Source organism: Serratia proteamaculans, assembly GCF_946227095.1.
In the GTDB taxonomy this organism is placed as follows: Bacteria; Pseudomonadota; Gammaproteobacteria; order Enterobacterales; family Enterobacteriaceae; genus Serratia; species Serratia proteamaculans_E.
The window spans coordinates 57672-115342 of record NZ_CAMISV010000002.1 but is presented as its reverse complement, the minus strand read 5'-3'; the positions used below and the strand labels follow the sequence as shown (position 1 = coordinate 115342).

Annotated in this window: 51 protein-coding genes and 1 riboswitch (2 of these 52 cut by a window edge); of the genes, 21 read left to right on the top strand and 30 right to left on the bottom strand. The window is 56.1% G+C overall.

Features of this window, described 5'->3' with window-relative positions:
• The 8 genes from OC597_RS04250 to OC597_RS04215 form a co-directional block, all read right to left on the bottom strand.
• Positions 1-762: the 5' portion of an ATP-grasp fold amidoligase family protein gene (locus OC597_RS04250; protein WP_262207668.1), read on the bottom strand. The gene continues 117 nt to the left of window position 1, outside the view; 762 of the gene's 879 nt are visible here — the first part of the coding sequence; its start codon is at positions 760-762; its stop codon lies beyond the left edge, outside the window.
• A gap of 77 nt (positions 763-839) precedes the next feature.
• The gene (locus OC597_RS04245; RefSeq protein WP_261255777.1) at positions 840-2117 is read right to left on the bottom strand and encodes a lysine N(6)-hydroxylase/L-ornithine N(5)-oxygenase family protein; all 1278 of its coding nucleotides are present in this window, start codon (positions 2115-2117) and stop codon (positions 840-842) included.
• An 819-nt stretch (positions 2118-2936) separates the two neighbouring features.
• Positions 2937-4607: a glycoside hydrolase family 13 protein gene (locus OC597_RS04240; RefSeq protein ID WP_262207666.1), complete on the bottom strand. Its 1671-nt coding sequence runs from the start codon at positions 4605-4607 to the stop codon at positions 2937-2939.
• Positions 4608-4628: 21 nt separating this feature from the next.
• On the bottom strand, positions 4629-5744 hold the full coding sequence (locus tag OC597_RS04235; RefSeq protein ID WP_261284676.1) for an ABC transporter ATP-binding protein: 1116 nt from the start codon (positions 5742-5744) through the stop codon (positions 4629-4631).
• Positions 5745-5808: 64 nt separating this feature from the next.
• Positions 5809-7170 (bottom strand): family 4 glycosyl hydrolase, encoded by a 1362-nt coding sequence (locus OC597_RS04230; protein WP_261253987.1) that lies wholly within the window; start codon positions 7168-7170, stop codon positions 5809-5811.
• A 31-nt stretch (positions 7171-7201) separates the two neighbouring features.
• On the bottom strand, positions 7202-8047 hold the full coding sequence (locus OC597_RS04225; protein ID WP_262207664.1) for a carbohydrate ABC transporter permease: 846 nt from the start codon (positions 8045-8047) through the stop codon (positions 7202-7204).
• Complete coding sequence (locus OC597_RS04220) at positions 8044-9036, bottom strand: carbohydrate ABC transporter permease (protein WP_261253985.1); 993 nt, start codon at positions 9034-9036, stop codon at positions 8044-8046. Before OC597_RS04220 ends, OC597_RS04225 begins: the two co-directional genes overlap by 4 nt.
• A gap of 39 nt (positions 9037-9075) precedes the next feature.
• Positions 9076-10341: an ABC transporter substrate-binding protein gene (locus OC597_RS04215; protein WP_262207663.1), complete on the bottom strand. Its 1266-nt coding sequence runs from the start codon at positions 10339-10341 to the stop codon at positions 9076-9078.
• A 123-nt stretch (positions 10342-10464) separates the two neighbouring features.
• On the opposite strand from OC597_RS04215, the gene OC597_RS04210 reads away from it, so the two are divergent.
• Positions 10465-11397, top strand: coding sequence for a LysR family transcriptional regulator (locus OC597_RS04210; protein WP_099062988.1), 933 nt, complete (start codon positions 10465-10467; stop codon positions 11395-11397).
• Here the strand turns inward: OC597_RS04210 and OC597_RS04205 are convergent, their stop codons facing one another.
• Complete coding sequence (locus tag OC597_RS04205; RefSeq protein ID WP_261463478.1) at positions 11398-11667, bottom strand: PTS sugar transporter subunit IIB; 270 nt, start codon at positions 11665-11667, stop codon at positions 11398-11400.
• Between the two features lie 175 nt (positions 11668-11842).
• Between OC597_RS04205 and OC597_RS04200 the strand changes: the two genes are divergently transcribed.
• Complete coding sequence (locus OC597_RS04200) at positions 11843-12016, top strand: hypothetical protein (protein WP_165366349.1); 174 nt, start codon at positions 11843-11845, stop codon at positions 12014-12016.
• 49 nt (positions 12017-12065) lie between these two features.
• On the opposite strand, the gene OC597_RS04195 is transcribed toward OC597_RS04200, so the two are convergent.
• Complete coding sequence (locus tag OC597_RS04195) at positions 12066-14492, bottom strand: DUF3772 domain-containing protein (protein WP_261253974.1); 2427 nt, start codon at positions 14490-14492, stop codon at positions 12066-12068.
• Positions 14493-14983: 491 nt separating this feature from the next.
• On the opposite strand from OC597_RS04195, the gene OC597_RS04190 reads away from it, so the two are divergent.
• Positions 14984-16708 carry an ABC-F family ATP-binding cassette domain-containing protein gene (locus OC597_RS04190; RefSeq protein ID WP_262207661.1) on the top strand — a complete coding sequence of 575 codons (1725 nt, stop codon included), beginning with the start codon at positions 14984-14986 and terminating at the stop codon, positions 16706-16708.
• A gap of 26 nt (positions 16709-16734) precedes the next feature.
• Here the strand turns inward: OC597_RS04190 and OC597_RS04185 are convergent, their stop codons facing one another.
• The 8 genes from OC597_RS04185 to OC597_RS04150 all read right to left on the bottom strand — a co-directional run bounded on the left by OC597_RS04185 (position 16735) and on the right by OC597_RS04150 (position 26244).
• Positions 16735-17367 carry a TetR/AcrR family transcriptional regulator gene (locus OC597_RS04185; protein ID WP_262207660.1) on the bottom strand — a complete coding sequence of 211 codons (633 nt, stop codon included), beginning with the start codon at positions 17365-17367 and terminating at the stop codon, positions 16735-16737.
• 41 nt (positions 17368-17408) lie between these two features.
• Positions 17409-20513 (bottom strand): efflux RND transporter permease subunit, encoded by a 3105-nt coding sequence (locus OC597_RS04180; protein ID WP_262208076.1) that lies wholly within the window; start codon positions 20511-20513, stop codon positions 17409-17411.
• A 211-nt stretch (positions 20514-20724) separates the two neighbouring features.
• The gene (locus tag OC597_RS04175) at positions 20725-22107 is read right to left on the bottom strand and encodes a cation diffusion facilitator family transporter (RefSeq protein WP_261253955.1); all 1383 of its coding nucleotides are present in this window, start codon (positions 22105-22107) and stop codon (positions 20725-20727) included.
• A 27-nt stretch (positions 22108-22134) separates the two neighbouring features.
• The gene (locus OC597_RS04170; RefSeq protein ID WP_099062981.1) at positions 22135-22314 is read right to left on the bottom strand and encodes a hypothetical protein; all 180 of its coding nucleotides are present in this window, start codon (positions 22312-22314) and stop codon (positions 22135-22137) included.
• 111 nt (positions 22315-22425) lie between these two features.
• The gene (gene mgtS / locus OC597_RS04165; RefSeq protein ID WP_314733035.1) at positions 22426-22518 is read right to left on the bottom strand and encodes a protein MgtS; all 93 of its coding nucleotides are present in this window, start codon (positions 22516-22518) and stop codon (positions 22426-22428) included.
• A gap of 142 nt (positions 22519-22660) precedes the next feature.
• Positions 22661-23680 carry a magnesium transporter gene (locus OC597_RS04160; protein ID WP_261253945.1) on the bottom strand — a complete coding sequence of 340 codons (1020 nt, stop codon included), beginning with the start codon at positions 23678-23680 and terminating at the stop codon, positions 22661-22663.
• A gap of 75 nt (positions 23681-23755) precedes the next feature.
• Positions 23756-23930: riboswitch (M-box (ykoK) riboswitch) on the bottom strand.
• Between the two features lie 132 nt (positions 23931-24062).
• Positions 24063-25727, bottom strand: a complete 1665-nt coding sequence (locus tag OC597_RS04155) for an ABC transporter substrate-binding protein (RefSeq protein ID WP_262207658.1) — start codon at positions 25725-25727, stop codon at positions 24063-24065.
• 121 nt (positions 25728-25848) lie between these two features.
• On the bottom strand, positions 25849-26244 hold the full coding sequence (locus OC597_RS04150; RefSeq protein WP_261253930.1) for a VOC family protein: 396 nt from the start codon (positions 26242-26244) through the stop codon (positions 25849-25851).
• A gap of 121 nt (positions 26245-26365) precedes the next feature.
• Between OC597_RS04150 and OC597_RS04145 the strand changes: the two genes are divergently transcribed.
• Positions 26366-27250, top strand: a complete 885-nt coding sequence (locus tag OC597_RS04145) for a LysR substrate-binding domain-containing protein (RefSeq protein ID WP_262207656.1) — start codon at positions 26366-26368, stop codon at positions 27248-27250.
• 5 nt (positions 27251-27255) lie between these two features.
• On the opposite strand, the gene OC597_RS04140 is transcribed toward OC597_RS04145, so the two are convergent.
• The 3 genes from OC597_RS04140 to OC597_RS04130 are packed head-to-tail and all read right to left on the bottom strand — an operon-like array spanning position 27256 to position 30029.
• Positions 27256-28584, bottom strand: a complete 1329-nt coding sequence (locus OC597_RS04140; RefSeq protein ID WP_262207654.1) for an ATP-binding protein — start codon at positions 28582-28584, stop codon at positions 27256-27258.
• The gene (locus tag OC597_RS04135; RefSeq protein WP_262207652.1) at positions 28560-29228 is read right to left on the bottom strand and encodes a response regulator; all 669 of its coding nucleotides are present in this window, start codon (positions 29226-29228) and stop codon (positions 28560-28562) included. Before OC597_RS04135 ends, OC597_RS04140 begins: the two co-directional genes overlap by 25 nt.
• Positions 29229-29258: 30 nt before the next feature.
• A complete protein-coding gene (locus tag OC597_RS04130; protein ID WP_261253915.1) occupies positions 29259-30029 on the bottom strand; it encodes a COG4705 family protein in 771 nt (256 codons plus the stop codon).
• 353 nt (positions 30030-30382) lie between these two features.
• Here OC597_RS04130 and OC597_RS04125 point away from each other — a divergent pair, with 353 nt between their 5' ends.
• The 4 genes from OC597_RS04125 (at position 30383) to fusA (ending at position 36413) form a co-directional block, all read left to right on the top strand.
• Entirely contained in the window at positions 30383-31399 is a 1017-nt protein-coding gene (locus OC597_RS04125; protein ID WP_085116906.1) for an iron ABC transporter substrate-binding protein, read from the top strand.
• 33 nt (positions 31400-31432) lie between these two features.
• Positions 31433-33016 carry an ABC transporter permease gene (locus OC597_RS04120; RefSeq protein WP_261253912.1) on the top strand — a complete coding sequence of 528 codons (1584 nt, stop codon included), beginning with the start codon at positions 31433-31435 and terminating at the stop codon, positions 33014-33016.
• Positions 33013-34050 (top strand): ABC transporter ATP-binding protein, encoded by a 1038-nt coding sequence (locus OC597_RS04115; RefSeq protein WP_262207648.1) that lies wholly within the window; start codon positions 33013-33015, stop codon positions 34048-34050. Before OC597_RS04120 ends, OC597_RS04115 begins: the two co-directional genes overlap by 4 nt.
• A 257-nt stretch (positions 34051-34307) precedes the next feature.
• Positions 34308-36413, top strand: coding sequence for an elongation factor G (fusA, locus tag OC597_RS04110; RefSeq protein ID WP_262207646.1), 2106 nt, complete (start codon positions 34308-34310; stop codon positions 36411-36413).
• Between the two features lie 31 nt (positions 36414-36444).
• Here fusA and OC597_RS04105 read toward each other — a convergent pair whose 3' ends face one another.
• Complete coding sequence (locus tag OC597_RS04105; RefSeq protein WP_262207644.1) at positions 36445-37410, bottom strand: DMT family transporter; 966 nt, start codon at positions 37408-37410, stop codon at positions 36445-36447.
• Positions 37411-37493: 83 nt separating this feature from the next.
• Entirely contained in the window at positions 37494-38321 is an 828-nt protein-coding gene (locus OC597_RS04100; protein ID WP_261423982.1) for an AraC family transcriptional regulator, read from the bottom strand.
• Between the two features lie 214 nt (positions 38322-38535).
• Here OC597_RS04100 and OC597_RS04095 point away from each other — a divergent pair, with 214 nt between their 5' ends.
• Entirely contained in the window at positions 38536-39969 is a 1434-nt protein-coding gene (locus OC597_RS04095) for an NAD-dependent succinate-semialdehyde dehydrogenase (protein ID WP_262207643.1), read from the top strand.
• 47 nt (positions 39970-40016) lie between these two features.
• On the opposite strand, the gene OC597_RS04090 is transcribed toward OC597_RS04095, so the two are convergent.
• From OC597_RS04090 to OC597_RS04080, 3 genes are read right to left on the bottom strand one after another with little or no spacing between them, the layout of a single operon-like run.
• Positions 40017-40925 carry an alpha/beta hydrolase gene (locus tag OC597_RS04090; protein WP_261284694.1) on the bottom strand — a complete coding sequence of 303 codons (909 nt, stop codon included), beginning with the start codon at positions 40923-40925 and terminating at the stop codon, positions 40017-40019.
• Entirely contained in the window at positions 40925-41809 is an 885-nt protein-coding gene (locus OC597_RS04085) for an alpha/beta fold hydrolase (protein WP_261284695.1), read from the bottom strand. Before OC597_RS04085 ends, OC597_RS04090 begins: the two co-directional genes overlap by 1 nt.
• Positions 41810-41838: 29 nt before the next feature.
• Complete coding sequence (locus OC597_RS04080; RefSeq protein WP_262207641.1) at positions 41839-42894, bottom strand: sugar phosphate isomerase/epimerase family protein; 1056 nt, start codon at positions 42892-42894, stop codon at positions 41839-41841.
• A 141-nt stretch (positions 42895-43035) separates the two neighbouring features.
• Here OC597_RS04080 and OC597_RS04075 point away from each other — a divergent pair, with 141 nt between their 5' ends.
• Positions 43036-43629 carry a TetR/AcrR family transcriptional regulator gene (locus tag OC597_RS04075; RefSeq protein WP_261253889.1) on the top strand — a complete coding sequence of 198 codons (594 nt, stop codon included), beginning with the start codon at positions 43036-43038 and terminating at the stop codon, positions 43627-43629.
• Here the strand turns inward: OC597_RS04075 and OC597_RS04070 are convergent, their stop codons facing one another.
• The 3 genes from OC597_RS04070 to OC597_RS04060 form a co-directional block, all read right to left on the bottom strand.
• Positions 43630-43932 carry a cupin domain-containing protein gene (locus OC597_RS04070; protein WP_261253888.1) on the bottom strand — a complete coding sequence of 101 codons (303 nt, stop codon included), beginning with the start codon at positions 43930-43932 and terminating at the stop codon, positions 43630-43632.
• 101 nt (positions 43933-44033) lie between these two features.
• Complete coding sequence (locus tag OC597_RS04065; RefSeq protein WP_262207639.1) at positions 44034-45914, bottom strand: potassium transporter Kup; 1881 nt, start codon at positions 45912-45914, stop codon at positions 44034-44036.
• A gap of 85 nt (positions 45915-45999) precedes the next feature.
• A complete protein-coding gene (locus tag OC597_RS04060; RefSeq protein ID WP_261255771.1) occupies positions 46000-46986 on the bottom strand; it encodes a LysR substrate-binding domain-containing protein in 987 nt (328 codons plus the stop codon).
• Between the two features lie 93 nt (positions 46987-47079).
• On the opposite strand from OC597_RS04060, the gene OC597_RS04055 reads away from it, so the two are divergent.
• From OC597_RS04055 to OC597_RS04015, 9 genes are all read left to right on the top strand, one after another.
• Positions 47080-48030: a branched-chain amino acid ABC transporter permease gene (locus OC597_RS04055; RefSeq protein ID WP_262207636.1), complete on the top strand. Its 951-nt coding sequence runs from the start codon at positions 47080-47082 to the stop codon at positions 48028-48030.
• Between the two features lie 9 nt (positions 48031-48039).
• Entirely contained in the window at positions 48040-49152 is a 1113-nt protein-coding gene (locus OC597_RS04050; protein ID WP_261253884.1) for an ABC transporter permease subunit, read from the top strand.
• The gene (locus tag OC597_RS04045; protein WP_262207632.1) at positions 49149-49919 is read left to right on the top strand and encodes an ABC transporter ATP-binding protein; all 771 of its coding nucleotides are present in this window, start codon (positions 49149-49151) and stop codon (positions 49917-49919) included. Before OC597_RS04050 ends, OC597_RS04045 begins: the two co-directional genes overlap by 4 nt.
• Positions 49912-50625, top strand: a complete 714-nt coding sequence (locus OC597_RS04040; protein ID WP_262207630.1) for an ABC transporter ATP-binding protein — start codon at positions 49912-49914, stop codon at positions 50623-50625. Before OC597_RS04045 ends, OC597_RS04040 begins: the two co-directional genes overlap by 8 nt.
• Positions 50626-50659: 34 nt before the next feature.
• On the top strand, positions 50660-51820 hold the full coding sequence (locus OC597_RS04035) for a branched-chain amino acid ABC transporter substrate-binding protein (protein WP_262207627.1): 1161 nt from the start codon (positions 50660-50662) through the stop codon (positions 51818-51820).
• Between the two features lie 29 nt (positions 51821-51849).
• Positions 51850-52341 (top strand): L-2-amino-thiazoline-4-carboxylic acid hydrolase, encoded by a 492-nt coding sequence (locus tag OC597_RS04030; RefSeq protein WP_261284702.1) that lies wholly within the window; start codon positions 51850-51852, stop codon positions 52339-52341.
• Entirely contained in the window at positions 52338-53564 is a 1227-nt protein-coding gene (locus OC597_RS04025; RefSeq protein WP_262207625.1) for a Zn-dependent hydrolase, read from the top strand. The genes OC597_RS04030 and OC597_RS04025 overlap by 4 nt, the downstream gene beginning before the upstream one ends.
• Positions 53565-53654: 90 nt before the next feature.
• On the top strand, positions 53655-54002 hold the full coding sequence (locus tag OC597_RS04020) for an ArsR/SmtB family transcription factor (protein WP_099062958.1): 348 nt from the start codon (positions 53655-53657) through the stop codon (positions 54000-54002).
• A 3-nt stretch (positions 54003-54005) separates the two neighbouring features.
• The gene (locus OC597_RS04015; protein WP_261284704.1) at positions 54006-54539 is read left to right on the top strand and encodes an SRPBCC family protein; all 534 of its coding nucleotides are present in this window, start codon (positions 54006-54008) and stop codon (positions 54537-54539) included.
• On the opposite strand, the gene OC597_RS04010 is transcribed toward OC597_RS04015, so the two are convergent.
• Positions 54540-55568, bottom strand: coding sequence for a transporter (locus tag OC597_RS04010; RefSeq protein ID WP_262207620.1), 1029 nt, complete (start codon positions 55566-55568; stop codon positions 54540-54542).
• A 204-nt stretch (positions 55569-55772) separates the two neighbouring features.
• Between OC597_RS04010 and OC597_RS04005 the strand changes: the two genes are divergently transcribed.
• A complete protein-coding gene (locus tag OC597_RS04005; RefSeq protein ID WP_261253864.1) occupies positions 55773-57383 on the top strand; it encodes an inorganic phosphate transporter in 1611 nt (536 codons plus the stop codon).
• Positions 57384-57409: 26 nt separating this feature from the next.
• Positions 57410-57671 carry the 5' end (the start) of a polyphosphate kinase 2 gene (gene ppk2 / locus OC597_RS04000; RefSeq protein ID WP_262207616.1) on the top strand. It continues 653 nt past the right edge of the window, so the window shows 262 of its 915 coding nt (coding positions 1-262); the start codon lies at positions 57410-57412; its stop codon lies beyond the right edge, outside the window.

Sequence of the window (57671 nt, the reverse complement as noted above, 5' to 3'; positions counted from 1 at the left end):
ATAAAAATCAACGCGGACAAATTCAAAGGGCTCAGACAATTTCTTGGCGTACTCAAACAGCGCGTCATAACCTTCGGGTTTCACAAAAGCCTCGATCTCTTGCTGGCTGAGCGCCAGACAATCCTGGCTGTAGCAAAGAAACTTAAAGTCTTTATCAAAAAAGTAATATTTCGGCATCTCGGTTTCTCTACCGACACAAAGTAATGTGCAGTAAGGAACACCATGGAAGCAGTATATTTTATAATCATCAGGGCCATGACCACCCGGTGACGCTATAAACTTCTCGCCTATTATTTTTTTATTGATCTTCTTGTAGTTTAACTCTGCATAGACCTTCCAGTAGTCCTCTTTCATCCAGCTTTCAATGGTTTTAGAGGCTTGTACGGTATCCAGTGACTTTTTATCCTGACAAATCAGGTTGTAACCAGAGCCGTGGTTGCCCTTAATCACAAACTTGTCAGGTAACGACTCCCACGGGATCTCATGAGCCGAATCACAGGCGAAGTAAAGCTCATTGAGTATTTCCTCACAGCCTTGCGCTTTCAAATACTCCCTGACGGCATATTTATCTGCACATTGCGTCACCAGCGCATTGTTACTGTAATCGTTAAGTTTGAGATAATTGATCTTCTCATTCCAGGTCATCGGCGGGTTTAGATTTAATTTTTTCCCGAACGCCTTTTGGTAGATAAATTTGGTTTTAAAGGTCGGCGCAAATGTAGCCATTTGATTCATGATAAATTTGTTAATGTGTTTTCTCATACAACCTGTCTTATCATTTGATAAAAGTAGTAAAACGGCTCCCGACAGGAACCCAAGAAGGTTAAAGCGATTGGCTGTTATTGCTCACTGCGCCATTGAATCATCGCCGGGGCCGTACTCAGATCAAATTGGCTGTTACCTAAAACCCGGTTGAGAATGCGGGCCGATCGCCAGGCCATCAGGCTGAGCTGAGGGTCAGCAATGCCGTGATGGTGCATGCTGGCGTTGACGGCAAACAAAGCATTCTCATGAACCCCTTCCCGCTCAAGGGTAAAATCAGAGGCAATGCGATATTGTCCATCCGCGTCGGTTAACACTCGGTCAGCCAGAGATTCAAGAAAGGCCGGGCGGGCCTGTTCATAGCCGGTAGCAAAAATCACCACGTCGGCATCAAGGGTCTCGCGCCCCTGATCAAGATGATGCTGCATCTGTAGCTGATAAGCATTGTCTGTGGCATTAAGGGCCGTAACGGAGCGACTGGGCAGCATTCGCACCCACCGTTTATCCCGAAGAACATCGAAGCGGTGATACATGGCGCGATAAATCGCCAAAAGCGACTCGCTGGTGATCCCATCTGAGGTCATTTTTTGTTCGCGCAGCATCTGTTGTTTGGCCGTGTTGCCGAGCGTGTAGAAGTCCTCGACATAATCGGGGGTAAAATACTCGTTAGCAAATGCAGCTTCATCAAGGGCGTTGTAGTTGTTACGCCGGGAGATCCAACTCAGCTGTTCCGGCTGGCCCCATTCCCCCTGAAAAACATTAAGGAACAGATCGGCACCGCTTTGACCGCCGCCCACAATGGCCACACGTTTTCCGCTAAGGTTTGGCTGACGAAACATCATTTCGCTGGCGTGAAAACATTGATCGTTTTGTTCGGTCACACAGTCGGGCAGTTTGACTTGCTTGCCAATCCCCACGCAGACATGTTTGGCGCGAAACACCTCATGCTGGGTGGTGACAACAAACTGCCGCTGTTGGTCATCAAACTCCACACGCTGAACGTCCTGGTTAAAAAGCAGTGAATCCAGGCCCGTTGCTGCCCAGCCAAGATAATCGGCAAACTCTTCACGTGACACGGTGCGTTGTTCTGTCGTCAGGAAACGGTAGAATTTTTTTCTTTTCACCAGATAGTTGAGAAAACTATAAGGGTTGGTTGGTGAAACGGCCGTCACCAAGTCCTTCAAAAAGTTGGTCTGCATACTGCAATCTGCCAGGATCATGCCTGGGTGCCAGGAAAAATGCGGTTTGCGCTCGAGGAATTTACAATTAAAACCTTCGATTTCGCTACCCAGCGCAGCAATACTGAGGTTGGACGGACCGATGCCAATACCGATAAAATCCAAACACTGGTTCATTGTGTGTGTGCTCCTGAATGTATATACTTACAGATATGTATTCTGTGATCTGGAAAGTGACAACCAAAATTTAAAAGATCAAAATGGCCACAACATCCCGTCATTTTATTTTCACAAAATCACGAACATATCTCGCCTTTGATTACTCATTTTTATTTAAATGAAAAACTTCGCGGAGCCATAAACAAGGAGCGCTTTGATAACGAATCCTCAGGAAATGAAAATTCAATGGGCAACAGAGGAATGGGTAACATATCCCTATGTTAATCTGTCTATTCCGCCCGGCATCATCCTTGATTAGACACAGCCAAATCAGAGTAGCGCTAAAGCTGCAAGCTGGCATGTGAAAAAAAATAATATTAAAGGAATAGGACGATTTGTTAATATGAAATTAAAAGTGAAATCGTAAAAAATCATAAAATTTCACTTAGATTTAGGCAACATTGCGATCAGAACACCGTCGGTGAATTTTTCACACCAAAAGGTAACTAAAATAAAACTATTAAATATCAATACAATGAAAGCATGTGATGACTGAAGAGTAAAAAGCAAACAGAATCCAGTACGGTTTCTGACCATTTACGCCATCGCATACGCCAGTGGGTGAGGTTTTAAATCCAGGGGGGATTTTTCAGATGTTTTTCTTATCGCAGTGCCTATATGGGGAATGTTTACCCTCACTCCCCAGCATTAAAATGGGGCAAGTCGTATATTTAATGATTCGTAAGGGAAGTCATTAATGGGGAAAGTTGGAGAATTAGAATAACTTTCCCACCAAATTAATTTAGGGTGGATATTAATCCATTTCGATATAAATCCCTACTGATAGATCCGCGCTTCATAAGGGCGAAGATTTTGTCGCTCACCTTCTTGAGGATAATTACTCAGTAACAACGCTCTTTTTTCCAACGACAAATCCTGAGCGTCAATTTGCTGAGTTTCAGCGCTCAGGTTACACAGTACCAACACTTGTCGCTCATCCTGGCTACGGGAATAGGCGTAAATATGCGGATGTGCCGCCAGTTGTAATTGGTAACGCCCGTAAACCCACAGCGGATCCTGCTGGCGCAGCTGGATTAACGCCCGGTAAAAATTCAGTACCGAGTCAGGTTCTTCACGCTGACGCGCCACGTTAATTTGCTGATAATTGGTATTCACCGCAAACCACGGCTTGGCAAGGCTAAAACCGGCGTTGGAGCTGTCGTCCCACTGCATCGGCGTGCGTGAGTTATCGCGTCCGCTGCGGCTGAGGAACGCCAGGATCTGCGCTTCCTCCATGCCCTGCTCCTGCAGTTTGGCGAAGCGGTTTCTGGCTGCAATATCGTTAAAATCGGCCAGACGGTTGAAGCGGGTGTTGGTCATCCCCAGTTCCTGCCCCTGGTAGATAAACGGCGTTCCCTGCATCAGGAAATACATCGCCGCGATGGCGGTGGCGCTTTCACGCCAATACTGCTTATCGTCACCCCATTTCGATACCACTCGTGGAATATCGTGGTTTTCAACGTACAGCGCGTTCCAGCCTTTCCCCTCCAGCAAGGTCTGCCAGCGGGTAAAGATGTTTTTCAGGCCCGGCACGTCAACCCCGGCGTCCGGCGACTGCTGATGGCTGGTTTCCCACAGTTTGACGTGTTCAAACTGGAAGATCATATTCAGGCGGCCATGCTGCTCGCCCACCCAGTCTTCGCCCTGCTCTGCCGAGGCTCCGTTCATTTCGCCCACCGTCATGATGTCATAACGGTTAAACACCTGTCCGCACAGGCCATCGACGTAATCCAGCAGCCCCTCGTAGTTAAGGTGTCGTTCGAACGACGGCACGTAGCGCAACCCTTGCGGGTTGGGCATGTCGGTCAGGCCCGGTTGTTTTTTCATATGACAGATGGCGTCGATACGAAAACCATCAATGCCCTTATCCAGCCACCAGCGCATCATGTCGTACAGCGCCGCCCGCACCTGCGGGTTTTCCCAGTTCAGATCCGGCTGGCGTTCAGAGAACAGGTGCAAAAAATATTGCTCGCTGCCGGCGTCATATTTCCAGGCCGAACCGTTAAAAATGCTTTCCCAGTTGTTGGGCTCCGCGCCGTTTTTGCCCTCGCGCCAGATATACCAGTCGCGCTTGGCGCTGGATTGAGATGACCGGGATTCAATAAACCACGGGTGCTCGTCCGAGGTGTGATTGACCACCAGATCCAGTATCAGCCGCATGCCGCGGGCATGCACCTCGGCCAACAGACGGTCAAAGTCCGCCATGGTGCCAAATTCCGTCATAATGGCCTGATAATCACTGATATCGTAGCCATTGTCGTCGTTCGGCGAACGATACATCGGACAGATCCAAAGCACGTCAATGCCCAGCCACTGCAAATAATCCAGCCGGGCGGTGATACCGTTCAAATCACCAATACCGTCGCCGTTAGAATCCATAAAGCTGCGCGGATAGATCTGATAAACCACAGCCTGTTTCCACCAACGTACCGTTTCTCCACCGTTCATGTCCCTGCTCCCTTAAGTTGATTAATGCGCCTGAACCGATGCCAGAATGCGCTGGAATGCCCGTCCCTGGCGGTCAAACAGATAACAACACTCGACCGGCAGCCGTACTCCCACCCTATCCCCGGCCTTGATGGTCGAACGTTCGGGATTGCGCAGCACCCAGGGTTCGCCGGCGTTACCGTTATCCAGGTAGAGATAGGTTTCATTGCCCATGTGTTCCACAAACATCACTTCGCCCTGAAACTCACACTGTGCCTGTTCACCCCCGCGAATATGCTCCGGGCGAATGCCGACGTTCACGCTTTGGCCTTCCGCCGCCGTCGGCGTGGCGATCGGCAGCACCAGCGCCTTGCCGTTGTCCAGCTCTACCACGCTTTGACGCTCACCGGCCCGCCGCAAAATTGCCGGGATCAGGTTCATTTTGGGTGAGCCGATAAACTGAGCGACAAACTCATTGGCCGGCTGATCGTACAGCTCCAGCGGCGTGCCCACCTGTTCAACATGCCCCTGGTTCAACACCACAATACGGTCGGCCAGCGTCATGGCTTCAACCTGATCGTGGGTCACATATATAATGGTCGACCCCAGTCGCTTATGCAGCGACGCCACCTCCATGCGCATCTGCACCCGCAGCGATGCATCAAGGTTGGACAATGGCTCATCGAACAAAAATAGCTTCGGCTCGCGCACGATGGCGCGACCAATTGCCACCCGTTGCCGCTGCCCGCCGGAAAGGTCCTTCGGACGGCGTTCCAGTAACGGCTCAAGTTGCAAAATACGCGCGCTTTCACGCACCCGGCTGTCGATCTCCGCCGCCGAATGTCCCGCTAGTTCCAGCGCAAACGCCATGTTTTTATACACGCTCATGTGCGGATAAAGGGCGTAAGACTGGAACACCATGCCAATGCCGCGCTCGGCCGGCGTATCATCGTTGACGTAGTTGCCATCGATATACATGCCGCCGCTGCTGATCTCCTCCAGCCCGGCGATCATCCGCAACAGGGTAGATTTTCCGCAGCCGGAGGGGCCGACGATCACCACAAACTCTCCGCTGTTGATCTGCAGATCCAGCGATTTGATAACCTCTGCGTTAGCGCCATAGCGTTTTTGCAGTTTTTCCAGCGTTAGTTGCGCCATATTCCTCCCGTTCGCACCACTGTGGGCATTCAGTGGGACGCCGATCGGCGCCCCGTCATCAGGCTTATTTCAGGTAGTCGAGCCACGGGCCCTGGCGTGAAATCATCACGTCCACCAGTTCGGGGATCGCCCGGCATTTGTCGTTGACCGAATCCACCAGCAACGCCTGGATCACCAGATCGCGCGAGCCTTCAATCACCGCGTCAGCCGTCAGGTCATGGATGGCGATCTGATTGCTCAGCAAGCCACCGATACCGGCGGGCATATTGACCTTGATACCGTGCACGCCCTTGCTATCGATAATTGCCGGCACTTCAACCGCAATAAACGCCGGCAGCTGCTTGATAAAGCCCTGGTTCGGGATATTGACCGCCGACTCTTCATAGCCTGAATCGGTCAGGATCCCTTCCATGATCGGCACCACGCGCTCCTTCAGCTTCAGTTCGATTTTTGGCTGCACATGGCCCAGGTAATTGCGATAGAAGGTGTAAAAATCGAGGATGCCGCGGTGGTCGCTGACCTCGCTCGCCCAACGGATGTACTCACCAAAGTGGCTGTCGCCGGTGATCGGCAAGTGGTGGAATTTCTCCAGGATCTCTTTGAACAGCGTGCGGTCAGCCCAGGGATAAGCGCTGTCTTTACCGCCCAGCGCATCACGCTCGGTGCTGCCCTCGGTCTGTACCAGTTTGCCGTGGATGCGGGTGTAAGCCAGGATGTCGCTGTAGCCCGGCAGGCGGGAGAAATAATCCGGTGCCTTGGCGCGCACATCGGCATAGGCATCTTTGCCGCTGTCTTTGTAACTGGCTTCCAGCAACACGCTGAAGTGATTAAGCCCGGCGGCCCGCAGGGTGAGATTGTCGAACGACGTACCCAGCATTTCCGGCAGATAGCGTTCCAGTGAGGCGATTTCGTGGCACATGCCGACAAAATTGAGCTGCGGGAAGCGACGATGCACGGTGGTGCAGATGCGGCTCATCGGGTTGGAATAGTTAAATATCCAGGCGTTCGGGCAAATATCGGCAACGTCGGCACAGATGTCGAGGATCGGCGGAATAATCCGCAGCGAATGGAACAGGCCGCCGGGGCCGCCATTTTCGCCATACACCTGTTGAATGCCATACTGCTGCGGGATTTGCCAGTCGAGATCCCACAGCGCAAAGCGGTCACCCACCTCGATGGAGATAATCACAAACGCCGCCCCGCTCAGTGCCGTTTTGCGATCGGTGGTCGCGCTGACGGTAAACGGCAAATCTTCCGCCGCCAAAAAGTCCCGGGCCGTTTTCTCGGTCACCGCCAGGGCGGCAGGATTGATGTCATGCAGCACAATTTCACTGCCGTACAGCGTCTTGCTCTGGAAGATATCCCCCAGCGTGCCGTAGCCGAATTGCGCGCTGCCTGCACCCACTAAAACGATTTTTGTAGCCATTGGTTTGCTCCTGCTTAGGGTTAATCGAGAATCAGCCTTTTACTGCGCCGTTGGTTAATCCGCTGACGATACGGCGCTGGAAAATCAGCACCAGTGCGATGATCGGCAGTGTGACGATGACCGAGGCCGCCATGATGGTGCCCCAGGGAAGTTCGTACTGAGAGGCGCCCTGCAGCATGCCGATCGCCACCGGCACGGTGCGTTTGCCGCTGGAGATAACAAAGGTCAGGGCGAACATGAATTCATTCCAGGCACCGATAAAGGCCAGCAGCCCGGTGGTCACCAGCGACGGCCCCATAATGGGAGCAAAGATGCGGGTGATGATGGTCCAGGTGCCGGCGCCGTCGACGATCGCCGCTTCTTCCAGCTCCGCCGGGATCGCCTTCATAAAGGTGGTCAACACCCAGACGGTAAACGGCAGTGAGAACGTGGTATAGGACAGCACCAGCGCGCCCAGCGAGTCATACAGCCCCATAAAACGCACCAGTTCGAACATGCCGGATAACACCGCCACCTGCGGGAACATCGACACACAAAGGATGGTAAACAGCAGGTATTTGCGGCCACGAAAACGGATGCGCGCCAGGGCGAAGGCGGCGGTAATCGACACCAGCAGACAGATACCTACCGTCAGCGTCGCCACGGCAATTGAGTTCAACAGGCTGCGGGCAATGCCGTTATCCATCAGTGCGGTCAGGTAATTGCCCCAGTGCAGGTTGCCCGGTAAATAGGCGACCTGGAACAGATCCTGCCCGGAACGTAACGAGGTAATCAGCGCATAATAAAATGGAAACAGGCAGATCATGCTGGCCAATGCGGCACTGGCAAAGATTAGCGTCTTATGGCCGTATTTTTGTTGTTGGCGGCTCAGTTTCATGCTCGTTTCTCCTTGTCATTCAGGCGGCCCAGCGTGAGGAAACAGGCGGCAATGCCTGCCACCATCATAAACACCAGCACCGAAGCGGCCGAACCGGCACCCATTTCCTGATAGCTGACCATGCGATCGCGGGCATAGCCGGATACCGATACCGTGGCCTCGCTGTTGGAGGTCAGTACGTAGATCAGATCAAACACCCGCAGCGCATCCATCACCCGGAAAATCAGCGCGACAATCATCGCCGGCATAATCAGTGGCAGGGTAATACGGCGGAAACGCTGCCAGGCGTTGGCCCCATCGACCCGGGCGGCCTCATACAGATCGCCGGGGATCAGTTGCAACGCGGCCAGCAGCATCAAGGCCATAAACGGCGTGGTTTTCCAGACGTCGGCAATCACCACCGCCCACATCGACAGCCCCGGCTCCGCCACCCAGGCCAACGGCGTGGCGATAATGCCAGTCTTGAGCAACAGGTCATTCACCACACCGTACTGATCGTGGAACATCCAGCCCCACATCTTGGCGGAAACAATGGTCGGAATGGCCCAGGGCACCAGAATGGCGGTGCGTACCAACCCCTGGCCGCGAAACTTCTGATTCATCAACAGCGCCAGCAGCATGCCGAACACCAGCTCCAGCGACACCGACAGCAGGCTAAAACGCAATGTATTGCCTACCGCCAGCCACCACAGCGGATCTGCCAGCACGCCGTAATGGTGGCCGCCTTCGGTCAGATCCAGGTAATTGGCGAAACCGACGAAGCGGTAGTCGTCCGGTGCGTCCAGCATGGCATCGGTAAAGCTGTAAAACAGGGTGCGCAGCAGCGGCCAACCTGCCACCGCCGCCAGCAACAACATCGCCGGGGCCACCAGCAACCAGGCGATACGGCTGCGACGCTGCTGGTGATTAAGCTTGCTGCGTCTGGCCGGCCGTGCCTGCGCGGAAGCGGGCGTGACCGTCAGGGATAAAGCCTCAGTATTGCGTTTCATGCATCAGACTCCGGCGGTTAATGGATGATTGCCCTGCTTTCAACGCCATCCTCTGGCTTTGATCCGCTCCAGTCGCTGCTGTAAATCCGCTACCGCCGTGACACCGTCACTGTCACCGCGTAATACGTTAAAGGTGGCGTTGTAGATCGCTCTGGAGACCTGCGCATACTGCCGTTTGGTTTGGGTGGCCGGGCGTGGCATCGCCTGGGCGAAAATGCCCTTGAAGTCCGCCAGATAAGGCGCCTGCGCCAACACCTGTGGATCGTCGTATAACGCGGTGCGTGAAGGGGCCTGGCCCATCAGTGCCAGCGCCCTTTTTTGTGATTCGGCGTCGCTGACGATTTTCAGCAGCGCTATTGCCGCCTGCGGGTGCCTGGTGTAACCGTTGATCGCCCACTGCCAGCCGCCCAGTGCACTGACCGAGTGCCCGTCAGCCCCTTTCGGCAACGGCATCACACCCACTTTGCCGCGGATCGCGCTGCTGCTGTCTTGCGCCAAAACGTAGGCATATGGCCAGTTGCGCATAAACATCGCATCGCCGTTCTGGAATAGCGCCCGCGACTCTTCTTCCATGTAACCCAGCGTGCCCTTCGGGGTGATTTTGCCGATCCAGTCGGCGGCCATATCCAGCGCCTGTGCCGCCTGGGGATTATTGATGGTGATATTGCCCTGAGCGTCGATAAAACTGCCGCCGTTCTGCGAAGCCACCCACTCCAGGGCGTTGCAGGTCAACCCCTCATAGGATTTGCCCTGGAACACCAGTCCCCAAAAGTTTTTATGACCGGCGGCACGTTCACCCTGCTGAATGCGGGTGGCGATACGGGTCAGATCGGCCCAGGTTACCGGCGGTTGCTCAGCATATTTTTCCAGCAGATCCTTACGGTAGTAGAGCGCGCCGCTGTCCAGATAAGCCGGTACCGCTTTCACACGGCCGTTTACCACGTTGTTTTGCCAGGCAGCAGGGAAGAAATCCTGCTTGATGTCGGCCACGCTGTCGGTCAGATCCAACAGGTGTTTGTTCAGCACGCCAATCCATACGGTATCTGCCTGAAACAGATCGATGGCGCTGGCATCTTTGGCGGCAAACAGTTGCTGGAACAACGACAGCTTTTCATCAGAGGCCGGGGGAAGATCGATAAACTCCAGGGTATAGCCGGTCTGAGCCTCAAAACGCTGCTTAATCTCATTGCAGTACTGGCGCCCTTCTTTACTGGGCGCACACTGCATGCGCAGCGTCTCGGCCACAACCTGACCGGACGTCAGCGCCAGGGCGGCGGCAACCATACTCGGAATCAATCTTCTCATTGCATCCTCTCGGGTGGCGGCTGGAAATACCGGCATGAGAGCAAGCTATCGAAGGCGGGTCATTGGCGGAAATCGTTTTTCACCGCTACGATATAGAAACTTTCTATACCACCAGTGGAAAATATGATCGTGGACAAAATTCTGCGGCAATTTATCGAAGTAGCGATGTTCAAAAATGTGAGTCATGCGGCAAACAAGCTTTGCCTGAGCCAGCCGACGCTGACCCACAACATGAAGAAGCTGGAGGAGAATCTGGGGGTGCAACTGCTGGAGCGCACCTCCACCGGGGTGAAAACCACCGAGTACGGCGATTTGCTGCTGGAACAGGCGCAGATGATGCAGCGAATTTATGACAATACGCTGATCAAACTGGCGTTTATCAAGGCGCGTCAGGAGCAGAGCCTGCGCATGGGCACCGGCCATGCCTGGTGGTACATGTTTGTACGTGACAGCTTCAATGCCTACCGCCAACTCCACCCGATGGTGAATATCCATATCGATCTGGGTAACCACCTGCGCCTGATGGACCTGTTATTGGGCGGGGATATCGATTTGTTTATCGGCCACGAAATTCAGGGGTTGAACCCCAAGGCAGGCATCAGCTTTCTGCCGCTGTTCGGTACCCGCGACACCATGTTCGTGCGGCGCGGACACCCATTGCTGGGCCAACCGGTGGGGCCGGATGCGCTGCTGGACTACTCTTGCGTTGAGCTGACGCCGGATGAAAGCCGCTATCATCATATGGTGGAAGATATGCAGCCGAAAAAACTGGCGCGCAACCGCCTGCACCTAGCGGAACGGGTGATTTGTTCGACCAATTCAATGATGTCGGCGGTGGATATGATCAACGACTCCGATGCGGTGCTGCTGGCCTATCCTTCTTGTATGGCAGGGTATTTTGCCGAATACGGCATTGAGCCGCTGCAGTTGACGCAGCCAGGCCAACGCTGCACCGTCGGTATTTACCTGATGCGCGAAAAGGCGGATGCGCCCCACGTGGTGCAGATGCAAAGCTTAATGCAGCAGCACCTGGAACAGATCCGCCCGCTGCTGTAGTTACTTCTCACCACCCAGCGCGACCAGCGCCTGATACAAGGGTTTGGCATTCCCCGGTCCGACCACCAACTGGTACTCGGTGGTCGACTGGGGCGTTTCCACCTCCAGCAAGGCTTTAACGCCAGGCAGCCCCTCGATGCTCTGCCTATCCAGCCGTCCGCCGTCGTGCAGTTCCGCCCTGATACGGCTGGCGCAGTAGCGCAGTTTGACCAAATTCTCCGCGCCGCCGAACGCGGCCAGCAGTGATGCCGCCAATTGATGTGTTTCCATGATGCCCCCTGAATGAGATTGCCCTATGCAACAACAGCATAGAGCCGACGGCAGGTTGAAGTGAAATTGGTTTCATCCACTCTGATATAGACGCCATCTATAGCGCATCATTGGGCGGTGGGAGTGCCTTTCAGGGCATATACTTAATGGAATGATGAGTTCGGAGGTAAGTGAAATGAAAGCGATGATCCCCCTGTTTTTACTGCTGATGCTTTCCGGCTGTATGGGCCGGGGCGGCCCGCAGGATGTGCCGCCACCGCCGGTGCATAATGATCCACAGACCTGTAATAACTCTTCCGCCAGTGCCAACAGCGACTGTTCGCAGTCCGTGGTACCGGCGATGCACTGAGTTTACTCCTACGTCCGGCCCCGCAAGACCAGCCGTAGAAGCCAGCAGCTTACGAAGATTGTTCTTCGTCGTTGGTCAGGTTTTTCGCCTGCTGTTTCATAAACACCACTTCCTGTGGGCTGGACATATTGACCCGCTCAGCCCGCAGCAGCTTGAGAATATTGAACAGCAGCTCACTTTTAGTGGCGCCAACCATACGCGGGCTGGCTACATAGCCGGTCACGCTGAGAATAATGCCGTCCGGGCCGAGCTGGCTAAAGCGAACATAAGGCGCCGGGGTTTCCTGAATGGCTTCATACTCCTGGTAGGCACTCAGCAGAATATTGCGCACCTGCTCCGGGTCGATATCTGTCGGGAAGGTCAGCGCAATAGTCACCACGCCCTGCGCATTACCCATGGTGGCGTTACGCACGTTTTGCGAGATGAGCTGCGAGTTGGGTACGATCATCGTCGAACGGTCGCTGAGCTGGATCTCGGTGGCACGCACGTTAATGCGACGCACATCCCCTTCCACGCCACCGATCCCGATCATATCGCCCACTTTTACCGGCCGTTCGGTCAGCAGGATCAGTCCGGAAATAAAGTTCTTCACGATTTCCTGCAGACCAAAACCAATACCGACCGACAACGCACTGACGATCCACGCCAGATTGTTCCACTGGATACCCAGTGCCGCCAGGGTGATCAGGATCAGCAGCACATAACCCACATTACTGAACAGCGTAACCAGCGATGCGCGAATACCGATGTCTGAAATGGTTTTCGGCAGCAGTTCCTGGCTGAGCCAGCGCTGAGTAACCCGCAGAATATAGATGCCAATCACCAGGCAAATCACCGAGTTGATCAGGTTGCCCGGCACGATATTCAACCGCTGCAGCCCTTCACCGCTCAGGATGGCGATGATCTTGTCCAGCAACGAGTTGGGCGTGGTGGTGCCGAACGAGCCGTTAAACAGCGAGACAATCATCAATAACAGCAGCGAACACTTGGCAATGGCGGTGAAGATAATCGCCATCTGCTCCAAATGACGATCCTTAAAGTTAAACGACTTTTTCAGCGTTTTACCGCTGGCGGTCTGCGGCGAAAATATCGCCCCGCACAGGTCGGTAGCGAACATCAGCAGGAAATAGAATGCCATCAACACCAGGGCAATCCAGATCACCTGATAGGTCAGGAAGCGGGCGAAGGCGATATACCCCACCAGCAGTGAGAACAGGATAATCACTGAACACACCAGGGTGCTCATGTGCAACAAGCCACTGATGGTGGAACGTTTCTCTACGTGTTCGCCCTGCTGTTCCAACTGGCGGCGGATACGCTGGGAACGCAGCGGCATCGCCAACAGCACCATGCCGATTAATCCGGCAACCAGACCATTGCCGAAAATGGTGGTGGCCAGGCTGGTGCTCACCACGTTGTTGACCAGTTCTATCGAGCCGAATGCCAAGGTTAGCCCCGCCAACAGCGGCGAAAAATAGCGCAGGCCGGCGGCAACGGCATCATCCATCGTGCCCAGACGCCAAGACGGGCGGTTGAGGGACAGCGTCGCGCGGCCCAGCCCGGCAATCAGCGCACAGAAAATCCCCAGTCGATTAAAGCCCTCGGCGAAATCCTCCAGCATCCCCGGCAAAGGCTGCGCACGGGTAAAAGTAAGATACAGCAGATTCAGCGCAATACTGGTGGTGATCACCGTAACGCTGACGGTGACCATGGCCATAAAGCTGCGGCGTAAACGCCCGTCCGGCAGAAAGCGGATGCTCACCCAGGCCAGAAAGCGTTCGGAGAAATAACGCCCCCATGACCAGATAACTACCGCTAACACCAGCAAGCCCAGGGTGCCGTAGCGCCACTCTTCCTGCCAACTGGCATCCCAGGCCTGTTTCATCGCAGTATTGAACTCATTCAATCGCTGCACGTCACTGTCCGCAGGTTGTACCACCGGCGACCAGAACTTGCCGCCCAGCACGCTGCCGGTGTTCAACGCCAATTGGGTTTTGAACGCCACACGGCGCAAATCGCTGATTTGTTGGCCCAGGTCGATCGCGCCGGCTTTCATGGCCTGCGCGCGTTTTACCGCATCGTCCAACTGCTTTTTACTGTTATTCAAGGCATTACGCTGCTGTACCACGGCGGCGGTTTCAGCCATCGAACCGGCCGCCGGCTGCGGGCCCAGGACGTCCAACTGCCCCTGCAGTTTTTCCTGCGCCGGTTGCAGATCGGTCGCCAGTTTGTCCAGCCCCGCAGCCAGATCGTCGTTAGCCAACTTCAGCTTGCTGAGCTGGTTATCGTTGTCAGCTTTGGAGACCTGCTGCTTGATGCTGTCCAACTGTTTTTGGTAGTTCTTCAGCGCGGTGGCGGTGTCCGGCGTGCTTTCGGCAACCGGGGCATCATCCTGCGCAGCCGCGCTGGTGAGCGGCGCTAACTGCAGGCCAAACAGCAGGAACAGGAACAGAATAATCTGGCGGGGCTTTAACATAAATTCGGTGCTCAGCGTTTGCATGATAGACAGACGAAACAGGCGGGCCGGTATTTACCGACCCGCCTGGCTAATCATAAACTGTGATTATGATAACTGCTTAATCTGCGCTTAAATATCAGTATTACTCCCATTCAGCACGATTATTTTCACCACCGCCTCTCTTGGCATAATCCCGACAGCGGTTTCCGTTTACTGCACTGATAACTCGGGTAATTCACAGTGGCGTAACCGACCAAAGCGCCCTATACTCAGCTCACTCATTAACCAACGTTATAAAAGGAGGATTACTATGCCGATGTGTGAATTATTTTTTTACTCACACTTCTATAGTAATCACGGCTGCTCAAGCATTACCGGTATCGTGCTGCGATAACCCAGGCTTGAGCGAAGTTTACTAAAATCTGAAGTCCCTTCCCTCCGGCTTACCGGGTTGTCGTCAGCGATGTTTGACGATAGGCATCTGCATGCCTGTAACTCTTGAGTAAGCAATGAGCACACTACTTTCTGCACAATCTGTCGGTTACGACAACAATTTCGGCCCTCTGCTGGTTGAGGTTTCTTTTAGCCTGAAGAAAGGCGACCGCATTGGTTTAATCGGCCACAACGGCTGTGGCAAAAGCACTCTGCTTAAAATTCTCAGTGGCGATCTGCCTGCCGGCATCGGCAGCGTGACCCCGGCCCACCAATGTTTGATGGCGCGGGTAGAACAACACCTGCCCGAAACCCTGCACGGCTATACCCTGCTGGAGGCGGTACTGGCCCGGCTGCCAGAAAATCAACGCGTCAGTGAAAGCTGGCAAGGCGAAGTGCTGCTGGCCCGTCTGGGTTTTGCGCCAGCGTCATGGACGCTGACCGCCGGTACCCTGAGCGGTGGCCAACACACCCGCTTGCTGTTGGCGCGCGCGTTAATCCGCCAACCCGACCTGCTGCTGCTGGATGAGCCCAGCAACCATCTGGACTTGCCCACGCTGCTGTGGCTGGAGCAGTTCTTGCAAAACTGGTCCGGCAGCTTTGTGCTGGTCTCCCACGATCGTTACCTGTTGGATCAGGTGACTAACTGCACCTGGATCCTGCGTGACAAAACCCTGCAGTTCTTCCGTTTGCCCTGTACTGCGGCGCGCCAGGCGCTGGAGGAACAGGATGCCGCCGATGCCCATCGCCGTCAGGCGGAGCAGAAAGAGATCGACCGGGTGGCGAAAAGTGCCCAGCGGCTGGCCATCTGGGGCAAGGTTTACGATAACGAAGATCTGGCCCGCAAGGCCAAGCAAATGGAAAAGCGCGTTGACCGGCTGAAAGAAGAACAAACCACGCTCAGCGCGGGCAGCCAGTGGCGGCTCAGGCTGAAGGGGGAAGCCGTGGATGCCGATCGTCTATTGGCACTGCCACCACTGGCAGTGCGCCCGGCGGTCGATGCGCCGGTGCTGTTCCGGCTTGAACCATTGCGAGTCAAAAGCGGGGACCGCATCGCCATCGTCGGGCGTAACGGCTGCGGTAAATCATCGCTGCTGCATCATTTGTGGCGGGAATACCAGGACGCGTCCCTGCGGGAAACGGTTTTCCATCCGCGGGTACGCATTGGGTATTACGATCAAAGTCTGCAACAGTTGCATGATGACGACACGCTGAGCGAAGCATTAACCCACTTCGCAGCGCTGACCGAAGACCAGCGGAAAATGGCGTTGATTGGCGCCGGTTTCCCTTATCTGCGTCATCAACAACGCATCAGTACCCTGAGCGGCGGCGAGCGTTCACGCCTGCTGTTTGTTGGTCTGACGCTGGCTAACCATTCGCTGCTGTTACTCGACGAACCGACCAACCATCTGGATATGGAAGGCAAGGAAGAGTTGGCACAGACGCTGCGTCAGTTTGAAGGCGCCGTGATACTGGTCACTCACGACCGGATGCTGATCGAAAATAGCTGCAACCGTTTCTGGTTAATTGACCATCAGCGGCTGGAAGAGTGGCAAGACCTGGAGCCGGTCTATGCCCGACTGGCAGAAGTGCGCGACGCTGCGCCAGTAACCGCAGCGAGCCGGGCCGTCAGTCATCCGTTGGCGCATGATGACGAAGAGCGGCTGCTGGCCGCGTTGTTTGAACTGGAAAGCAAACTGCAGGAGGATCTGGCACGCAAACCCAAGCATCAAAAAACCCAGTTGCAACAGCAATGGCGCGAAGAAATTGTCACCCTCAGCGCCCGGTTAAATCTGGACTAACCTTCACAGGCCGCCCACGGGCGGCCTCACTCCACCGGCATCTCGCCCTGATAACCCCAGGCACGCAAAAAGATCGTTACCGTGGCGATAGCCAGCCGTTGCAAATGGGCCTTATCCGGCAGTTCGTCAGACAACAGCGCCGCAGGCAGTGAGTAACCCATCACGGCACCCAAAAATGCCTGTGCCTGCAGTTCAACGTCGCCGAGCCGCAGTTGCCCTCGCTGCTGCGCCTGCTGCAATAAACTGACTAACCCTTGCAGAACCCGCCCGGACTCTCGCTGTTGCAAAGTGGCATATAATTCCGGCCGTTGCTGTAACAGTTGGATCAGCAAGCGCTGAAAGTGAATATTTTTGCTCTGAAAAAAGTGATCCTGCACCACGGTAGCAAAACGCATCAGCACCGACGATAAGTCCTGAGTCTCTCCAGCCAGGAGGGTGTTTAGCGGCGGCTGCATCAGCTCCTTCAGATAACCGAAGGTCTCCAGCACCAGCGCATCTTTCCCCGGGAAATGGTTGTACAGCGTTTGTCGGGTGGTGCCGGCCTCGGTGGCGATCACATCCAGCGAAATATCCAACCCCTGGGTCAAAAACAGCTCGCTGGCAGTGGCCAATATTCGCGGTTTGGCCTTCATGGGACGCCCCGGTTGCCGGTTGTTCATGGTGTATTTACTCCTGCCATGCAGACATCATGTCGAAAGGATTATCTTTTGCTTTTTAAGCGTGCCAGCCCTTGTTTAACCAGCACAAAAAACAGCGGGACAAATAACAATGCCAACAGTGTGCCAGAAATCATGCCACCGATCACCGCAATCCCTATCTCACGGCGGCTTGATGCACCGGCCCCCACCGACAGCGCCAGCGGGATCACCCCGGCGACAAAGGCCAGCGAGGTCATGACGATAGGTCGCAAACGCAGGCGTGCGCCCTCCAGTGTGGCCGCCAACAGTGCCTGGCCTGATTTCATCTGCGCCTCGGCAAACTCGATAATCAGGATCGCATTCTTGGCCGATAGCCCAATCGTGGTCAGCATACCCACCTGAAAATAGATGTCGTTCTCAAACCCTGCCAGCCGTGTAGCGAGCACCGCGCCGACAATTCCCAGAGGAATGATCAGCATCACCGCGATCGGAATGGACCAGCTTTCATACAGTGCCGCCAGGCACAGAAAAATAAACAGTACGGAAGCCAGATAGATCCACAGCGTTTGGCCTGCGGCCACCTGTTCCTGATAGGAAAGCCCACTCCACTCCAGCCCAAATCCCGCCACCTCCGCGATAATGCCCTGCATCTGGGCCATGGCCGTACCCGAGCTCTCGCCTGACACCGACGACCCCTGCAATTGAGTGGCCGATAAGCCATTAAAGCGTTGCAGCATTTGCGGCCCGGAAAGCCAGCGCGTATTGGCAAAGCTGGCGAATGACGCCATGCTGCCGCTGCTGCCGCGAACAAACCACTGATTAATGTCATCCGGCGCGGAACGCGAGGCGGGATCCCCCTGCATATAAACGCGTTTCACCCGCCCACGATCGATAAAGTCATTGATATAAGCGCCCCCCCAGGCCGCCGACAGCGTGTTGTTAATATCTGCCTGTTGCAACCCTTGCGCGCTGGCCTTCTGCTGGTCAATATCCACCTGGAGCTGCGCTTTGTCTTCCAGGCCGTTCACCCGTACCGCGGTAAGCAGTGGGTTATCAGTCGCGGTGGCAATCACCTGTTGCTGCGCCTGTTGCAGCTCGTCGTGGCCAGCATTGCTCTGATCCTGCAGCCATAACTCAAAACCGCTGGATTGCCCCAAACCGCGTACCGCCGGAGGTGACAGCACGTTGACCTGCATGTCACGAGCGCTTTTAAAATGCTGGTTGGCGCGGGCAATGATCGCCTGCGCGGTATTCTCGCTGCCGTCACGCACATCCCAATTTTTTAACTCCGCAAACGCCATGCCGACATTCTGTGCGCTGCCGGCATTGTTACGCCCGACCACCATAAAAATAACGCTAAGGTTGTCTTTTTCTTCGGTCATAAAATAGTCGGCAATGGCGTCGGCGGCCTGTTGTGTTTTCGCCATCGGCGTACCGGAGGGCAGAGTAAATTGCACCATCACCGAACCCTGATCCTCTACCGGCAAAAAACCGGTCGGCATGCGCAAGTATTGCCACACCATCAGGCCGGTAATCAGCAATGCCACCAGGCTATATAGCCCTTTGCGCGCCAGAATGTGCGCCAAACCACGGCCGTAAGCCTGTTGACTATGGTCGACCACGCGGTTAAATCGGCTGAAAAACCAACCGCGTTTGCCATGGGATGACGGACGCAGCAAACCGGCGCACAGGGCCGGCGTTAACGTCAGTGCCACCAGCACTGACAGCACCATGGATGAAACAATGGTAATCGAGAATTGACGGTAGATAATCCCGGTGGAGCCACCGAGGAACGCCATTGGAATAAACACCGCAGACAGCACTAGCGCAATACCGATCAGCGCACTGTTGATCTCGCTCATCGAGCGCAGTGTCGCCTCCTGTGGTGGCAAGTCCTCCTCATCCATGACGCGTTCGACGTTTTCGACCACCACTATCGCATCATCCACCAATAGACCGATCGCCAGCACCATGGCAAACAAGGTCAGGGTATTTATGCTGTAGCCCAACAGCGCCAGAATGCCAAAGGTGCCCAACAACACTACCGGCACGGTAATCGCCGGGATCAAGGTGGCGCGCCAGTTCTGTAAAAACAGATACATCACCACCACCACCAGAATAATCGCCTCGATCAGCGTCTGCACCACGCCTTCAATTGATACCGTGACAAAGGGCGTGCTGTCGCGTGGATAGGCCACTTTTAAGCCAGCGGGAAACTGCGGGGTCATACGTTCAACCTCGGCACGCACGCTTTCGGCCACCGCCAATGCATTGGCACCTGAGGCCAACTGTATGGAAATGCCGGCAGCCGGATAACCGTTCAGCCGGGTTTGGTTCTGATAATTCTCTGCTCCTATCTCAACCCGGGCAACGTCGCGAAGATAAACCGCTGAGCCGTCGGTGTTGGTTCTTAAAATAATATTGCTGAACTGTTCCGGCGTTTGCAGCCGTGATTGGGCCGTCACGGTGGCATTCATCGCCTGACCGGGCTCGGTTGGCAGTGATCCCAACTCACCGCTGGTCACCTGCGCATTCTGCGCCTCTACCGCCGCCTGAACGTCTGATGGCATCAGGCCGTAGCTGGTTAAACGCAGCGGATCCAACCAAATGCGCATGGCGTATTGCGCGCCAAACACCGTCGTCTCGCCAACCCCGTCCACCCGGCTCAACGGATCCTGCAGTGAGCTGACAAGGTAGTCATTGATATCGACGTTATCCATTTGCCCGCTGGTATCGTACAGCGCCACCACCATCAGGCTGTCGCCCTGCGATTTGGTGACGGTAATGCCCTGCTGCTGCACTTCCTGCGGCAGGCGCGAGTTGGCCTGGTTAACCGCATTCTGTACCTGCACCTGAGCAATATCCGGATCGGTCTGCTGATCAAAGCTCAGGCTGATACGTGCCTGACCGGCGGAACTGCTGGTCGATGAAAAATACAACAGGCCATCAATCCCTTTGATTTGCTGCTCAATCACCTGCGTGATGCTGTCTTCCACCGTTTTTGCCGCCGCTCCCGGATAGTTGGCGGTGACGGTGACGCCGGGCGGCGCGATATCCGGATATTGTTCCACCGGCAAAGTCAGCAAAGCCAGAATGCCCGCCGCCATAATGCAAATAGCCAGTACGGCGGCGAACACCGGTCGAAAAACAAAGAAATGCGCCAGCATGGTGTAACCCTCACTCAGGATAATGACAATCAGCATCCGTTTATTTACTTTACAGTAAAGTAAATAAACTAAACAAACAAGTCAGCAACCGATCTCATCAACGGCAGAGCTTTTTACTATTTTGTGACATTGTCACTCGGAAGGTTCATCTAGAGAATTGCCGCCAGCGCGCTGCCTGGCGGCGATTAATACAGATCAATGACGGCGGGATTCAAATGCTGGATTTGGGTTTGATCGGCTCGACGTGCCCTACTGCTCGGGAAATTTCTGGGTAAAGCGCACGCAGCTGGCGCTCAATGCTGTCCACCGCCGCGTGCGCCGACACAATGGAGGCCGCCGGGGAAACCCGACAATGGAAATTGACGATAATGCCGTTGGCAGTTTTGCGTGCGCGGATGTTATGGACGTCCTGCACCATCTCACCGCTCTCCACCACCGTCTGTAGGATTTGGCGAATGCTTGCCAGTTGGTCCGGCGCAACATCCTCGCTGGCGATCCAGTGGTGCATCTGCGGCTCCAGGTGCGTTTCGATCTCCGTATCTTCACCTATCGCCTGCCGCAACAGGGTTTCAATCTCGCTGGCAATATCGTGGGCCTGCGCCACGCTGGCATTGGCTGGCACCGCCAGATCCATGCTGATCGACATCCGTTCCGGCAGTTGCTGTAACGCCACATTTTGTACCACTGCGCCGTGATTGGCGGCGATCACCCGGATACGGGTTGCCATGTCTTCATCACTGCGGATTTGCGGATTGGCAATCACCGTGGCCTCGGCGTGGGCATACTGCTGTTCCAGACGCTCGGCAATAGACTGTTTCAACGCGTTGATACGCTCCAGTGGCAAGGTGCGGCAAACGGCAACGGTGACTTCAATAAACACAATGGCACCGGCGTTACGAATACGGATACTCTCGGTGGCCAAGATCGCCGGAAAGCTGTCGAGCAAAGCGCTGATTTCTTCTTTGGCACCGGCTGGCGCCATGTCCATCAGGGAATCGAACGAGCGTTTCCCCAGTTTTATCGCTGCCACCACAATAAAACAGGCCACGATCAGCGCGGCAATAGCATCTGCCCGGTTGAATCCCAACAGGACAAACACCATGCCCAGCAACACCACGGCGGAAGCCAGCATATCGGAGAAGAAGTGCAGCGCATCAGCTTCCAAAGCCGCACTGTCGGTGGCCTTGGCCACGCGATTCAGCGCCTTGACGCGGAAGAAGTCGACCACAATCGAGATCAACAGCACGGCGATCACCACCGGTGCGGCGACAATCTGATGGGCTTCGCCGAGCAGGCTTTTACCTGCCTCATAAACAATCCAGCCTGCTGCGCCCAACAGCAGCAGCACTTCAAACAGCGCCGCCAGGTTTTCAACCTTGCCGTGGCCGAAATGGTGGTCATCATCGGCCGGCTTGTCGCTGATACGCACCGCCAGCCAGGTGATGCTGGTGGCAACAAAATCGGTAAGCGAGTGGATCCCCTCGGAAATAAGGCCGATACTGCCGGTAAAAATACCGGCAATAAATTTACCAGTCGCCAATAGCCCGCTGGCTATCATGGAATTTCTGGCAACGGATTCTTTTTCGTTTTGCATATTACGGCTCACATTCAAATAGGTAATTCATTTTTTTATTTTAGTCGACCATTGCCAGACAAAAGCAACCAGCAGCATAGTACCCGAGAATGTCAGCAGTAAACTAGAAAGGAATTCTGATTTTCCGGTTGAATAAAAATAAATCTCATTCACACCGACAGAGATCATCAAAATGGCATAAAGCAGGCCAAGAATAAAAATAGTCATGGTGGTAATACTCCCTGAAAGGCGCTCCAGGCGGTCAGTGTTTAAGCGCATCCTCCCCGACGTAAATAAAACCTACGGAGAGGATGCATCCAGGCGGATCTTTAGCGTTCATTAATCATCCCATTTGGTGCTCAGATAGGCGGCTAACAGGCCCAGCGAGCTGATAATGCTCAGGAATCCTACAAAAATTGTCATATTTCCCATTATTTCGTCCTCAGTTAACTAATATCGATAGAAGCCCCTTTAATTAAAAAGTGGGGATTGTCATTACTCATGGATATTTACCTTCCTCCTGTTCAGTGAGATAAAATGCCCGCTCCGGCTGCAACACGGAGCGGATAACGGTTTAAATCTCCAGAATGTACTGGGCGATTTTGAAGTAAATAATCAGACCGGTGCCATCAATAAAGGTGGCGATAAAGGGTGCCGAAACCACGGCCGGGTCGATCCCCAATCGCTTGAGCAGCATTGGGATAATCGAGGAAACAATGGCGCTCCAGACGGTGATCGCCACCAGCGACAGGCTGACCACCAGTGTCACATCCATCCCCACGCCCATGATCCAGGCCCGCACCCAGGCGGCGATGCCAATGGTGACCGCGATCAACAGTGAGGTGGACACCTCTTTGCGGATCACCGCGCCCAGATTACGCAGGCTAACCTCACCCAGCGCCATGGCCCGTACCAGGGTTGAAGTAATCTGGGTACCGCTGTTGCCGCCGGTACCGATCAGCAGCGGGATAAAGAATGCCAGCGCGATCGCTGCTTCCAGCTGTTCTTCAAATGCCTTTAGCACATTACCGGTGTAAGCCTCGGCGACAAACAGCATCAGTAACCATACCGACCGTTTGCGCCATAATGCCCAGGGGCTGGTCTCCAGATAAGGTTTATCCAATGGCAGGCTGGCGCCCTGACGTTGCGCATCTTCGGTGTTTTCGTCTTCAATCAGCCGGGCAATTTCTTTTTCGCCCAGCACGCCGACCAGGGTTTTATTCACCACCACCGGCACCACGTCCAGCCCGCCCTTACCCAATAAATGGGCGACGTCATTACGATCGTCATCCGGGGAAACCTGAAAATAGCTGTGATTGATCATGACGCCAACGGCTTTATCGTGGTCTTCACACTGTAATAATTTTTTAACTGACAGCGTGCCACGCAAATGATAATCGTCGGCGGTGACAAACAGCTGCGTCGGAATTTCGTCGGTTTTAAGCTGCGAAAGAAAATACGCCTTGGCTTTATTCACCGTCATATTGCCTGGGATCGTAATAAAATCGGCATTCATATAGCCAGCTACCGAAGACTCATCAAGAGTTTCAGTTGCGGTCAGTGCCGAACAGGGGGAGTTGTGATGTGACTTCATTATGTTAGTCCCTATTTCTGTTTAAACTTCAACAGCGAATCGCATAGGGGCGTTAACCACAGAGGGAGTGCAGACAGCCTATCTCCGCGTCCAGGTTTTAGCACTATACAACGTATCTGATGCTATTCATCAGAAGTTACTTTGGGCTGAACCTTAATCCGATAAAGCCTGTCTTAACCTTGGGCATCTCTCGATGTCGTCAGATCAGTAACCTGTGTTTGTATAGGAGCCTCGCCAAACGAGATACTGCATATAAACTACGGGAGGCAGTATAGACGCGGTTTTTTATTTTCGGGTAAAAATCTGGCTGACCGTTTATGAAACATTTAGAAAAAGTAATTAACAGCGGATCGGAATCCTCCCAATCCGCATTATTAGGAGTTTAATGTGCGATGATATACACGTTTTTATCGTACAGCGGGCCCTGTCGGGTAAAGTCGATGCCCTTTACATAGGGCTTGATCAACGTAGCGTTGGCTTCGTAGTAAACCGGGGCCACCGGCGTCTCTGCCGACAACAGGTCTTCGGCCTGCTGGAAGTACTGCTGCACCTGCTGTGGCGTCTGGGCGGCAGTGGCCTGATGCAACACGCGATCGTAATTCTGATTGGCGTATTTGGCCGAGTTCTCACTGCTGGTGGAGCGGAACACGTTCAGGAACGTCGAGGGATCGTTGTAGTCCGCCAACCAACGGCTGAAAGCCACGCTGTATTGCCCATTGTTGATGTTGTCCAGCACCACCTTGCGCTCCTGATTTTGCAAGGTGACCTCCACACCGAGGTTCTTTTTCCACATCGCACTGGCGGCGATCACAATCTTCTTGATGGTCGGGTCGTTGCTGTACAGCAGGGTAAAGCGTAACGGATGTTCCGCGTTAAAACCGGCTGCGGTCAGCTGTTTTTTCGCCTGTGCAATACGTTGCTCACGTGACCACCCCGCCGCTTCACCGGCCCGCAAGGTATAGCCGCCAGCCCCGGTTGGGGTAAAAGTCCAGGCCGGCTGCTGGCCATAGCCCAACACTTTGGTGGCAATAATCTCTTTATCCAGCGCCAGATTTAACGCCTGACGCACCCGTACATCGTTAAATGGGGCCTGGCGGTTGTTAAAGGCAAAGTAGCTGGTCGACAGCAGCGGATAAGTCACCAATTGCTCCTCACCCAGGCTGCTTTTCAGCTGTTGGTACAGTTCCGGCGGCGCACTGTAACCCAGTTCAATCTCACCGGCCCGGAAACGCGCCACCTCCGGGAACCCTTGCAGCGGCAGGAAAGTCACCTTACTGAGCACCGTGTGGGCGTTATCCCAATACTGGCTGTTGCGCTCTACCACCACCTTCTCGTTCACCACCCACTGTGCCAACCGGAAAGCGCCGTTGCCGACAAAGTTTTTTGGCTGTGTCCAGTCTTTGCCGTATTTCTCCACCACTTTTTGGTTTACCGGCAGCACGGGGAAATGCACCAACTGCTTGAGCAGATAAGAGTTGGGCTCGGCCAGTGTCACCTGCAGGGTATGCGCATCCAGCGCCTTCACTCCCAGTTCGCTCGGCGGCTTACTGCCGGCGTTGATTTCCGCAGCATTCAGTACGTAGGCCGATGCCAGATAACTGCCGTAGGGAGAAGCCGTTTTCGGGTCGGTCAGCCGTCGCCAGCTAAAAACGAAGTCCTCGGCGGTCAGCGGATCGCCGTTCGACCATTTGGCCTCCGGGCGCAGATGGAAGGTCCAGACATTGCCCTGATTTTCCCATTGGGTCGCCAGTGCGGGGATCACCTCACCGTTTTTCCCGACCCGCAACAACCCTTCAAACAGATCATTGAAGATATAAAACTCCACGTTGCTTTCCGCCAGGTTCGGATCCAGTGTTGCAGGCTCATAACCATTGGCCCGTACCAGCTCCTGCGTGGCGGCAAGTTGAGTCCCTGCCGGTACCTCGGCAGCGTTAACCGCGATGCCAGCCTGTAAAGACAAGAGGATTAGACCAGTCAATCCTTTAAGCTTGAATGAATACTTCACATCGATATCCCTTATTGGTGTTTTGTCGACGTATATATACATTGAAGCAGTTGAATAAATTAAATGATTAAACGCTATGACTCATAACCAAAACTGCGCCCATGCATCAACATGAATTTCTTTCATAATCAAAAGAATACCCGCCATTTTGACGGGTCTGTTTTTATAAGGGTTGGAACAGCGTTAACTGTAATCCGGCTGGCGCTTCCAACCGGTTATTGAGTGAGTTAAACGGCGTAAGCCGGGGTTCAGACAGCACCTGTGCTCCCCCCTGTGCCAGGCTGGCGGTGGTTGCGGCAATATCCGTCACCTCAAAGGCCACCCGCACCCAACCGGAGACGCGTTCACCCACTTCAATATTGTCGATGTAGGCCGCCGTGGCCGGCTCAACCAGTTCCAGCGTGGCCTTGCCCGCTTCGAGGATCGCCACCCTGCCGCTGTCCGGCGGCACGGCGTCAACCTGAGTCAGCCCAAGCCGATCGCGATAAAAGGACAAAGCGTTATCAAAATCTTCGGTGGTGATCACCAGACGAAGCTGTTTTACCGATGATGCAGACATGGTTATCTCCTGGTTATTTGGCTGAGTAATTTTCATCTGCTAAGCTGCTTCAAGAAAATAACTTGCCGTCATGCGGTAATTCAAAGTCATAGTTTTCAGCCAAAGATGAAAATAACTCACCATGAAAAGAAAACTGCCGCCGCTGGGTGCATTGCGGGCTTTTGATGCGGTCGCCAGGCTGCAAAGCTTTAAGCTGGCCGCCGAAGAAATCGGGGTATCACCCACGGCCATCAGCCACCAAATCCGGCTGCTGGAAGGCCTGCTGGAGGTCAGCGTCTTTGAAAGAACGCCACGCAAGGTGGAGTTGACCGCTGACGGAAAGGTTTTGCAGCAGGCGACCGCTCAGGCTTTCGCCCTGTTGCAAGCCGCGACGGAAAAGATTGGGAAGAGGCAGCGGCCCAGAGTCCTGACGTTAACCGCCACCACCGCGATGATTGCCCACTGGCTGGTCCCCCGGCTGCCGGCGCTGATGCGTCAGTTCCCCAATATTGACCTGCGGCTGCATGCCGATGACGGCATCGTGGATCTGCGTAGCAGACAGATAGATGTTGCCCTGCGCTATGGTGCAGAGCCTGGCGCGCAGTTGACACCGCGCTTGCTGTATCAGGACAGTTTTGTGCTGGTCGCCAGCCCGCAGCTAACCCTGAAAACACCGGAGGATCTGCTGCTGGCCACGCTGATCCATACCGATGGCCGTCGGGTGCCCCAACCGGCGCCAGATTGGTACCGTTGGCGCAGCGAGTTTGGTCCGGCGGCATTGCAGATTGACGCTGGTCCCCGTTTCACTGACGAAGCGCATGTCATTCAGGCCGCGATTGCCGGTCAGGGAGTGGCGATCGTCAGTCAGTTAATGGCTCAACACGCGCTGAACACTGGACTGTTGGTCGCCCCGTTCAATAGGGCGTTGCCGGGTGCCGCGCACTATTTCGTCAGTAATCCTGATGGCCAGCACCCGCAAACCGTGGCGCAACTGGCCGACTGGGTGGCGGCAGAAATGATGAGGTAACCACCTCAAGGGTACGGCAAGATAATGCTGGCCCTCAATCCGCTAGCGTGGCGGCGACTGTCCTCCAACTGAATTCGCCCATGCATATGCACCAGCGTGGCATTAACGATGGATAACCCCAACCCGGCACCGATCTGGCCACTGCCTTCAATGCGGTAAAACGCGTCCAGCACCCGTTGGCGATTTTCGATGGCAATGCCAGGGCCGTTGTCCTCAACGGTAACTATCGCCTCACCACTTTCAATACAGACCTGCAAGTCGACGACCCCGCCAGGCGGGGTATAACGTATTGCATTTTCTACCAGGTTTCTCACCACGGTAAAAAAATCGGCCTCGTTAAGCGTCAAATTAACCTCTGTCGGTTGCCATACCCCGAGATCGATACTCTTGGCCTCGGCCAACGGCAACATATCTTCGATCACACAGCGAAACAGGGCCTGTAGCGAAACCCGCGTCATCGGACCTTGACTATTCTGCTGCACCCGTGCCAATGACAGGAGCTGTTCCAGCAGGTGTCTGGTGCGTTTTATGCCCTGCAACATCCGCCTCATGCGCTGCTGCGCAATTTCCGGCATATCTGTCGTACCCAGCCGTTCTGCCTGTAAGGAGAGCGCCGTCAGCGGAGAACGCAGTTCATGGGCAGCATCGGCGACAAAACGGCGTTGAGCTTCCACACCCCCTGCCACCTTGCCAAACAAACGGTTAATGGCAGCAACAAAGGGCGCGATTTCACTGGGAAGCTCATTGACCGCTAACGGTGTCAAATCCTGTTCGCCCCGCAGTTCCAAATCGCGGGCAAGACGACCGATCGGCTGCATGCTTTTTTTGATCAAATCGGCCACAACCAGCAGCAAAATCGGAATTAAAACCAACAAGGGAATTAGCGTTCGCCAGGCGCTCTCCAGGGCAATTTCATCACGTTCTGAGGTGCGCTGTGCTACCGCCACCTGCAGGTCCAGCGAGAGTGGGCGTACCAGTATCCGAAACGATACGTCGCCAATCAGCAATGTCTGAAAACCGGTTTTTAACGGCACGTTCGCTAAAAAAGACGTCGATGAGGGATCCACTATCGCTGGGATTAACTGCACTATCACCGCAGCTTCATCGTCACTCTGTGCCGCCGTATCATGCTGTTGCAGGCCGGAAAGCTTATCGTTGCGGATCAGTCCGGCAATTTGCGTCAGCGTGGTATCTTGCAGTTCGTGAGCTTCCTCAAAGGAGGCATAAAAAGAAAAACAGCCGGCAGCCAAAGCAACGACGATAATCGCGATGCTTAGACCCAGAGAAAGTTTGAGCTGCAGGGAATCCCTTAGCCGTTTTTTGCCACCATCCATCCCACGCCCCTGATGTTTTTTATCACCTCACCGCCCAGTTTTTTACGCAGTGCATGGATGAGATATTCCACCGCGTTGCTTTCCACCTCATCTCCCCAGCCATAGATTCGCTCCTCAAGCTCACTGCGCGAAAGTATGCTGCCGGGCCGCAACATCAGTGCCTGCAGCAGAGCAAACTCGCGGTTTGATAAGTTACAACGTAACCCGTTGTTGATCAGGCAAGCCTCATGTGACGCGGGATCCAGCCAAAGCAGGCCATTGGTGAGCACCGGCGCGGCATTACCGTCTTTGCGCCGCAGGACGGCACGCATACGCGCCAGCAGTTCCGAGATATCGAAAGGTTTGAGCAGATAGTCATCGGCACCACTGTCCAGGCCTGTTAACCGATCCTCCAGTGCATCTCTGGCGGTAATAATCAGCACCGGCAGCCTGTCGCCTTTGGCTCGTAACGCCGTCAGCACGCTAAAACCGTTCCGATCCGGCAGGCCAAGATCCAGTAACAGCACATCGTAGTGCTGGCAGGCCAATGAAGTGAGCGCGGCCTGCCCGCCTTTAACCCAGTCAACGGCATAGGCGGCATCTTTCAACGCATCCTGAATGGCTTCGCCGATCATCTCATCGTCTTCAACCAGTAACACCCTCATGCCGCCTCCCGTGTACCCATCATGCTAAAGTTAATACTGTAGACGCTTTTGCATCAGCGTCAGGTAAGTGACCAGGCTTATAATCGCCGCCAAGAACAGACCACTGGTGCCAGCGGCCCCCAACCCCAGACCGCCATTGCCGACCGGTTGTGACAGCAAATCGCCACAGGAGGCACCCAACGGCCGGGTCAACACGTAGGCGATCCAAAAACACAACACGCTGTTGGCTTTGAACAGGTAATGTGCGGCGGCGGTGACAGCAATCAGTGCACCGAACAGCAACGTCGAGTAGCCATACCCCAGCTGTAATCCCTCGGCGACCCAATCCCCTGCAGCCGTACCCAGGGCGAAGGTAAACAGGATTGCCGCCCAGTAAAACAGTTCTCGTTTAGGTGTATCAATGGCGTGAATCGACAGCGTACGCTCGGCGTTGTACCAAATCATAAAGGTGGTAACCAACATCACGCTGAACAAGGCGGTGGAATAAGCCAGTGAAACGCCAAAGTGATCGGTCAGGTTATCGGTGATCAAGGTACCGAATACGCTGATGAGTACCACCGCAATCCAATACAGCACCGGGACATAACGTCTGGCACGAATTTGGAAAAACAACGCCACCAATAACAATCCGCCGGTGATCAGCGACGTATTGGTCAAACCAAAGCCGAGATCCATATTGAGGTAATCCGCCGCGGTTTCCCCTACCGTGGTGGACATCATTTTGATCAGCCAGAAAAACAGTGTGACTTCCGGCACTTTGTTTAGCCAATTAATGGCGGGTCTTTCAGTAGGTAAGGTCATAGCTAACACCTGTTATTGAGAAACACAGGAGTCAGTATCACAGCCAATACTTAGCGCTGACTTAGGGGCCAGGTTTTTTCCATCGTCCAACCCATTCATACGTTATGAAGGGGGCGTTCCCGTTTAAATATATTAAATACTGATGGAAATCAGGTATCAGGGCAGATTATTCAGGCTGAAACTTAATTTTTCCTTAGGGTGAGATAATTAGTGAGCGAAATCTAAAAATAAATTAATACGAATCGTTTTCACTATCATTATTAATGTTCTTATATACAATCAGGGCAGCCCGACGCCCGTCAGGCCTTGTTGACTGTACTTCTCTGCACTCCCTCAATAAAAAGGATGACTGTATGAAGCTGCGTTTTTCTTCTCTCGGCCCGATTGCCCTGTTGGCGTCGTCCATGATGCTGGCGTTGTCGGCCAATGCGGCATCCCAGGATGAAGGCATTGTTATTTATAACGCCCAGCACGAAAACCTGGTGAAATCCTGGGTGGACGGCTTTACCAAAGACACCGGCATTAAAGTGACCCTGCGTAACGGCGGCGACAGCGAGTTGGGCAACCAACTGGTGCAGGAAGGCAGCGCGTCCCCTGCCGACGTGTTTCTGACGGAAAACTCCCCGGCGATGGTGTTGGTGGATAACGCCAAACTGTTTGCCCCGCTGGATGCCGCCACGCTGGCGCAGGTTGAACCGCAATACCGTCCGCAGCACGGCCGCTGGATCGGCATTGCCGCCCGTTCAACGGTGTTCGTCTACAACCCGGCGAAACTGACCGAAGCGCAGTTGCCCAAGTCGCTGCTGGATCTGGCCAAGCCAGAATGGAAAGGCCGCTGGGCTGCCTCGCCTTCCGGTGCAGATTTCCAGGCGATCGTCAGCGCTTTGCTGGAGCTGAAAGGCGAAAAAGCCACGCTGGAATGGCTGAAAGCGATGAAAACCAACTTCACCGCCTATAAAGGCAACAGCACCGTGATGAAAGCGGTCAATGCCGGTCAAATCGACAGCGGCGTTATCTACCACTATTATCCGTTCGTCGACGGTGCCAAGACCGGCGAAAACAGTAAAAACATCAAACTTTATTACTTCAAACACCAGGATCCGGGCGCTTTCGTCAGCATCTCCGGCGGTGGCGTACTGGCCTCCAGCAAGCACCAGCAGCAGGCACAGGCGTTCGTTAAGTGGATCACCGGTAAAAACGGTCAGGAGATCCTGCGCACCAACAACGCCTTCGAATATGCGGTTGGCGTCAACGCGGCTTCTAACCCGAAACTGGTTCCGCTGAAAGAGCTGGATGCGCCAAAAGTTGACGCTTCCGCGCTGAATGGCAAAAAAGTGGTCGAATTGATGACCGAAGCCGGGTTGATGTAAGCCGGTTGATCAGTACAGAGAGCTTTTAACCCTATGTCCAATATCGGTTTCAACGCCGCAGGTACGGCACCACGCTATGCTTCGGCCCGCCGCCATCAACGGCCCGGGCTGTTTATCGTCGCGGCCGCCATTTTATTTTCCCTGTTGGCGTTGTTGCCGTTGGGTTTTGTCATTAGCGTGGCGTTTGAAACCGGTTGGCCAACGGTGAAAGCGCTGGTATTCCGCCCTCGGGTGGCCGAACTGCTGTTGAATACCCTGCTGTTGGTGGTGTTCACATTGCCGATTTGCGCCATTCTGGGGGTGACGCTGGCCTGGCTGACTGAACGTACTTCGCTACCTGGCCGTCGCATTTGGTCACTGCTGGCGACCGCGCCGCTGGCCGTTCCGGCGTTCGTGCAAAGCTACGCCTGGATCAGCCTGGTGCCCTCAATGCATGGGCTCGGTGCCGGAGTCTTTATTTCAGTCATCGCCTACTTCCCGTTTATTTACCTGCCGGCCGCTGCGGTATTACGCCGGTTGGATCCCGGTATTGAAGACGTTGCCACTTCGCTCGGCACGCGACCGCTGGCGGTATTTTTCCGCGTGGTGTTGCCGCAGCTCAAATTGGCGATTTGGGGTGGTTCGCTACTGATCGCACTGCATTTGCTGGCTGAGTACGGCCTGTATGCGATGATCCGCTTTGATACCTTCACCACCGCCATTTTCGATCAGTTCCAGTCCACCTTTAACGGCCCGGCGGCCAATATGCTGGCCGGGGTACTGGTGCTGTGCTGTCTGGGGTTACTGATGCTGGAGGCCGCCAGCCGCGGTCGGGCGCGTTATGCCCGCGTCGGTTCCGGCAGTGCGCGCAGTCAAACGGCCTATCGCCTTGGCCCCCTCGCTACCCTGTTCGGCCTGCTGCTGCCCCTGATTCTCACCGCCTTGGCGCTGGGCGTGCCCTTTATTACGCTGGCCCGCTGGCTGACCCTGGGCGGGCTCGAAGTATGGCGCAACGCCGAACTGCTGCCAGCATTGCTGCAAACACTGTCACTGGCCGCCAGCGGTGCGTTGTTGATCACCCTGTGCGCCATCCCGATGGCCTGGCTGTCGGTACGCTACCCGGCCCGACTGTATCGGGTACTGGAAGGCTGCAATTACGTCACCAGTTCGCTGCCCGGCATTGTGGTGGCGCTGGCGCTGGTGACCATCACCATTCACAGCTTCCGGCCTATTTATCAGACTGAAATCACCCTGCTGCTGGCCTATTTGCTGATGTTTATGCCACGCGCCCTGATCAACCTGCGCGCCGGTATTGCTCAGGCCCCGGTAGAGCTGGAAAATGTGGCCCGCAGCCTTGGTCGTTCACCGGCACAGGCGCTGTGGAGCACCACCCTGCGTCTGGCCGCACCGGGTGCCGCCGCAGGTGCGGCACTGGTGTTTTTGGCCATTTCCAATGAGCTGACCGCGACGCTGCTGCTGGCCCCCAACGGCACCCGTACGTTGGCTACCGGCTTCTGGGCGTTGACCAGCGAAATTGACTATGTGGCGGCCGCGCCCTATGCCCTGATTATGGTGGCATTGTCTCTGCCACTGACCTGGCTTCTTTATTCTCAATCCAAACGTACGGCGGGACTATGAGCACGCTTGAACTGCAAGGCATCGGTAAATCCTATAACTCGGTCAAGGTGCTGGAGCATGTTGACTTGCAAGTCCAACAGGGCAGCCGCACCGCGATTGTCGGCCCTTCCGGCTCGGGAAAAACCACTCTGCTGCGTATCATTGCCGGTTTTGAAATACCGGACAGCGGCCAGGTGATGCTGCAGGGCCAGCCGATGGCCAACGGCAACGGCTGGGTACCGGCACACCTGCGTGGTATAGGCTTTGTACCGCAGGACGGTGCGTTATTCCCGCACTTTACCGTGGCCGGCAATATCGGTTTCGGCCTGAAAGGCAGCAAGCGTGACAAGCAACTGCGTATTGATGCGCTGATGGCAATGGTGTCGCTGGATCGTCGTCTGGGGGCATTGTGGCCACACGAGCTTTCCGGGGGGCAGCAACAGCGGGTGGCCCTGGCTCGCGCCCTGTCTCAGCAGCCCAAGCTGATGTTACTGGACGAACCCTTCTCCGCGCTGGATACCGGCCTGCGCGCCGCGACCCGCAAAGCCGTGGCGGAGTTGCTGGCCGAAGCCAAAGTCGCCTCGATTCTGGTGACCCACGATCAGACCGAAGCCCTGTCGTTTGCCGATCAGGTAGCAGTGATGCGCAATGGTCGATTGGCGCAGGTTGGACCGCCGCAGGATCTCTATCTGCGCCCGGTGGACGAGCCGACCGCCACCTTTTTAGGTGAAACGCTGGTGCTTTCCGCCGAGCTTGAGCAAGGCTGGGCCGATTGCGTGCTCGGGCGAATTGCCGTGGACGATCATCAGCGCCGTGGCCCTGCCCGCATCATGCTGCGTCCGGAGCAGATCCAAATCAGCCAGTGCGAAGCACAGCAGCAGAGCCAGGCGATGGTGACCAGCATCGATTTTGCCGGTTTTGTCTCCACCTTAAACCTGCGCATGACCGGCAGTGATACCGCAATCGAGATTAAAACCGTCAGCCGCGAAGGTATTCGCGCCGGTTCTCACGTCAGTCTGAATATCATCGGCCAGGCGCATATCTTTGCCGAGTAATACAGCAAGGGGCACTTTGGTGCCCCAGCTATTCAGGCCAGTTGGCCAAAGCCGACTTTATTAGCCGTCTGCTTCCCCGCCGTTCAGAAAGATAAAACCTATCGCAGCCATCGAATACTAAAACCCCCTTCATCAACTACGATTAGTCTGTGACCGGTGTAATCATTCGCCCGTCCGGAGATAACCCACAGAGGATTATCATAATTATTCATACTGTTTGAGCCGCTGTTCTTTAATGCGGCTAAGAAAGGTTAATTATGGCACGTACTACCCCCCTCGAACGCTACCGCAATATCGGCATCTCGGCGCACATTGATGCCGGCAAAACCACCACCACCGAGCGGATTCTGTTTTACACCGGGGTCAGTCACAAGCTGGGCGAAGTGCACGACGGTGCCGCCACCATGGACTGGATGGCACAGGAGCAGGAACGTGGGATTACCATTACCTCGGCGGCGACCACCTGTTTCTGGAACGGCATGCAGCATAATTATCCGCAGCATCGCATCAATATTATCGACACCCCGGGGCACGTGGACTTCACCATTGAGGTCGAGCGTTCCATGCGCGTCCTGGACGGTGCGGTGATGGTTTATGACTCGGTGGGCGGTGTACAGCCACAGTCAGAAACCGTCTGGCGACAGGCCAATAAATACAAGGTGCCGCGGCTGGCGTTCGTCAACAAAATGGACCGCGTTGGCGCTGACTTTTTCCGCGTGCGCAAAATGATGATCGAACGCCTGAAAGCCAACCCGGTACCGATCGTCATCCCGATAGGTGCCGAAGACCATTTCACCGGCGTGGTGGATTTAGTGCGTATGAAAGCCATCCTGTGGGACGAGGCGTCCCAGGGTATGAGCTTCAGCTTTGAAGAGATCCCCGCCGAGCTGCGCGATTCCGCACAGGAATGGCGAGACAAAATGATCGAAGCCGCCGCCGAAGGCTCGGAAGAGTTGATGGACAAATACCTCAATCAGGTGCCGTTGAGCGAAGAAGAGATCGTCCGTGGTCTACGCCTGCGTACCGTGGCCGGTGAAATCCAGCCAATGCTGTGCGGCTCGGCTTTTCGTAACAAAGGCGTGCAGCGCATGCTGGATGCGGTAATCGAACTGATGCCCTCACCGCTCGACGTTCCGCCAATGGAAGGCCATGACCAGCACGACAATATCGTTATCCGCCGTGCCGCCGATGATGAAAAATTCTCGGCGCTGGCGTTCAAACTGATGACCGACCCCTTCGTCGGCCAGCTAACCTTTGTGCGGGTCTATTCCGGCGTGCTAACCAAAGGCAGCAGCGTCTACAACCCGGTAAAAGACAAGAAAGAGCGCATCGGCCGCATTGTGCAAATGCACGCTAACGATCGCAAGGATGTCGAGGAACTGCACGCCGGTGATATCGCCGCCTGCGTGGGGCTAAAAGACGTCACCACCGGCGATACGTTATGTGATCCGGCTGCCATCATCACGTTGGAAAAAATGGTCTTCCCGGAACCAGTGATCGCACAGGCCATCGAGCCGAAAACCAAAGCCGACCAGGAGAAAATGGGCATTGCGCTGCAGCGTCTCACCTCCGAAGATCCGTCGTTCCGCGTGCGCACCGATGAGGATTCCGGCCAGACCATTATTTACGGCATGGGCGAATTGCACCTGGAGATCATCGTCGACCGCATGCGCCGCGAGTTTGGTGTGGAAACCACCACCGGCAAACCTCAGGTGTCTTACCGCGAGACTATCCGCAAGCGCGTTACCGATGTGGAAGGCAAGTTTGTGCGCCAGTCTGGCGGTAAAGGCCAGTACGGCCACGTGGTGTTGACGGTTGAACCGAATGAACCGGGTAAAGGCTTCGAGTTTTTAGATGAGATCAAGGGCGGCGTGATCCCGGGCGAGTTTATCCCGGCGGTGAAAAAAGGCCTGCTGGAGGCGCTGAGTAATGGCGTACTGGCCGGTTATCAGGTGGTAGATGTCAAGGTACACCTGACCTTCGGCTCTTACCACGACGTCGACTCTTCGGAACAGGCCTTCCGCATGGCGGCGATCTTCGGCTTCAAAGAAGCCTGCCGCCAGGCCGATCCGGCGATCCTCGAGCCAATCATGTCCGTAGAGGTAGAAACGCCCGAAGACTACGCAGGTAGCGTGATGGGCGACCTGTCTTCACGACGCGGTATGGTACAGGGGATGGAGGATATCCCGGGCGGTGGCGGCAAAGAAATTCACGCCAAGGTACCGCTGTCCGAGATGTTCGGCTATTCCACCACCCTGCGCTCAATGTCGCAGGGGCGTGCTACCTACACCATGGAATTCAGCCACTACGCCGAAGCGCCGCGCAACGTGGCTGAAGAGATCATTCACCACAGTAAAAAATAACCTCATCGCCTGCCGCCCACAGCGGCAGGCTTCACTCTTTCGCGGCCAGAGACACCACCACCGGCTGCGGCTTAATCCGCATCGCGTACACCACCCCGATAATCAGGCAGGCAATACCGCCCAGCGTCAACAGCGGCGGCCAGGCCTGACGCAGCATAAAGGTGTAAGCCAGCCCCGCCAGAATTTCGAAGACAATCAGCGGCCCCACCAACACCGTCGGCAAACGCTGGCTCGCCTCATTCCAGCACAGCGCACCTATCCAGGAACACAGCATGCCGATAGCGATCATCAAGGGCACAAACACCTCCGGCCTTGGCCCAAATGGCAGCGCAAACGCCGGCTGGGTGAGCGCCAGTTGGCCGCAGACCAACAGATAACCAACCAGTGCCAGCGGCAAGGTGACCAGGCCCTGCGCGGTCGCCCAGGTGGCAGGCCTTTGGTTAGGGTTTTCCCGCAGCCAACGGGCATTGCGTAGGGGGAACCAGGTCCAGCATGCCACGGCGACCAGCGCCAACCCCAGCCCGCTGGTATAACGCCAGACGTCAACCGGTGCGCTATTGCCCTGCAGTTCGGCAACGTTAACCAGCGCCAGTCCACAGGCGATTAATATCAGCGCCGGCGTCAGTTTGCGCCAGGAAAGGCGTCCGTCGTGCCGGCTGTAAAACAGGTTGGCGGTCACCGAGATCACCACCGGCAACGTGCCGATAATCATGGTGGATACCGGTGCCCCGGTGCGCTGAATGGCGCTGGCCAGGCACAGGTAATACAGCAGGTTACCGATCGCCGTCAGCTTCAGTGCCTCCCGCCAGTCGTTACGCCGTAACTTTTTCAGTCGCTGACGATCCAGCCACGCCAACGGCAAAGCGATTAAGCCAAAAGCCAGGTAGCGGCCGGTGGACTGTAACGCCGCCGGATATTCCGGGATCAGCACCGGGCCAACAAAAATCAAGCCCCACATCAACCCCGCAGACAGGGCAAATAACACGCCAGCAAACATAGTGACTCCATCAGAACCCGTGAATAAAACCTGGGGTCAGGCTAGCCGACTTTGGCGAAGGAATATTGTAGCAGGTTGCTGTTTTAGCGGGCCGTGACCTGTTTTTGGTAACGCACTGGCGTGACACCGTAACGGTTAGCGAAAGCCCGCGTCAAATGAGCCTGATCGGTTAGCCCCGCCGCCACCGCCACTTGCGCCGCGGGCATACCGCGCCCCAGCATCTGTTTGGCCTGTGACAGACGGATCGCCATCAGCATCTGTTGAGGGGAGACATGGTATTCGGCTTTGAATTTACGTTGGAAATGATAGGGGCTGAGGGAAACCAGTGCCGCCAACTGATCCAACGTAATGACGGTGGCGAAGTTATCCTGCAGATAGCTTTTGACGATATCAAAACGGTGCGTGGCTTCCGCCTTCAGCGGTCGGGCGGCCTGAATATGCGGGCGGAAAATGGCCACCACCTGCAGTAACAGGTGGTCAATGGTCAGTGCGTCATCGGCTTGCCACAGTGCCGCCAGCGTGGTTGATAATTGCTGTGCCGCCAGTGGATCCTGGCGTACCGCATCGGTGAACCAGAACCCCTGCTCGCCGGACAACCGCTCCAGCGTGGCCGGCTCCAGATATAGCATACGGTAATTCCAGCCCCCGGCGGTTTCTGCCTCGCCGGTATGCAGCTCATCCGGATTCATCAGCACCAGTGAACCCGGTGCCGCCCGATGTTGCGCCCCACGATAGCGAAAACGCTCAGCGCCAAAATCGACGGTACCTATGGCAAAGGCATCATGAGTGTGCGGTTCAAAGGCATAACGCTCAATATGGGCGTGATAAAGCTCTACGCCCGGCACCTGTGATAATTGCCGGAACTGCGCGCTGTCTTTTTCAAAGGGAAACTGCTGTGGAACACCCTGCACCCGTACCACCCTGCCTCAATGCCGCTCGTGGCTGTATGATAGTCAAAGCGGCGAGGTTTGAGTAGTGGCGCACGCGGTGCTCTGGACGCTGCTGCTCATTGCGCGTAGGGTATTTTATCCAGCGTCTGGTGCCTGCAAGTCAGCGCCGACCTGTTGATTATCCCACCACAGAGTGGGAAACCGTCTTTAACCCCCCTGAAAGTAAGAGGCAACAATGTATCCAGATACTCAACTCTATATCGACGGACAATGGCGCAACGCAGTTGCCGGCAAAACCACGCCGGTCACCAACCCCGCTACCGATGAGATGATTGGCAGCGTGGCACACGCCACCAGCGCCGATCTCGATCTGGCGCTGGCTGCGACCGAACGCGGTTTTAAAGTCTGGCGTGAAACCTCCGCTTACCAGCGGGCAAACCTGATGCGTAAGGCCGCTGCACTGTTTCGTGAGCGGGCGGAGCAAATCGCCACGATCATGAGCCAGGAACAGGGCAAACCGGTGGCGCAGGCCAAGGTCGAAATTCTTAACTCGGCAGACGTAATAGACTGGTTTGCCGGTGAAGCCAGCCGCACCTACGGCCAGATCATCCCGTCCCGCAGCCGGGACGTTCAGCAACAAACCCTGAAACTGCCGGTGGGGCCGGTTGCCGCATTTACCCCGTGGAACTTCCCGATTAACCAGATCGTGCGCAAGCTGTCCGCCGCGTTGGCCGCGGGTTGCTCAATCATCATCAAAGGGCCGGAAGAAACCCCGGCCTCACCGGCGGAGCTGATCAGAGCCTTTGCCGACGCGGGCGTTCCCGCTGGCGTGATCGCGCTGGTGTACGGTACCCCGGCGGAAATTTCAGAATACCTGATCCCGCATCCGACCATTCGCAAGATCTCGTTCACCGGCTCAACCCGCGTCGGCAAGCATCTGGCGGCACTGGCCGGTCAGCATATGAAAAAAGCCACCATGGAGCTGGGCGGTCACGCGCCGGTATTGATTTTTGACGATGCCGACCTCGATGCGGCCGCCAAAGAGTTGGCACTGGCCAAGTTCCGTAACGCCGGGCAGGTGTGCATTGCCCCGACCCGTTTCCTGATCCAGCAAGGCGTTTATGAAGCCTTTGTCGAGAAATTCACCGCCGCGGTGCGTGAAATCAAAATGGGTAACGGTTTGCAGGAAGGCGTGACCATGGGACCCATGGTGCTGCAACGCAGCGTGGACGCCATTGAGGTCTTCGTGAAGGATGCTATCGCCGAGGGCGCCAAAGCCACTACCGGCGGCAAGCGCGTGGCCGGCCCCGGCAATTTCTTTGAGCCGACGGTGTTACGCGACGTGCCGCTGAGTGCCCGGGCAATGTCGGAAGAACCCTTTGGCCCGGTCGCCCTGCTGCGTCCGTTCGCGACCTACGAGGAAGCCATTGCCGAGGCCAATCGCCTGCCTTACGGTCTGGCGGCCTATGCCTACAGCCGCAGTATCGCTACGGTAACGGCATTGGGGCGTGATGTGGAAAGCGGCATGCTGAGCATCAACCATATCGGTTTCGGCCTGCCGGAAACGCCGTTTGGCGGGGTGAAAGACTCCGGTCACGGTACCGAAGGCGGCAGCGAAGCGATTGAATCCTATCTGGAAACCCGCTTTGTCACCGTCGCCGGTCGATAATTAACACAGGCAACGACCAATGCCCCGTTCTATACGGGGCATTTTTTTCAACCAACCTTATCGAATAACACTCGCGCTGCCGGGGTTAAGCCCAGCATATGAATGCAGGCATGCACCATGCCTGGTAACCGCTCACAACGTACCGCTACCCCATCCTCCCGCAGCCGCTGCGCATAATGCTCAGCCTCATCGCGTAACGGATCGTACTCGCAGCTAAGAATGGTCGCCGGAGGCAGCCGCCGCAACGTCGCGGCATGCAAGGGTTCCGCATAAGAGGCGGACTTCTCAGCCCCTTCAACCAGATAATGGCCCCAACAAAACTCCATTACTTCTTTCGTCAAGAAGTAACCCTGCGCGTACGTTTTGTAGCTGACCGTATCCATCGCACGGCTTAACGCCGGATACAGCAATAGCTGATGCTCAATAGACGGGCCACCCCGGTCACGGGCCAACAGCGCAACGGCGGCCGCCAGATTGCCCCCGGCGCTGTCACCGCCAATTGCCATCCGCGAGGCATCGATCCCCCACTTATCGGCCCGTTCAACCACTCCGCACAGCGCCTGATACACATCCTCCAACGGCCGTGGATAAGGGTGCTCCGGTGCCAGTCGGTAATCGACCGACAGGATCAGCCGCCCGCTAGCGTTAGCCAGCGCCTGACAAGGTCGGTCATACAAGGCCAGCGACCCCAAGCACCAGCCGCCGCCGTGGGCGTATAGCATCGCAGGCATCGGTTCATCCGCTGCCGCACCCAGGGGCATATAGGCGCGAATGGCGATCTCATGGCCGTCATTGGCGGTCACCTGCCCATCCCTGACACCGCCGCTGGCTTCACCCTCGCCCTGCAATGCCAACAACCCGGCCTCTGTGGCGGCGCGCATCTCCGCCAGGGATGACGGTGCTGCGGCCCCCGCCGTTTGTGCCAGAAAACGGGCAATCTGTGGATCAAGCGACATCACTGACTCTCCAGCAAGAAAGGCACCACCAGGGCGATAAATGCCTCATGGCACTCTTCGGTAATGAAATGACCGCAGTCGGCGACCGTCTCACCGCGCAGATTAACGGCGTTATCCCGTAAGGTGACAAATGGCGCATCACCGGTTGCATGTTCCGCACCAATGGTCATCACCGGCATGTTGAGCGGGTTTTCGGCACGGCGCTGGTTTTGCCGGATGGTTTCCGGAATGGCGCGGTAGTAGTCAAATCCGGCCCGCAGGCTGCCCGGTGCCGAATAGGCAGCGATGTAAGTTTCCGCCGCCACCCTGTCACGCCGGTAGGACCAGCGGTTAAAGATATAGCTGAGATACTCCCTCTCACGCCCTAACGTCAACGCCTCCGGCAGGTCTGCCAGTTGGTTGAACATGAAGTGCCACAAGAAAATATTTTGCTCCGCCGGCACAAAAATCGGCGGTGCCGGGGCCAACCCCGGGATCACCGCTTCCGTCAGTACCAGTCCCGTTACCGCCTGCGGAAAATCGCTCGCCATCGCATAACCGATCCACATGCCAATATCATGACCAACCAGTTGATAACGCGGATGACCCAGTTGCAGCATGGTCTGGTGTAACGTGGCGGCCACGCTGCCGGTGTCATAACCGCCGCAAGGCTTGTCGGAATCGCCAATGCCCGGCGGATCCACGGCTATAGCCTTAAAGCCTGCCGCCGCCAGCGCCTGCATCACATGCCGCCAGGTGTACCAGGTTTGCGGCCAGCCGGGGATCAGCAATACCGGCTGTCCCTCGCCAAGCGTCACACAGTGAATACGGTTGCCATTTACTCGCACATAGACGTGTTCGGGTTCAGGTCCATTCAGCATGGGCCCGTTATTTTGCAGTGTCATTGGTGTTCTCCGTGGTGAAATAGTCTGGCTTAACGCAGGCCAAGCAAGGCATTGATTTGTTGTTGGTCAACCGGCGCACCGGCAAAATCATCAAACACCTTGTCGGTGACGTTGATGATGTGGTCACGAATAAAGGCGGCCCCCTCACGTGCGCCATCCTGCGGGTGTTTCAGGCAACACTCCCACTCCAGCGTCGCCCATCCGGCGTATCCATGCTGGGTCAGCCGCGAGAAAATCCCTTTGAAATCCACCTGGCCGTCACCCAGGGAGCGGAAACGCCCGGCGCGATCGCTCCACGACTGATAGCCCCCGTAAATGCCCTGCCGCCCGGTCGGGTTGAACTCGGCGTCCTTGACGTGGAACATGTGGATGAAGTCCTTATAAATATCGATGTAATCCAGATAGTTCAGCTGTTGCAGCACGAAGTGACTCGGGTCGAACAGGATCTGGCAGCGCGGGTGGCCCCCAACGCGCTGATGGAACATTTCGAAGGTCACACCGTCGTGCAGGTCTTCACTGGGGTGAATTTCATAACACAGGTTTATCCCTTGCTCGTCGCAGGCATTGAGCACCGGCAGCCAACGTTTCGCCAGTTCATCGAACGCCGTTTCGATCAGCCCCGCCGGACGCTGCGGGAATGGGAACAGATAGGGCCAGGCCAGCGAACCGGAAAAGGTGCCCATATCGCTCAACCCCAGCCGTGCAGAGGCTTTGGCGGCCAACAGCAGCTGCTGATGTGCCCACTCGCCACGTGCCTGCGGGTTGCCATGCAGTTCCGGTGGCGCAAAGCTGTCGCACAATGCGTCATAGGCTGGGTGCACCGCCATCAACTGGCCAAAAATATGGGTCGTCAGTTCACTGACCACCAGCCCGTGATCTGCCAGCATGCCGACCAGATCGTCGCAATAGGTTTGGCTTTCTGCGGCGGTGGCCAAATCAAACAGGCGACGGTCCCACGCCGGGATTTGCAGCGCTTTAAAACCGGTTTTCGCCGCCCAGTGGGCGATAGCCGGCAGACTGTTAAAGGGGGCGGCATCGTCACTGAACTGTGCCAGATGCAGGCTTGGACCTTTCATGGTTTTCATCCTAAACTCCAATTTGTTGTCGATTGACAAACAATAGGCTTAAATGAATCTCTCAGCAAGCGAATTTTAAAAACTCGTTGGTATTACAGTGGATTTAAGCGATCCTGTTTCACAGAGCAACAGGTTAACAGGAGTAGAGGAATGGCAGGCAGACCGCGCGAATTCGACCGCGAACAAGCGTTACTGAAAGCACGCGACCTATTCTGGCGTCAGGGATATGAAGGCACTTCACTGTCGGATTTGGTCGCCGAACTGGGCATTGCCTCCGCCCGTATTTATAAGGCGTTTGGCTCGAAAGAGTTACTGTTCCGCGAAGCGGTGGCCAGCTACGAAAGCCATGAGGGTGGCTTTGCCGATCGCGCATTCAGCGAGGAAAGCAGCGTTCGCGCGGCGATAAAACGCCTGTTGAACGACGCGGTGATGCTCTACAGCCGCGCGGACCTGCCGCAAGGCTGCATGGTGGTCTCTTCCGCCGCCAGCGTCAGCGACGAAAACAGCGGCATCAAAGACTGGCTGGCAGAGCACCGCCTGCAACGTACCCAGGGGATTATTGACCAACTGCGTGCCGCCATAGCCACCGGTGAATTACCACCACAGACCGATGCTGATGCCCTCGGTGACTATTTTGCCGCCTTCCTGCACGGTTTGTCGGTACAGGCGCGCGATGGCGTCAGCCGACCCCGGTTAGAAGCTGCGGTCAAGATTGCGCTATTGGCGCTGGAAAGCGGCGGTTAATCATTCCGGCAAATCAAATATCACCAGGGTGCCGTAGCTACCTGCCAGCACCCGGTGAGGCACACCGGCCGCGGCCTGATACAGTTGCCCGGCATTCACCCTAATCTCTTCGCCCTGCACTTCAATCCGTAGTTGCCCGGAGATCACCAGTAACCCCTCGTGATAGTCATGAACTTCATCGACAATCTCGCGCTGATCCATCCGTAATACTTTGATATTCGCTGGGCCGACGCGCCCAAGCACGCTGGATCGCCATGCCTGGGGTAAATCGGCGGCCAACGCAGTGAGATCGAATAATGACATAAGGGCTTCGTCCGTAAGCAGCACCATCGCTGCCACGGCAATTTACCTTCTCACGCGCCAACGGCTAAATAACCATTGATTTTAACCTATAGCCAAACGGCTCACACCGGCACCCGGCGGCTGATTTCCACCACCTGGTCGCTCGGCAAATAGTAGTAATCCGTCACGTGCATACCGTTACGCACCATCAGCGAAAAAATGTTGCGTTGCCAGGCCGGCAATCTGTCGTTGGCTTCACGGCGCACCACGCTTTCATGCCCCAGATAATAGGTGGCATCACCAAAGTTCAACCCGGTCTTTTGTGCCTCGGCATGCTGCAACAAGCGGGGAATATGGGGCCGCTCCATAAAACCATAGCTCGCCACACCACACCAAAACCCCGGCGACTGTTGTCGCATCACCAGCCGTTCAGCGTTTGCCACCCGGGGCTCGTTAACAATCATGATATGCAGCGCCAACACATTGGCATGCAGCGACCCGTTACGTTTGACGTGCCATTTCATCACCGGCGGCGTGCCGCTCAGGGTGCGGGTAAGAAAGATGGCGGTGCCCGGAACCCGGGGGATTTTCTGCTGTTCGAGATGGGCCAGAAAATCCGCCAGCGGCACAGCCTTTTCGCCCAAGGTACGGGAAGCCGCGATCACCCCGCGATGCCAGATCAACATCACGCCATACACCAGGGTGGCCAGCAATAGTGGTACGTACCCGCCCTGCATCACCTTGCTGAGGTTGGCCAGCAGGAAGCTGAGATCGACGATAAAGAAACCGCCGGCCACCAGCAGGCTGGCAATCGTTCCCCAGCGCCACACCTCACGCATCGCCACAAACAGCAACCCGGTCGTCATGATCATGGTGAGCGAAACCGCAATGCCGTAAGCGGCGGCCAAATTATCGGAGGATTTGAAGAACACGGTCAGAAACACCGTCACCGCCATCAGCAGCCAGTTGATGGCACCGATGTAAATTTGCCCATAACTCTCTTCGGTGGTCTGCTTGACCCGCAGGCGTGGCAGCCAACCCAGCTGGATCGCCTGGCGGGTCATGGAAAAGGCCCCACTGATGATCGCCTGACTGGCGATAATGGTGGCCAGGGTCGCCAAAATCACCAGCGGAATTTGCAGCACCGGTGGACACAAGCGGAAAAAGATATTTTGGGTGACGTCAGCACCGGACAGGATCAGCGCGGCCTGCCCGGCATAGTTCAGTAACAGACTGGGAAAAACGATGCCAAACCAGGCGAGCCAAATCGGTTTTTTACCAAAGTGCCCCATGTCAGCGTACAGCGCTTCTGCCCCGGTCACGCAGAGGAAAACGCCGCCCAACACCAGGAAGCTGGTTAACCCGTTAGAGAAGAGAAATCGAACGCCGTACAGCGGGTTCAACGCCATCAAGACGGCCGGATGCTGAATAATGCCCCAGGTGCCCAGAGCGGCGATAGAGAAAAACCACAGCGCCATGATCGGCCCAAAAACTTTGCCGATGCGCGCGGTGCCCAACGGCTGAATGGCAAACAGGCTGATCAGGATCACCACCGCCGCCGGCAAGATATAGGGCTGCGATTCGGGCAACACGATGTTCAACCCTTCCAGTGCCGACAGCACCGAGATCGCCGGGGTGATGGCCCCATCGCCGTAGATCAGCGCCGCACCAAACAGGCCGGCGAACACCACCATTGGCCGGATTTTTTTCTTACTCACCAACAACGACATCAGCGCCATGATGCCGCCTTCGCCACGGTTATCGATACGCATGGCGAACATGGCGTATTTCAGCGAAGTGACTATCACCAGCGTCCAGAAAATCAGCGACAGCAGGCCGAGGATCACCGGCGGGGACGGCGCATCTCCGGAGAGAAACAGCACGGTTTTCAGGGTATACAGCGGGCTGGTGCCAATATCGCCGAACACCACCCCCAGTGCGCCGCCGGCCAGCAGCGGCAGGCTCATTTTAGGCGTCTGTTCCGGTTCGTTCCCTGTGGTCATTGTGAGCTCCTGACTAAGCCATTAGGATATCATCAGGATAGTCAATTCAGGCAGTTAGCGTGAGTCCTTTATTGGCCTATTGCACTCAGGCCCCGGCCTCGTTGAGCAACCAGCGTTGCAGGTTCAGACCCTCCGGCGACAGTTCAGTGTCCTGCCTTACGCACAGGTAATAATCTCGGCCGTCATCAATCGCCAGATCAAACAACTTAACCAATTCACCGCTGTTGAGATAAGGCACGATCAACGGTTCACGCATCAGGGCGCAGCCCAAACCCGCCTGCACCGCCGCCAGCGTCAGCAAGCCATCTTCAAACATCGGGCCGGTACTGCGCAGCGGCCGCCGGACTCCGGCCAACTGAAACCATTGCATCCAGGTGGTGCGTTCTTCGTCATGCAGCAGCGGCAGTGGCGAAAGCTGATCCGGCGTGTCCAACAGCCCGTGCAACTTGATAAACCCCCGGCTGCATACCGGTACCATTTTGCCGGACATCAGTTTTTCGCTGCGATAACCGGTCCATTGCCCGGCGCCAAAACGAATCGAAATATCGGCGGCGTCACTGAGGTAATTACGGTGGTTGGCGTACACCACATTGATGTCGATATCCGGGTTCTCGCGCAGAAATCCGTGCAAGCGCGGAATAAACCAGCCCATGCCGAACAACGGGATCAGGCTGATGGTGACCTGCCGGGAAGCCGATTGCTCGCGCACCTGCTCGGTTGCCTGACGCAATACGTTAAATGCCGAGCGGATCGAGCGGTAATAATCCCGTCCTTCGTTACGCAAGATCAGGTTACGGCCCTGCCGCTCGGTCAGCGGCATTTGCAGAAAGGCCTCCAGCGTTTTGAGTTGATGACTGACCGCCGACGGGGATATCGCCAGCTCTTTGGCGGCAGCGGTAATGCTGCCCAGGCGAGCGATAGCCTCAAACGCCCGCACTGCACGCAGCGGTGGATCGTTAGGCAAGGCTGTGACGCATTGTTCTGTTTTTTTCATATGTTGACTATTTTGGTTAAATATCAGTGACGATTTAAAATTAATATACAAATAAATCAATAAATTAAAAACACACATTTTTTGTATAAGAAATTATATTTCCGTATTTTACAATTTTCTTTAACTCTCTACTCTGAGCTCCCTGAATCATTATTTTTCGGGACTCTCCCTATGGATACGCTGGTACAGCAGACCGTCAACGGACTGATGCTCGGCAGCATTTATGCGTTGATCGCCCTGGGTTACACCATGGTGTACGGCATTCTGCGTATTATCAATTTTGCCCACGGCGATGTGCTGATGGTCGGCGCGCTGAGCGCTCTGTCCACCCTCGGCGTGTTGCAACATCATTTCCCTGGTCTGTCACCTTACATCATGCTGTTGCTGGCGGCGCTGGTAGCCATGGCGGTCTGCGCGCTGGTGTCGATGAGCATTGAACGGCTGGCCTACCGCCGCCTGCGGAATGCCCCGCGTCTGGCACCGCTGATCAGCGGGATTGGCGTATCACTGCTGCTGCAAACGCTGGCGATGCTGATCTGGTCGCGCAACCCGTTAATGTTCCCGCAACTGCTGCCAATGTCACCTATCGCCCTGACCCAGGGTAGCGCCGAACACGCACCCGCCGTGATCACCGGTACCGGTATCGCCACGCTGGTGGTCGCGGTGCTGGTGATGGCCGGGTTGCTGTGGCTGGTCGATCACTCTCGCTTTGGCCGCGCTATGCGCGCCACGGCAGAAAACCCGCAGGTCGCCGGCCTGATGGGCATCGATCCCAACCGCATCATCATTCTGACCTTTGCCCTCGGTGGCGCGCTGGCGGCCGTGGCGGGCATCATGATGGCCAGCAACTATGGCAATGCCGGTTTCTCCATGGGCTTCTTACCCGGCATCAAGGCCTTTACTGCTGCCGTACTGGGCGGTATTGGCAACCTGCGCGGTGCAATGCTCGGCGGATTATTGCTGGGGTTGTTTGAGGCGCTGGGCACCGGTTATCTCGGCGAACTGACCGGCGGCACCTTCGGCAGTAACTATCAGGACGTATTTGCCTTCCTGATATTGATTGCCGTGTTGGTATTGCGCCCATCCGGGCTGTTGGGCGAACGCGTCGCCACCCGCGCCTGAGGACATAAAATGACTATTCTGACCGAGACTCTGCACACCGCCTCCCCGCACCGCGCCAGACTTGGCGTGGCTCTGTTTATGCTCGGCCTGCTGCTGGCCCCCTGGGTGGCCGGATCCGTCGGCGGTAACTATTGGGTGCGGGTGATCGACTTCGCGCTGCTGTATCTGATGCTGGCACTGGGTCTGAACATTGTGGTCGGCCTCACCGGCCTGCTGGACATGGGATTTATCGCTTTTTACGCGGTCGGCGCTTATCTGACCGCACTGCTTTCATCCCCGCACCTCACTCAACAATTTCCGCTGCTGTTGCAGTGGTTCCCGCAGGGGCTGCATCTGTCGATTCTGTTGTTGATCCCACTGGCCGCGTTGCTGGCGGCGCTGTGCGGCATTCTGCTGGGTGCACCCACGCTGCGGCTGCGTGGGGACTATCTGGCGATCGTCACGCTGGGCTTCGGTGAGATCGTACGTATTTTGATGCGTAACCTGGATCGCCCGCTCAACATCACCAACGGCCCAAAGGGGATTTCCGCTATCGATCCGGTCACGCTGTTCGGCCTGAAGTTTTCCGGTATGCATTCGTGGTTTGGCATCCGTTTTTCATCCCTGTATCTCTATTACTACCTGTTCGCCGCCCTGCTGTTGCTGATCCTGTTTATCTGCCTGCGCCTGCAGCATTCGCGGGTTGGCCGCGCCTGGACCGCCATTCGCGAAGATGAAGACGCAGCGCGGGCGATGGGCATTAACACCCGCAACTTCAAACTGCTGGCTTTCGCCATCGGCGCCACCTTTGGCGGTGTTGCCGGTGCGCTGTTTGCGGCGTTTCAGGGCTTTGTCTCACCGGAATCCTTCACCCTGCAAGAGTCGATTGCCGTATTGGCGATGGTGGTGTTGGGCGGTATGGGCCACATACCCGGCGTGATCCTCGGCGCATTGCTGCTGGCTGCCCTGCCAGAACTGCTACGCAGCACCATGGGCCCCCTGCAACAGACGCTATTCGGCCAGGTGTGGATTGACCCCGAGATTATTCGCCAACTGTTCTATGGGCTGGCGCTGATCCTGGTGATGCTGTATCGCCCGGCGGGCCTGTGGCCGGCACGTCATCAACCGGGAGCCGCCTCATGACACCACTTCTCACACTCAGTCACGTCAGTAAACGCTTTGGCGGGCTGACCGCGGTGGATGACGTCAGCATCAGTATTCGTCAGGGCGAGATCTACGGATTGATCGGCCCAAATGGTGCGGGCAAAACCACCTGTTTCAACCTGATTACCGGCCTGTATCGTGCCGACAGCGGCGAGTTTCGCCTGCAGGACCGCCGCTACAAGCCGCAGGCCATCGACAAGGTGGCACAGGCCGGTATCGCCCGCACCTTCCAGAACCTGCGGTTGTTTAATGAAATGAGCGTCCTGGAAAACGTGATGGTTGGTTGCCATCTGCGCACCCGCAACGGTCTGTGGGCGGCGATTTCACGCCATCGGCGCGCCCGCGAGGAAGAACAAGCCACGCGGGAGAAATCTCACGCGCTGCTGGAGTATGTCGGCATCAGTCAGTTCGCCCATTACCGCGCCGGCGATCTTTCCTATGGCCACCAGCGCCGGTTAGAGATCGCCCGAGCCTTGGCCACCGAACCTAAATTACTGGCGCTGGATGAACCGGCAGCCGGCATGAACGCCGCCGAGAAGGTGGCGCTACGCGAGCTGCTGCAACGTATCCGCGAGAGTGGCAAAACCCTGTTGTTGATCGAACACGACGTCAAACTGGTGATGGGACTGTGCGATCGCCTGACGGTGCTCGACTACGGCAAAGTGATCGCCGAAGGCGAACCAGCACAGGTACGGCGCGAACCGGCGGTGATCCGCGCTTATCTGGGAGGGGCGGCCCATGTCTGAACCCTTATTGGCAGTCAAACAGTTAAAAGTGTCTTACGGTGGCATTCATGCGGTTAAAGGCATCGATTTCACAGTAAACAGCGGCGAACAGGTGACCTTGATCGGTGCCAACGGTGCAGGCAAAACCTCCAGCCTGCGTGCGCTAACCGGCCTGCAACCGTTCGAAGGGGAAATCCTGTTCGACGGGCGTTCTATTCGCGGTATGCCACCACATCGCTTATTGCAACAGGGCCTGGTGATGGTCCCGGAAGGACGCGGTATTTTCGCCCGTATGACGGTGCTAGAAAACCTGCAGCTTGGTGCCTATTCACGCCATGACAAACCGGCAGTACGCCAGGATCTGGAACAGGTTTGCACTCTTTTTCCGCGTCTGCGTGAACGGCTGCAACAGCAGGCCGGGCTGCTCTCCGGCGGTGAACAACAGATGGTGGCCATCGGCCGGGCGTTACTCAGCCGTCCGCGCCTGTTGGTGCTGGATGAACCCTCGATGGGTTTGGCACCGATCGTGGTTGAAGCCATTTTTGAAGTCATCAAAAGCCTTTCTCGTGACGGTGTCACACTACTTTTGGTGGAACAAAATGCCCGACTGGCACTGACATCTACGGATCGCGCCTATGTGCTGGACAGCGGCAGTCTGAGCCACTGTGGCCGCTCTGCCGACATGCTGGATGATGAAAAAATCAAACAAGCCTATTTGGGCGAATAACCGTTTTTACTTTTAATCACACCGGGAGTTTTACATGAACAAGATAACTCGCTTCAAGCCGTTGGCGCTGGCCGCCGCCGTTCTGGCCAGCCTGGGCGCGGCATCGCCGGTTCTGGCCGATGAAACTATTCTGATCGGGCTGGCAGGCCCACTGACCGGCCCTTCCGCCCGTATTGGCAAGGATTTGGAGAATGGCGCGCAGTTGGCGATCGCCGATGCCAACGCCCAGAAACCGACGCTGAAAGGCCAGCCGGTCACTTTTAAACTGCTGTCCGAGGACGATCAGTCCGATCCGCGTACCGCCGTTGCGGTAGCCCAACGCCTGGTGGACGAAGGCGTCGCCGGCGTGGTCGGCCACTGGAATACCGGTACCAGCATTCCGGCGGCCCGCATTTACCACGACGCCGGTATTGCCCAGGTCGCGCCGGTCGCCACCGGCCACGGCTATACTCAACAAGGGTTCGATACCAGCTTCCGCGTGATGGGCCATGATGACGACGGCGGTAATTATGCCGGTGAATATGCGGTCAAGGTGCTGAAAGCCAAACACATTGCGGTGATTGACGATCGCACTGCGTTCGGCCAGGGGCTGGCGGATGAGTTTATCAAGTCACTGGCGGCTCAGGGCGTCCAACCGGTCGCGCGGGAGTATGTCGACGACAAGACCGTTGATTTCAGTGCGGTGCTGACTACCCTGCGCAGCAAGAACGCCGATCTGATCTTCTTCGGCGGTGTGGACTCGCAGGCCGCCCCGCTGGCCCGCCGCATCAAACAACTGGGGATGAACACCCCACTGATGGGCGCCGGCGGTTTTGTCAGCCAGACTTTCCTGACGCTGGCGCAGAAAGAAGGTGAAGGCGTGGTGGCACTGGAGCCGGGCCTGCCGCTGGAACAGATGCCGGGCGGCAAGGCTTTTGAGCAAGCCTACCGTGACCGCTACAAAACCCATATCGAACTGCATGCACCGTTCGCCTACGACGCCACCCGGGTATTGATTGCCGCCATCGAGCAGGCGCAGTCCGCCGATCCGGCCGATTATCTGCCGAAGCTGCGCGCCATTCATTATCAGGGCGTCACCGGCACCATTGCATTCGATGCGCAGGGCAACCTGCAACAGCCGAGCTTCACCCTTTACCGGGTGGTTGACGGCAAATGGCAGCCGCAAAGCGTACTGGGCGGCGCAAAAGCACCATAACCATCCGCAAGGCAATGAGGAGCAAGGCAATGAGCGAAGCAAAAAACGAATTGGGTATTCTGGCCCGGCGCCGCATAGAGGCGGAAATCATCAAGCCAATCTACCAAATCCTGGTGCGTGAGATCGGCAAAGAGCGAGCGCAGGCGGTAATTGGCGAGGCCATCGAAAACGCGGCCATTGAGGCCGGTAAAAACTTTGCCGCGCAGGAGCCGAATGGCGCTGATTTGCAGAGTTTCGCCGCCTTGCAGTACCTGTGGGAAAAAGACGATGCGCTGCAGGTGAAGGTGATCAACCAGGATCCGCAGCATTTCGACTATGATGTCACCCGCTGCCGTTATGCCGAGATGTACCACCAGATGGGGCTGGGCGAAATCGGCCACCTGCTGTCCTGTGCCCGCGACAGCCAGTTTATCGTCGGCTATGCGCCGGATGTCGAGCTGCAGCGCACCCAGACCATTATGTCCGGCGCGTCCTGCTGCGATTTCCGCTACACCGTCAAATCGCAGGGAGAGAAAAAATGACGCCTCAGGTAAATGGCGAACGCCTGTGGCAAAGCCTGCTCGACATGGCACAGTTCGGCGCCATCCCGAAAGACGGCGTCACCCGCCTGGCGCTGAGCGAAGAAGACCGTCAGGCACGTGACCAATTGCGTGACTGGGCGAAGGAAGCCGGTTGCAGCGTACGGGTTGATCGCATGGGCAATATGTTTCTACGCCGTGAGGGTACTCGCCCGGAGTTGGCACCGGTAATTACCGGTTCTCACGTTGACTCCCAGCCCAACGGCGGCCGTTTCGACGGGATTTATGGCGTGCTGGCCGGTCTGGAAGTGATCCGCACCCTTAACGATCGCCAGATCACCACCGAGCGAGCGCTGGAAGTGGTCAACTGGACCAACGAGGAAGGTGCACGTTTTGCTCCGGCGATGATTTCCTCCGGGGTGTTTGCCGGGGTGTTCGACCTGGCTTACGGCCTGTCGCGCAGCGATGCACAAGGCATCAGTCTCGGTGAGGCGTTGCAGCAGATTGGCTACGCCGGTGAACACCCGGTGGGAGGCATGCCGATCCACGCCGCCTTTGAGCTGCATATTGAGCAAGGCCCGATCCTCGAGGCGGAAAACATTGAGATTGGCGTAGTGACTACCGCGCAAGGTCAACGCTGGTATGAGCTGGAAATCACCGGTTTTAGCGCCCATGCCGGTACCACGCCGATGGATCGCCGTCGTGACGCCCTGCTCGGTTTCGCCACTCTGGTTATGGCAGTTAATACCATCGGCAAGAATTTCATGCCGGACGCACGTGCCACCGTGGGTATGGCTCAAATTACGCCCAATTCACGCAACGTGGTCCCAGGAAAAGTGTTCTTCAGCGTTGAGTTCCGCCACCCGCAAGAGGCGGTGCTGGAACAGATGGAACAACAGCTGCTGGCGGCGGTGGCCGAGGTCGGTACCCAGGGGCTGAGCGCCAGTGCCGAGCGCATCTTCCAGTATCAACCCATTCGCTTTGATCAGGGCTGTATCGACAGCGTCCGCCAGGCAGCACTGGCGCTGGGCTATTCGCACCGTGATATGGTTTCCGGTGCCGGACACGACGCCTGCTACCTGAGTCGGGTGGCACCTACGGCGATGATTTTCATTCCCTGCGTGGAGGGTATCAGCCACAACGAACTGGAAAACATCTCGCCTGCGTGGGCGACCGCCGGGGCCAACGTGTTGCTTAACGCACTGCTGGCGCAAACCCACGCCTGACCCCGCAGCCCCGGTGAATCGGCCGGGGCCTGGAAAAAAATATTCAACAAACTGGTTGAATATTAGCCCGCCTGTTCTATATTCAACCATATGGTTAAATTATCTTCCTCACAGCTGGACGCCATTTTTCGTGCACTTTCCGACCCGACGCGGCGCGCGATCCTGCGTACCCTGGCCGGTGGTGAGCACAGCATTGGTGAACTGGCTGCGCCGCTGCAGATGTCATTTGCCGGCGCTTCCAAGCATATCAAGGCACTGGAGCTTGCTGGGCTGGTGCAGCGTACCGTGCAAGGAAGAAACCATATCTGCCGGCTTGAACCCGAGCCCATGGCACAGGCCATGCAATGGCTGAAAACCTACGAGCATTTCTGGACAGAGCGGCTGGACGCGTTGGAAATAGCGCTGCTGCAGCCCGAACCGCATCCTCCCAAGGAGTGAACTATGAACGACTACGGCATGATTATTGAAACCGGCACGCTGCGCATTCAGCGGCTGCTGCCCGGCCCGATCGAACGGGTCTGGGCCTATCTGACGGAATCCGACAAACGCGCCACCTGGCTGGCCGCCGGCGACATGAAGCTGGAGAACGGTGCCCAGGTTGAGCTGGTGTTTCGCAATTCCGATCTGACCGGCGAGCATGAAGCCACACCGGCCAAATATAAAAACCTTGGCTGCAGCGTCAGCCATATCGGGCATATCACCTGCCTGTTCCCGCCGCGGCTGCTGAGTTTTACCTGGGCGGAACAGGGGCAGAACCGCCCTTCCGAGGTGACCTTCGAGCTGACCGAACAGGGTAACGCCGTGCTGCTGACGGTCACCCACCGTCGCCTGGCCAACCGTGACGAAATGCTCAGCGTGGCCGGTGGCTGGCACACCCATCTGGATATTCTGGTCGATCGCCTGCACGATCGTCAGCCACAGCCGTTCTGGAGCACCCACGCCAAGCTGGAGGAAGAGTACCGGGCCAGACTCTAATCAGCCCTCATCCCGGCGTCTGAAGGCCAGATAGCCGGTTACCAGCGTAAAGCCACCGACCAGCAACACCAGCAGGATAAAACCGTGGTGATTGCTGGCCAGTGGGATCCCGCCCACGTTCATCCCGAAGAAACCGGCAACGATATTGATCGGCAGCGCCAGGACGGTGATCACCGTCAGGGTGTACAGCGTGCGGTTGTTCTGCTCCATCTGCTTGGCGCCGATCTCCTCCTGTAACAGGCGAATGCGCTCGGTCAAACTGGCAAGGTCGTTTAACACCACGGTGAACTCTTCAGTGAACTGGCGCAGATCCTGAACGACGTCGCGGCTCAACCAGGTCGGCGGGCGATTCAACAGGCGAAACAGTGCCGCCGGTTCCGGTGCCAGCAGGCGTTGAAAGCGCAACAACATACGCCGCATGCGCCCCAGTTCGGTACGGTTACGCTTCACATGGTTGCTCAGCAGGCGATCTTCAATGGTGTCGACATACTGGTTGGCCTGCCGCACTACCTGCTCCAGGACTTCTTCCTGTTCCTCCAGCAAATGTGCCAGCAACTCGGTAGACGACGCCAGTTGCAACGGCCCCAGCCGCCCCAGCAGCCGTTCAATCAAACGCAGCGGCTTGTGCCGTGCCGTCACCACTAACCCGCTGCGACAATACAGCCACAGCGTCGCGATCTCCGGATTATTCTCTTTGGGGTGAAAAATCACGTCGTTGAGAACGGCGAACAGGTCATCTCCCTGACGCTCAATGCGGGTGGTATGGGAACCGTGGCGGATTTCGTCGAAGAAAAAGTCGGAAATCGCAAAGTGGTTTTTCAGCCATTTTTCCGCGGCCGCATGGTTCAAATTGAGATGCAGCCAGATAAACCCCTCGCCCGGCAACAGCGCCTGATAGGCCTGGCATGCCTGCTGCGAAGACACCCGCTGCGGTGGCTCTGCCGTGCGGAATACGTGGCCGTAAATCAGCCCGGTGACCTCATCATCAAAATCAAGTTTGTGTAATTTTTCCGCAACCGCTTGAGCCATAAACCTTTATCCTGAATAACCACACCCATTAATTAATCGGCTTCCGCCTTTATATCAACCTTTAAATGCCAACGTTAATTATTTTCACTTTTCCCGATGATTAATATTAGCGTCATAAAAAAGTCACATTATTTCCCAATACTTTGATGGCAACAGCGTACCGCAGCGTCAGTATTCTAATGAAGTCTACCGGGAAGGTCCTTTATGAGCGATAACAGCGCCGTTCAGGCGGGTATGCCATCCGCGTCCAGCCTGCCAAAAATCTACCAAAAGAACAGTCGACTCACTGTTCTTTTTTTTGTTTTTTTATTAGTCCTGGGGATAGCTTTTGCCGGAGTGAATTTATTTAACGACGTCAGTGATGCCGGGGCGGTATATACCAGTTACCTGCCGTTCCTGTTATTGGGGTTAGCGTTATTGATTGCGCTGGGCTTTGAATTTGTTAATGGTTTTCACGATACCGCCAATGCGGTGGCCACCGTTATTTATACCCATTCATTGTCGCCGATGGTGGCCGTGGTGTGGTCGGGGTTCTTTAATTTTCTCGGCGTATTGCTCTCCAGCGGCGTGGTCGCGTTTGGCATCATTTCGCTGCTGCCCGTCGAGTTGATCTTACAGGCTGGCACCGGCAACGGTTTCGCCATGGTCTACGCCCTGCTGTTCTCGGCGATTATCTGGAACCTCGGCACCTGGTGGCTCGGGTTGCCTGCGTCGTCGTCTCATACCCTGATTGGCTCAATCATCGGCGTTGGGGTGGCCAATGCCCTGATCCACGGGCGCACCGGCACCAGCGGTGTCGACTGGGGCCAGGCGATTAAGGTGGGTTACGCACTGCTGCTTTCACCGGTGATCGGCTTTGTGTTTGCCGCCCTGCTGTTGCTGGCGCTGAAAGTCTTTGTCAAAAATCGCCAGCTGTATACCGCCCCCAAGAATGACTCGCCGCCACCGCTGTGGATCCGCGGTTTACTGATCCTCACCTGTACCGGCGTTTCCTTTGCCCATGGCTCCAACGACGGGCAAAAAGGCATGGGCCTGATTATGCTGATCCTGGTCGGCACCATGCCAATCGCCTACGCACTGAACCGTTCAATGCCGCCGGAACAAATCCCGCGTGTGGCCGCGCTGGCAGAAGTCACCAAAAACCAATTGATAAGCCAGTTCCCGGCGGTCAGCCACGCACAGCCTCGTGAGGTGCTAACCGGGTATGTCCGCACCAGTGAATTGACGCCAGAAGTGGTGCCCGCGCTGGCGCAACTGACCGGCGCCATCGGCGATCAGGTCCGTCAGTACGGTTCTGTCGATAAGATCCCCGCGCAGGCGGTTTCCAACACCCGTAACGATATGTATCTGGCATCGGAGGTCATTAAACGCCTGAAGTCGGAAAAACAGCTGCAAATATCCGCTGACTCGCAGCGCAATCTGGATGCCCTGAAAAGCGACCTGGACAGCGCCACCCGCTTTATCCCGTTCTGGGTCAAGGTGGTGGTGGCGATTGCTCTCGGGCTGGGCACCATGGTCGGTTGGCGGCGCATCGTGGTCACCGTCGGTGAGAAGATCGGCAAAAGTCACCTGACCTATGCCCAGGGCGCCAGCGCCGAACTGGTGGCGATGACCACTATTGGCGCCGCGGACATCTTCGGATTACCGGTCTCCACCACTCACGTTCTGTCATCCGGTATCGCCGGCACCATGGCGGCCAACCGCTCCGGCCTGCAAATGTCCACCCTGCGCAATCTGCTGATGGCCTGGGTATTGACGCTACCGGCCTCGGTGCTGCTTTCCGCCGGGCTGTACTGGATCTTCAACCATTTCTAAAACCGGGCTAACACGGAGAATTAATTATGGCTATGCATAAATTTGACCGCGACGAGAGCTTCAATCAGCGTCTGTTACAGGAGTTCTACGACAGTTACGACGAAGAGCTGGAGATGGAACTGGATGACCTGCGCTTTGACGACAGCGAAGTGGACAGCGACCAGAAGAAAGCCTGGCGCAAACAGTATTTCCGCGAGCTGCTGCGGCTACAGGGTGAGCTGGTCAAACTGCAGGACTGGGTGATGCGCACCGGCCACCGACTGGTGATCATTTTTGAAGGCCGCGACG

Excerpts from the sequence above, each read along its gene's own strand:
- OC597_RS04215 (WP_262207663.1), bottom strand. The coding sequence starts at position 10,341 with ATGAGAAGATTGATTCCGAGTATGGTTGCCGCCGCCCTGGCGCTGACG.
- OC597_RS04085 (WP_261284695.1), bottom strand. The coding sequence starts at position 41,809 with ATGACACTGCAAAATAACGGGCCCATGCTGAATGGACCTGAACCCGAA.
- OC597_RS04030 (WP_261284702.1), top strand. The coding sequence starts at position 51,850 with ATGAGCGAAGCAAAAAACGAATTGGGTATTCTGGCCCGGCGCCGCATA.
- OC597_RS04145 (WP_262207656.1), top strand. The coding sequence starts at position 26,366 with ATGAAAAGAAAACTGCCGCCGCTGGGTGCATTGCGGGCTTTTGATGCG.
- OC597_RS04115 (WP_262207648.1), top strand. The coding sequence starts at position 33,013 with ATGAGCACGCTTGAACTGCAAGGCATCGGTAAATCCTATAACTCGGTC.
- OC597_RS04150 (WP_261253930.1), bottom strand. The coding sequence starts at position 26,244 with ATGTCTGCATCATCGGTAAAACAGCTTCGTCTGGTGATCACCACCGAA.
- OC597_RS04075 (WP_261253889.1), top strand. The coding sequence starts at position 43,036 with ATGGCAGGCAGACCGCGCGAATTCGACCGCGAACAAGCGTTACTGAAA.
- OC597_RS04135 (WP_262207652.1), bottom strand. The coding sequence starts at position 29,228 with ATGAGGGTGTTACTGGTTGAAGACGATGAGATGATCGGCGAAGCCATT.
- OC597_RS04130 (WP_261253915.1), bottom strand. The coding sequence starts at position 30,029 with ATGACCTTACCTACTGAAAGACCCGCCATTAATTGGCTAAACAAAGTG.
- OC597_RS04040 (WP_262207630.1), top strand. The coding sequence starts at position 49,912 with ATGTCTGAACCCTTATTGGCAGTCAAACAGTTAAAAGTGTCTTACGGT.
- mgtS (WP_314733035.1), bottom strand. The coding sequence starts at position 22,518 with ATGGGAAATATGACAATTTTTGTAGGATTCCTGAGCATTATCAGCTCG.
- OC597_RS04015 (WP_261284704.1), top strand. The coding sequence starts at position 54,006 with ATGAACGACTACGGCATGATTATTGAAACCGGCACGCTGCGCATTCAG.
- OC597_RS04185 (WP_262207660.1), bottom strand. The coding sequence starts at position 17,367 with ATGAACAACCGGCAACCGGGGCGTCCCATGAAGGCCAAACCGCGAATA.
- OC597_RS04060 (WP_261255771.1), bottom strand. The coding sequence starts at position 46,986 with ATGTGTGTTTTTAATTTATTGATTTATTTGTATATTAATTTTAAATCG.
- OC597_RS04245 (WP_261255777.1), bottom strand. The coding sequence starts at position 2,117 with ATGAACCAGTGTTTGGATTTTATCGGTATTGGCATCGGTCCGTCCAAC.
- OC597_RS04190 (WP_262207661.1), top strand. The coding sequence starts at position 14,984 with ATGAGCACACTACTTTCTGCACAATCTGTCGGTTACGACAACAATTTC.
- OC597_RS04220 (WP_261253985.1), bottom strand. The coding sequence starts at position 9,036 with ATGAAACGCAATACTGAGGCTTTATCCCTGACGGTCACGCCCGCTTCC.
- OC597_RS04205 (WP_261463478.1), bottom strand. The coding sequence starts at position 11,667 with ATGGAAACACATCAATTGGCGGCATCACTGCTGGCCGCGTTCGGCGGC.
- OC597_RS04160 (WP_261253945.1), bottom strand. The coding sequence starts at position 23,680 with ATGAAGTCACATCACAACTCCCCCTGTTCGGCACTGACCGCAACTGAA.
- OC597_RS04235 (WP_261284676.1), bottom strand. The coding sequence starts at position 5,744 with ATGGCGCAACTAACGCTGGAAAAACTGCAAAAACGCTATGGCGCTAAC.
- OC597_RS04175 (WP_261253955.1), bottom strand. The coding sequence starts at position 22,107 with ATGCAAAACGAAAAAGAATCCGTTGCCAGAAATTCCATGATAGCCAGC.
- OC597_RS04170 (WP_099062981.1), bottom strand. The coding sequence starts at position 22,314 with ATGACTATTTTTATTCTTGGCCTGCTTTATGCCATTTTGATGATCTCT.
- OC597_RS04125 (WP_085116906.1), top strand. The coding sequence starts at position 30,383 with ATGAAGCTGCGTTTTTCTTCTCTCGGCCCGATTGCCCTGTTGGCGTCG.
- OC597_RS04200 (WP_165366349.1), top strand. The coding sequence starts at position 11,843 with ATGAAAGCGATGATCCCCCTGTTTTTACTGCTGATGCTTTCCGGCTGT.
- OC597_RS04045 (WP_262207632.1), top strand. The coding sequence starts at position 49,149 with ATGACACCACTTCTCACACTCAGTCACGTCAGTAAACGCTTTGGCGGG.
- OC597_RS04240 (WP_262207666.1), bottom strand. The coding sequence starts at position 4,607 with ATGAACGGTGGAGAAACGGTACGTTGGTGGAAACAGGCTGTGGTTTAT.
- OC597_RS04080 (WP_262207641.1), bottom strand. The coding sequence starts at position 42,894 with ATGAAAACCATGAAAGGTCCAAGCCTGCATCTGGCACAGTTCAGTGAC.
- OC597_RS04055 (WP_262207636.1), top strand. The coding sequence starts at position 47,080 with ATGGATACGCTGGTACAGCAGACCGTCAACGGACTGATGCTCGGCAGC.
- OC597_RS04140 (WP_262207654.1), bottom strand. The coding sequence starts at position 28,584 with ATGGATGGTGGCAAAAAACGGCTAAGGGATTCCCTGCAGCTCAAACTT.
- OC597_RS04070 (WP_261253888.1), bottom strand. The coding sequence starts at position 43,932 with ATGTCATTATTCGATCTCACTGCGTTGGCCGCCGATTTACCCCAGGCA.
- OC597_RS04050 (WP_261253884.1), top strand. The coding sequence starts at position 48,040 with ATGACTATTCTGACCGAGACTCTGCACACCGCCTCCCCGCACCGCGCC.
- OC597_RS04090 (WP_261284694.1), bottom strand. The coding sequence starts at position 40,925 with ATGTCGCTTGATCCACAGATTGCCCGTTTTCTGGCACAAACGGCGGGG.
- OC597_RS04065 (WP_262207639.1), bottom strand. The coding sequence starts at position 45,914 with ATGACCACAGGGAACGAACCGGAACAGACGCCTAAAATGAGCCTGCCG.
- OC597_RS04195 (WP_261253974.1), bottom strand. The coding sequence starts at position 14,492 with ATGTTAAAGCCCCGCCAGATTATTCTGTTCCTGTTCCTGCTGTTTGGC.
- OC597_RS04120 (WP_261253912.1), top strand. The coding sequence starts at position 31,433 with ATGTCCAATATCGGTTTCAACGCCGCAGGTACGGCACCACGCTATGCT.
- OC597_RS04010 (WP_262207620.1), bottom strand. The coding sequence starts at position 55,568 with ATGGCTCAAGCGGTTGCGGAAAAATTACACAAACTTGATTTTGATGAT.
- OC597_RS04210 (WP_099062988.1), top strand. The coding sequence starts at position 10,465 with ATGATCGTGGACAAAATTCTGCGGCAATTTATCGAAGTAGCGATGTTC.
- fusA (WP_262207646.1), top strand. The coding sequence starts at position 34,308 with ATGGCACGTACTACCCCCCTCGAACGCTACCGCAATATCGGCATCTCG.
- OC597_RS04155 (WP_262207658.1), bottom strand. The coding sequence starts at position 25,727 with ATGTATATATACGTCGACAAAACACCAATAAGGGATATCGATGTGAAG.
- OC597_RS04230 (WP_261253987.1), bottom strand. The coding sequence starts at position 7,170 with ATGGCTACAAAAATCGTTTTAGTGGGTGCAGGCAGCGCGCAATTCGGC.
- OC597_RS04180 (WP_262208076.1), bottom strand. The coding sequence starts at position 20,513 with ATGCTGGCGCATTTCTTTGTTTTTCGACCGGTGTTCGCCGCCGTACTG.
- OC597_RS04105 (WP_262207644.1), bottom strand. The coding sequence starts at position 37,410 with ATGTTTGCTGGCGTGTTATTTGCCCTGTCTGCGGGGTTGATGTGGGGC.
- OC597_RS04005 (WP_261253864.1), top strand. The coding sequence starts at position 55,773 with ATGAGCGATAACAGCGCCGTTCAGGCGGGTATGCCATCCGCGTCCAGC.
- OC597_RS04095 (WP_262207643.1), top strand. The coding sequence starts at position 38,536 with ATGTATCCAGATACTCAACTCTATATCGACGGACAATGGCGCAACGCA.
- OC597_RS04020 (WP_099062958.1), top strand. The coding sequence starts at position 53,655 with ATGGTTAAATTATCTTCCTCACAGCTGGACGCCATTTTTCGTGCACTT.
- OC597_RS04225 (WP_262207664.1), bottom strand. The coding sequence starts at position 8,047 with ATGAAACTGAGCCGCCAACAACAAAAATACGGCCATAAGACGCTAATC.
- OC597_RS04035 (WP_262207627.1), top strand. The coding sequence starts at position 50,660 with ATGAACAAGATAACTCGCTTCAAGCCGTTGGCGCTGGCCGCCGCCGTT.
- OC597_RS04025 (WP_262207625.1), top strand. The coding sequence starts at position 52,338 with ATGACGCCTCAGGTAAATGGCGAACGCCTGTGGCAAAGCCTGCTCGAC.